This is a genomic window from Paenibacillus sp. USHLN196, assembly GCF_037144955.1.
Taxonomy (GTDB): Bacteria; Bacillota; Bacilli; order Paenibacillales; family Paenibacillaceae; genus Paenibacillus; species Paenibacillus xylanexedens_C.
In genome coordinates this window covers 172696-230366 of the sequence record NZ_JBBCYH010000011.1, presented here as the reverse complement: position 1 = coordinate 230366, position 57671 = coordinate 172696, and the positions used below count along the sequence as shown (strand labels likewise).

The following is a 57671-nucleotide window of genomic DNA, read 5'->3' as shown; positions in this document are numbered from 1 at the left end:
TCATCTTTCTCTGCTACAACATACACAAATGGCAACATCACAACATAAATACCACTGATTACAATAGCACAATATTTTATTGTTTTTAAGGATTTCACCGACATTAGGGAGAACGCTTCATTCTTGTCGATATAGCTCAGCAGACGGAATGCCTGGTACAGTGCAACGATAAACGGAATAACTGATACATACATCATGATCACTATGGGGTATAGTGCACCTGCATAATTCGGATTCACCGGATTGTTCGCTAACCAGGGTATGCCGAATATACATAAGGCAAGAATGGGAGCACCAATAAGAAACACAGCCAATTTTAAAAAGATGGTTGTACCTCGCTTCACAAAAAGCACCTCACTTGTTTTAAGTGATATGAATTTATCATAATATTTATCGTTTTACAATAAATTTTTATTGTAAAACAGATTTTATTTATTCTTTTACCCATTAAGAAAAGATAACGTAAAATCTGCCCCTCCTTGCTTCAATTCTGCTTGAACATAAAAAAAAGCCCAAAGATAGTCATGGAATGGCTATCTTTGGACTCGCTCACGTACGCCAGAACAGCCCGGCCTCATCCCGTTCAACTTGCTCGAGCACATTCTCAAAATCGGAACAAGGCGTAATGACATCTACCGGATTCCAGCTGCTCTGTTCATCTCTGGCATACACTTTCCACTGATTTTCTTCCCAGTAAAATCGGGCAATGTGCATCTTATCCCATTGATACCGTTCCTCGGCAGGTCTTTCTTCGGTCAGGATCAGTTCATTGTCATTCATCTCATATGTCAACTTCACCATCGTACGCAGTGGCGCAGGAACCTTCTCGTGAATATAACCGTTCATCACCGACTGAATTCTTCGTAACGTAAACGAGTCCAGCATGAAGATGCACATCCTTTCAGCCAAATACACCCTTTGATCATTTTACCAACTGGATTTCGTTACGCCAGGAATCTGACCTTGATGAGCCAGTTCTCTGAACTTAATTCGAGATACCTTGAACTTGCGTAGATAGCCCCGCGGGCGACCTGTCACTTCACAACGGTTCTTCAAACGAGTCGGAGATGCATTACGCGGCAATTTCTGCAATGCTTCATAATCCCCTTTTTCCTTCAACTCCCGGCGCAGGTCCGCATATTTTGCCACGATCGCCTGACGTTGCTTCTCACGTACCACTTTAGATTTTTTAGCCATGAATGACAGCTCCTTTATCCATTGAATTTATGTTTAGAACATCAACTTCCGAGTTAAACGGCTTCCACAGGCCATGGCAGCGGATTGTCGAAATGACCCCAATCAGCTAGCATTTCTTCATCACTGAGCAGGCACTGGTCCAACTCGTCTTCAATGCTCTCACGCTCCATTTCGATCCCGATCATGACAAGCTCCGTCTGACGATCTCCCCACTGGACATCCCATTTCTCCAGAACATCCGGTTCGTTACGTAAAATCTCTTCTTTGTCCGCTTCCGGCAACGCCGCGACCCAATGCCCCGCAGGACCGAACTGAATGGATGGCCCTGCCTGACTGAGGCTTGCAGCAACATCCCCTTCAGCCGCGAGCCATACTAAGCCTTTGGCACGTACCACTTCTTCCGGCCAGTAACTCATGAACTCAGCCAGACGGGAAGGATGGAATGGCTTTCTGCGGCGATATACGAAGGAACCAATGCCATATTCCTCGGTTTCCGGTGTGTGCGTCTCCTTCTCCAGTTCCTGAATCCATCCAGCGGACATGCTCACCTTCTCAAAATCAAAGCGGCCTGTATTCAGAATCTCAGACGGATTCACCTGTCCATTCTCGGTCCGAATGATCTTGGCGTTAGGCTGTAGCTTGCGGATGATGCCTTCGAGCTTGTTCAGCTCGGTGTCATCGACCAGATCACATTTGTTCAGCAGCAGTACATCACAGGTTTCGATCTGATCGATCAACAAGTCTACGACGTCACGGGTGTCCTCATATCCAGTCGCCTGATTACGATCCAGAAGACTCTGTCCTGATCCAAAATCATGCCAGAATCGATTGGCATCCACCACCGTTACCAGACAATCCAATCGGGCCAGGCGAGTCAGATCAATACCCGACTCCTCATCGGCGTATGTAAAGGTCTGTGCAACTGGAACAGGTTCACTGATTCCGGTGGATTCGATCAAAATATAGTCATACTTGCCTTCGTTCACCAGCTTCTCAATCTCTTGCATCAGATCATCCCGCAAGGTGCAGCAGATACAACCGTTCGACAACTCCACCAACTTCTCTTCGGTTCGAGACAAGGTTGCCTCCCCCTTGACCAGCGCAGCATCAATGTTCACCTCACTCATGTCGTTGACAATCACCGCAACTTTGAGCCCTTGTCTGTTGTTCAACACATGATTCAAAACCGTCGTTTTCCCTGAACCGAGGTAACCACTCAGTACGGTTACCGGAACTTGCTTTTGTGTCATAGATCTCTACTCCTTATATGTGCAGTCTGTGTAATTCAGAATTTAATAGTAATTATTACGATTAACAACAATGACTATAATCCTGTTGGACGGTCGTTGTCAAACTATTTTTACGAAATAGTCCAGAAAAATGGATAAGAAAAACATCTATCGACGTACTTTCACAGAAGGCAGACCGCGTTTAGTTGAAGTTTTTCTTGCGATAATCGAATTGTTCAGCTCCGCTGAAAACTTATAAATTCTAAGATATAAAAAAGACCCATGATCTGTCTCCTGCCGCTTTGTATCCTGATGATACGTGCCGGAAAATTCAGTTCATGAGCCTTTACCTTACTATTCCATATCGGCGTTCCATTCGTACCTCAATACCGATACCTCGCAGTAACATCCAGCTGTCTATCACTGCCCAGGATCATTCCACTACCATACGGTTCAGCTTGCCACCACAGATGCAGCCTTATTCCCCGCTTCCATCCGTTGCCTGAACACCAACACCAGAATCATCGCTGCAATAGAGAGCAACGTGCAGATCATAAACATGGTCGAATATGAACTCACCTGTACAATGAATCCCATCGCAAGTCCTCCCAGGGAGAATCCAAGGTCATACGAGGACATGAAGATCCCCATGAGTACATATCTGGATTCCGCAGGCAGCACAAAAGACAGATATGTGGTTAATGTCGGGTACAACAGTGCCAGGGCAAAACCGCTGAACACCGCGGAGAGATACACCAATGGCCCGATGATCTCCATTAAGCTGAGTAATTGGGTACCCAGTGCTGCACACAGCATTAACCCTGCCATCAGCCAGGTATTCCAGCTACCGTCGGACGGAATTTTTTTGCGCAAAATAAACCTGCACAGGATCACAACCAATCCCTGTATCGTCAGAAATACCCCTGCACTCGCCATTCCGGTGGATACCATATACAGGGGAAGAAAGGTCGCTGTCGCCCCAAAGACGCAGGACGCAAACAACATCACCACACTGCTAATCAGCAGTGGCGTACTGCGCCAGATGCCGCCGAATGAACGAAACATATCGCCCAAGGTGTACGATTTGTTCTGTACGGTACTCCGCGGCAAATCCACATTATATCCAATCAGAAGTGGCAGCGCCGCCAGTCCGATCATCAGCAGCGTAAACGCCAGATCACTGGCATTTTCCCAGATTTGTATGGCGAGGATCGGAATGACCAGAGAAGGAACCATCGTAAACAAGGTGTACATGGACAGCCCCTGTGCCCGGTCTTTGTCCTCCAGCTTTTCCACAATGCCTGCCTGCATCGTCATGGAGAAAAAGGCCGTAGCTCCCCCTTGCAGGGCCCGCAACCACAGATACGTCTCCACACCAAAAACAACAAACAGCAGCAGCGTTCCCGCATGCAAAAGCAATAGCCATTGCATCACTCGAAGCGGCCCATGCTTACCCAGCAGCTGCGCTGCAAAAGGTCTCAAGAGCATACAGGTGAACATATATGCCCCCATCATCAGACCAATCTCAGCCTGATTCAATCCAGCGGCTTCGCTTCTCAGAGGCAGAATAATCGTCAAAGCTGAATTTGCCGCAAAAAATAAAAAGGCCAGCATATAAAACCGGATAAACGAAAAGGATACCGGATTTAATTTTCCATTGGATGTTGCTGTCATTGAAGCCTTCAAACGTTCGTCACCACTTTCTCTCCTGGCAGTCAACTCACAGATGTACCTGTCACGGGTCTTCGCCGTTCATAGGCAAAAACGATCATTACCGCTCCTAGGATAGCACAGATCATGTACATAAATGAATAGGAAGAGAAGTCAGCGACGGGTCCCATAATCACACCACCCAGAGAAATACCCAGATCAGCCATCGCGATAAATAACCCGATCAGGACGTTCCGGTTCAGCTTAGGCAACACAAAAGACAAATAGGTCGTGAGCGTCGGATACAGAATGGCTTGAGCAATGCCCATGAATATAGCCCCGAAATAGAAAAAGACTACGCCTCCTGTCACCGAAAAACTCACACATTGGGCAGCAACGGCCAAAAGAAACAGGGTACCCATGATAAAAGGAGAATGCCATCTCCCATCAGAAGGAATCCTTTTCCGGAGCATGATTCGAGCCAGCACAACCGTCCCGGCCTGAAGCATCAGATACACACCCGCATTCCCATTTGGTACTTGGCTCGCATACAGCGGAATAAAGGTTGTAATTGCACCAAATACAACGGAAGCCGCAAGCATCAATACACTGCATCGAAACAGAAACGGATTTTTCACCAACTGAGCAAAGGATTCCCACATACTCACGTTCTGCTCCGAAAGATTCTCAGCAGATTGCTCCTTGCTTGGTTCCATTTTGGCGGTATATCCGAAGACGCCCGTACAGACGGCAATACCGATCAGAACCACTGTAAAATAATCCATACCACCCGTCTGCCAGATTCCTAACGCGATAACAGGCCCCACGATCCCCGGTATATAACTGAACAGCGAATAATACGAAATTCCCTGTGACCGATCTTTCTCCGGAAGTGCATCAATAATACCAATCTGCAAGGCCATGGAGAAGAACGCTGTCGATACACCTTGTAAAATACGAGCAACCAAATAACCTCCGAGTCCCGTAAAGGTATATAAAATCAGCGCAAATCCATTGATGATCAGAATCAAACGCAATATTTTGATCGGACCGTGCTTTTGAATAATCCGACCTGCCCAGGGTCTGAAAAACATGGTTGTGAACATATAAGCGCCCATGATCAGTCCAATCGTTGTACCGCTCGCGCCCAAAGACTCCCCCTGCAATGGGATGATCACGTTAAGAATGGCATTGGCACTGAAATATAGAAGAACCAGTATGTACAAGCGCAGGAAAGACCAAGACATCGCTCCACTCACAATGGGTGTTCCCCCTAAAATGTAATTAAATGCTTCAATAATTTCTTCGCATAGTCTGACTGAACATCCTTTAGCTGCTCAATAGGAACGATCTCTTCAATCTGACCCTCTCTGAAAATGATAACCCTGTCACAGATATAAGCTGCCGCCTGTATATCATGCGTGATAAAGACATAGCTCAGCTTGTAGATTTCCTTAAGCTCTTTCAACAATTGCAGTACCTGAATCTGAACAGACACGTCCAGTGAGCTGATCGCTTCATCGAACACGATGCATTTGGGAGCGGTGGAGATGGCCCTGGCTATGCACACTCTCTGAGCCTCCCCGCCGGATAGTTCATGCGGATATTTGGATCTATAAGAAGGATCCAGTCCAACTTGGTTCAGCAACAGATCCACTTTCTCTAAGTTGCCCTCCTTTCGCAGCTTTTGCTGCGCTTGCATAGGTTCCATAATGGCAGCTTCCACATTAAGAAACGGATTGATGGATGACGTATAATTTTGAAAAACGGCGCTGAGGTTACCCATCCGTACACGTCGATCCTGTACGTCTTTACCATCCAGCGAGATCGTTCCACGATCCGGCCGTTCAATGCCGAGGATCAGACGGCCCAACGTCGATTTGCCGCTTCCGCTTTCGCCGATGATTCCCAGACATTCGCCAGGCCGGCATTCAAAGGTAACCTGATTCAACACCTGTTGTCTGTGCTTGGAGAACAGTCCGCCTTGGTTATATGATTTTTCAATACCTTCCACCTTTAGCATCTATAAGTCCTCCTGCATCAACGCCTTAAAATGATTGCTCAGCTCCAATCGGGTAGAGACCAGATACTTCGTATAGGCATGCTCCGGCTCTGTCAAAACAGAATGCATGCTACCACGCTCGACGATCTTGCCGTCTTTCATGACCATCACGTCATCTGCAATCTTCTGAACGACGCCGAGATCATGGGAGATGAACATCATGGAACAGCCCATGCGTTCGCGTAATTGAATCAATTGCTCCACCACTTCATATTGGGAGATCGTATCCAGCGCTGTTGTCGGCTCATCCGCAATAATCAGATCGGGCTCAAGCACCAATGCCAGTGCAATCATGATTCGTTGCAGCATCCCACCGGACAGCTGATGTGGATATTGATTCAGAATCTCGCGCGGATGTCTGAGCATGACACTTTCCATAGCATTGATGATTTTCCGTTCAATCTCGCGGGTGTTCCAGCCAAAATGCTGCTGAAGCGTCTCCCCAATATGGACACCAATGACACAGGAAGGATCAAATGCACTCATGCCATTTTGCAAAATCATACATAGATGCTTGCCCCGCTTACGCCGCATCTCCGGTTCCGAAAGCTGGTTCAGGTCTTCGCCCTGGAATAACATTGTGCCCGATTGGCGAATCCATGGCTTGTTCAGTCGCATGATAGCCCTGCACGTAACGGACTTCCCACTACCACTTTCCCCCACGATGGCCATACAGCTTCCCTTTTTGACTTCAAATGAACTGTTATGAATGATCACTTTACCTGTATTGGTATCCCATACTTTCAAATGTTCAACCTCGACTATATTCATAAGTAGTCTTTCTCACCTCACTTTCGTAAGACTTGTCAGACTTACCTTGAGAGGTCATCAATTTGGGGTCCAGAGCCACTTGAAGGGCATCCGATAAAAAATTAAAAGCAGACACCACCACCACAATGGCCAGGCCTGGTGCCAACATCAATTCAGGTCTGGAGAACATAACTTCCCTCGCCTCATTGAGCATCATCCCCCACTCCGCATGCGGAGCCTGGATTCCAAGCCCCAGAAAGGAAAGGCCGGAGATCTGCAACATCATCGAACACATGGAACCACTGGCAATGACAGCAATATCGGCAAAGGTAACTGGAACAATATGTTTGGTTATAATTCTCAGATTGGGTGTGCCGGAGGCTTTGGCGAATTTTACATAATCCATATCGGAGAATTGCATCACAGATGTTCGAATAACGCGGGCAAACCAGGCCCATTTCATCCACACAAAGGCAATCAAAATATTCTCCAGTCCTGCACCCAGAATGCCGACCACCGCCAGTGTCATCACGTATCCGGGGAAAGACAGCATAATGTCACAGACTCTCATGATCCACGCATCCACTTTCCCCTTGAAGTACCCTGCGATGAATCCAACAATGGCCCCGATCAGAACAGACAGACTTAACGCAACCAGAACCCATAACACACTTGGACGGATACCATAGATAAGCCGGGATAATACACATCTGCCCAGATGATCATTGCCTAATAGATAATCCCAGGATGAGGAGGCATAACGAAGCTTCATATTCACTTGTCCAGGATCATGCGGCGCAATAAGAGGGGCGAAAATGCCCGCTATAATCATGACGATAATTACCATCAAAGAGGTCATGGCCAGCTTGTCTTTGCTCAGATTTTTCAATATTCGCATCAGAATTCCTTTCTCAAACGAGGATTCATCGCCGCATTAATGATATCGGATAACGTGTTAAATAAGACAAAGGTTACAGCCAACATCAGAACATACGCCTGAATAATCGGAAAATCCCTGCTTAAAATGGATTTTACACTGAGCCTACCGAGTCCCGGCCAGGCAAATACATTTTCGATGACTACCGTACTGCCCAGTACAATCGGGATCGCCATGCAAAAGATGGACACAGCCACCTGTAATGAATTTCTTAGAATATGCAGGGTAACTTTCTTCTCACTTAGACCGCTTGCCCTTGCATATAACACATAGTCCTCATTCATATTGCTCAGCATGGAACTTCGAACCGTTCGGAAGTAAATGCCCGTATAACTCACCGTGATTACGATCACCGGTAGAATGTAGCTTCGATACGAGTCCATGCCACTGGTAGGTAACAGGTCCAGCTTGACGGAAAAATACCAGATCATCATGGCTGCAAGCCAGTAGGATGGCATGGCGGTAAGGAAAAATGATACACCTCTGACCGATCGATCCAGCAGCTTGCCTTCTCTCATGGCACAGATCACACCCAACAGAATGGACAGCGCAATAATGAATACCGATGAGACAAGCGTTAACTTCAATGTGTTCATAAAAGCCGGCCCCATCAATGACCATACGGGTTCACCAGATACATAAGAGTTGCCAAAGTCCAACTGCACAACAGCCATGATCCAGTTCACATACTGGATCATGAACGGCTGATCGAACCCCAATGCCTTGTTGGTCTGGGCAATTAATTCCTCTGTGATCTGCGGAACTTCCTGTGCCTGTAACACAACAACCGCCGGGTCCAAGGGAGATAGATTAATCAGAACGAACGTTATAAATGAAATGATAATCAGTAAAGGGATGGTTAACAGAATCCTTTTGACGATATAACTTCCCATATCCATCTCCGCTCTATTTAAAATTCATTTGTTCAAATGGCAGTTCATATTGGGTCTGTTTGAATGAGATTCCATCGAGGTTCCCAGGAGCGACTACGGTGACACGTCCGTTGGTAATCGGGATGAAGACTGCTTCATCATGGACGATCTTCATAATGTCGGCATACAGGGATTGGCGTGAAGCCTCATCCGTGGAGACCATAACCGCATCAATTTTCTGATATAGTTCATCTGCTTGCGCAATTCCGCTTGTCGTATGTTTGTATGCCGAACCTGATGTAAATGCGGCAATGGTACTCTGTGGATCATAGGCCAGTCCCCAGGTTTGATTAAAGAGCAGGTCATATTCCCCGGTGGCTCTCCGATTCGCAATGGAAGTGGACTCTTCGCCCAAGATTTCAAGCTGAATTCCCAATTCTTTCATGGAATACTGGATCAATTCGGCCTGTATTTTCTGTGAAGACGAGTTGCTGTCATAGTATAATTTCATGGCTAAAGGCTGACCGTTCTTCGTTCTCACCCCTTCACCATCTGCCAATGTCCAGCCAGCTTGGTCCAGAAGATTTTTAGCCAATTCCGGATCATACTCCCGTTTCTTCAGGTCCACCTTGGCGTAATTGACATTGGCTGAAAATAGCGTGTCCGCTACAGTCTGTATTCCGTTGAAAATATCTTTACTGATCGTTTCCCGATCAATGCCCACCCATAGCGCTTCCCGCACTGCCGTTTCCTGAACCGGACTATTCTGGCGACTGCTATTGGCTACGATCATATTCGTATTCATCGCTTCACTTCGGACCACTTGATAACCACCAGATTCAGCCAATTGGTCCATGGCTTCGACATCGATACTATCTGCTCCCCGGTCATCGGTGAACACGAAGTTGATTTCTCCTTTTTGCAATGCCAAGAATGTCGTTTCTCCAGCCGGAAGAACCTTGGATGTGATCTTCTTGATTGCAGGTGCACCACCCCAATAGTCTTCATTAGCTTCAAACGTGGCATTCTCTTCGACTTTATGAGCAGTAAGCTTGTAAGGTCCTGTGCCGTGGAAACCACTTACTCCGTCTTTGGTTCCGCCATCCTTGAAATCCTTGGGTGATATGAAGACGTAAGGTCTTGTCATGGACAATTCCACCAGTGCCGGATAATAGGCTTCCGACAGCGTCAGCTCCACCGTATGCTCATCGATAACTTTTACACTCATGATTTTGGTAGAAATCTTGATCCAAGCATGTTTTTCGGCATTCGCCTGTACTGCATCGATATTTTGTTTAACCGCCTCTGCGTTGAACGGCTCTCCATCATGGAATTTCACATCTTGTCGCAGATGAAAAGTATACGTCTTGCCATCCTCGGAGATATCCCATGATTCAGCCAGCAATGGCTTGATCCCGTCAGGCGTGTTTTCCACCAGAGACTCGTATACCATCCCTTGTGCAGGCATGGAGCCAGTATACAGATGGGGGTTCATATCATTAATATCTTTGGCAGAAGCATAGATAAGTTCCGTTTGTACCTGGCTATTGGCAGGCTCCGTTTGTGCGCTCTCTTTCTCTTTTGGGCTCTGTCCGCATCCGGCGAGCAGCGCAATGGCAGACACCAGCAATAGTATGGATGTAAAAGTAAGACCCTTTTTCACAACATTTCCTCCTGATGAGCAAATTAAATTCAGACTTTACACAAGACCACTACGTGGTCAGAACAACCTTCCGATCGCTGTTACCCCCAGATTTTTTTGATCTCTTTTCCAAAGAGAAAATCCGGTGATAAATGCGCACGCTTCGCTTCTTCAGGTTCTTTCTGCCCCCTCCGTTACTGTGTAAAACAAAATTTAATTTGCATTATTTAAATGTAACTAGACCCTATTACTCAAAGTCCGGTGCAGATCATGCGGATATCCTCGTCAAAGGATTGGATCACAAAGGCGTCGGACAAGCGCTGATCCGGGTTTGCATCAGCCACTTCCTTAATCTTCGCCTCATACCTGGCGATAAATTGATCAATGGTTGGACAGCTCACATCGAGATGTCTGGCTATGCCCTGAATGATTTTGATGCGGTAGTAATCTTCCTTGGGCATACGGGGAATATCCAGCTCCCCTTCGCGGTTCATGAATGTTTTACGGAATGGGACTGCTGAAAAGTCGAAATATTTCCCTTCCGAGTCGGGTTCCGAGAATGGATCAATCAATAAGGAGGTGTACCGTATGTATAATAAATACTCTTGATGAATGACCTGCAGCTGATTGAAATTCTCGATATCCTGGCGTGATATACTCTCTAATCGAATCGGATAGTTGTCATCCGTCATGAACTGAAGCAGGTTGACTCCCTGAATATCAAGTCGGTCCGTAATATTCATAATCTCCTGCCACTGTGCCCGCATTTCCCGTATCAAAACTTGTGTAATCGGACCTTCAGGATACATCTTGTATACGTACTTCTGAATATCCGAAGCTCCAAAGATGGCTTCTAATGAGAAGTCATTCATGAACAAGGGTGGATGCACGTACAACGAGATATTTCTCGTTTCCGCCTCCAGTGGGGATCGCATCACTTCCAGCGCAACACCCAAACGCTCATAGCCTTGGCATAGCCTACTAACCTGTTCAGATGGGTAACGAGTGGAACCGATATAGACCTTTTTCTTAACCCCTGTAGTAATCACATGATTCGACGGATGTTCGTGCATCCAACGGGTATCTCCAAGATAGGTAGAGAAACTGATCACTTCCGGCACTGCATTCCGCTCTCTCATGTAATGGGTCACGAGTCGATTCGACCCGAACGTTGGAGAAACCAAAATGATACATTTCAGTTGTTTGATGAATTCATTTTTCATTTGTTCCAATACATCGATATAAGCATCCGTTGTTACAGCCAAAATGAGTGTGTCCCATTCCCCCTCAATGGTGTCATATCCCTTGAACACATGATCAACGTAACACTCACCTGCGAGCGATTGATGCTTCTCATTTTGAATGCTGACCTGAATACGTTGATTGCTCTCTTCAAGGGCTGCAAATATCGATGCTGAACGAACCGATTGTCTCCCCGCAATGCCTATACAGCAGTTGAGATGATCTTTGAGCGTTACCGCAAGCTGAATGGATGCAGGTCCGGTTCCGAGTATCAGAATTCGCTGAAGATTACTCATATAAGCCTCCTTAATTAATGTTCAACTTGGACTCCATCGGGATTGACTTGGATGGCTATGCTTTTTGATACAACGCAATATCGAACACATCATCCGGGCGCAGGATCGTATCCACCAGCTTCCACTTGCTGCTGTCCGTCTCTCTCATGGGATAATTGAACAAGGACTTCAACTGATCACCGTATCTCATGGCTACAACCACCTGCGCATTCGTCAGGGCATGCAGTTGATCAAGCAGCTCATATTTAGGGGCCACCGTAGAGCTAAAAATGATATGGGTTGCTTCCCTGGTATAATCCAGATCCTCCAGCAATGTTGACTCCAAACGAATCTTCAAACCCGTGCCCAGTGTCTCCACCACTTTTCGCCCGAGTGTAATGGACTCTTCATCAATATCGATCCCGACAACCTGTGCACCTGTTCGCTTGGCAATGAGTAATGGTGTCATGGGGAATGAACCGGAGCCTACCAGCAATACGTTGGATTCAGAGGTAACATGGAAACTGCCGAATTCTTTATCGATACACTCTTCTATATTTTTGAAATAATCGGCAATCTGCACATCCCCGTTCTCTAACTTCAATGCACGATATTTCTCCATGATCGCCACACACAGGGCTGATTTTTTTCTCAATTCCCATACAAGTGAATCTAATTCTTCCAGCTCCGACTGCTCTAACTGTTCCCAGGCTGCCTTATTCTCCGGATCCGTCACAAAGCGGGAGTAGTCATTGATTACAGCTTCCAGCTCTGAACTATGCTGAATTGTGTGATTATACCTGCTTGCGAGCTTATCGAATTTCTCTGCAAACTCACTCAAACATGTCTGAAAATGGACCAATGTGATCATTTCTTTTCCCCCAATACGTTGTCTCGATCATGTATCATGTCCTCATGCGTTTACAACGCTCCATTCTGCTGGAGCATCTATGAAGGCTTTGCCCTGAGCCACGATGCCAACAGATCCCTCAATCGTAATGCTCCCAAGTTCTGCGCCATCCCACTCGGCCACCACTTTGATTGCACCACCAGGCTGCTTGATGTACTGAGTAATTCCTCTCTGCTGGCTCCATGCGAGATATGCTCCTACGGAGGCCGTACCCGAACCACACCCTCTTTCCCAGATCAGACTGTCCAGCTCCGGAACATAGATGAGTGGGGCCATTTCTTCCGATTTCGATTGATATAACAAGATACCAATCAGCTTATCGCCCAGGGTTAGTCCCAGTAATCTTGCAAGGGTCTGTGCCCTCTTCTTCATCGTATCGTCGAAGTCATCGACTTCGATCACGATATGGATGAACTCAGCGTACCGGATGATCACCATATCGAGCTCGATGCCTTCATATCGGATTGTTCGTTGTTCGATCTGCTTCGGAATCGGCATGCTTACCTGGCAGTCGTATTCGTTCTGCTGTTTCTTCACATGGCACATGATCAATTGATCGGTCCCGGAAACCTCCAACATGATATCCATAGATTCCTGATGTGCCAGTCCTGCTTCAGATGCGTGGTGTGATGCAAGTGCCATGCAGGCATTGCCACAGAACTCGCCTCCGGCCATTTCCAAACGGGCAACAGCTTCCGGTCTCCTCGTTGGTTCAATGAATCCCACTTGCTCAGCGTAAACGTTATCATACGACATTAGGCGGGTAGCAATATGACTGTATTGCTCGGCTGCATGATCCGTTTTAACCAGAATCGTCATGTTTTGAGTGGGACTGAACTTGATAAAATCGATCTCCTGTTTCATCGCAGCGACTACTCCTGTTCTTCTTTTTATCTAATAGTAATTATTACGATTAAAAGGTCGAGAAAAATATAGCACATCCTTTTGGGGAGCGTCAACAAATATTTCCATTTAACAAAATAAAATTTCATAATACCTTTAGCTGCCCTTCCTATAAGAAAACCCAAACAGAGCTGACGCTTATGCGCCAGCCCTAGCCATAATTACACCGTCTGATAAAATTCAACAAATACGAAAAACGGTGCCGCAGAACAGAACCGTTTCGATCATCTGGATACGATCCAGGGTTTAACTTCTTCCCTCACTCATGATGTGCTTGCACATTGTGCAATGCCCGTTCAGCCAGTGCTGCCAGAAGATGTGCTCCCAGCGGCAGAGCCCTTTCATCCACATCAAAGCCAGGGTGATGCCACTCATGCGGGCCAGAGGTACCCAGGAAGAGGAACAGGCCGGGAACTTCTTTTTGATAAAAAGAGAAGTCCTCACCTGCTGGAGATGGTAGCGGTCTAACACTATTCAGTCCAATCTCACTTGCAACTTGCTCCGCCGCAGATGCGAGAGACTCATCGTTGACCACGGCAGGTGGTCCCTGAATCCAGCGAACTGTAGCCCGTGTGCCATAAGCTGCCGCCACACCGGCGACTACCTGATTGAAACGCTCGCGAATCCGTGCACGCACTTTCTCATCAAAGGTACGCACCGTGCCATCGAGTATCGCTTCATCGGGAATGACGTTCCAGGCTGTACCGCTGTGGAGCTTGGTGACGCTGATTACGGCACTCTCCTGTGCTCCTACATTACGGCTCACAATCGCCTGTAGAGCCGTAACGATATGTGCAGCAACCACGATTGGATCAATGCCGGCTTCAGGCACGGCTGCATGAGTGCCTACACCTTCCACTTTGACAACAAAGCCGTCTGCTGCTGCCATCAATGCGCCTTCCCGAATGCCCACTGTACCTACCTGGAGATCAGGCTTGTTATGCAACCCGAATACCGCCCGAACATCGGACAATGCACCACTCTGGATCACTTGGCGTGCACCCGTTGCTTTTTCCTCCGACGGCTGGAATATCAACCGTACTTTTCCCGGCAGACTGGACTCACGCTGTTTCAACAATCGTGCAGCACCAATCAGAATAGCGGTGTGTGCATCATGTCCACAGGCATGCATTTTCCCAGTCACCTGGGAGGCAAATTCCAGCTTCGTCTCTTCCTGAATGGGCAGCGCATCAATATCGGCTCTTAGGGCAACAACAGGGCCGTCCCCTTGACCCACTTCAGCGACAATCCCTGTCCGCAGCGCATATTCGTCTGCAATACGGACGCCTTCCTCTTCCAGCCAACTGCGGATGGCTGCCGTCGTCTCCCTTTCCTCGCCGGACAATTCCGGGTTACGATGCAGGTGTCGCCGAATAGTGATTAAACGTTCCGCGAATTCTTCCGCCCGTTCACCGTGAAGTTCATGCTCGGGGCCCTGTACGTGTTGCTCAGAATGCTGCTTGGGCTGTTCCAGATCACTTTTCATCACATGGCCTCCCATTCGTATATATTCGCTGTATCACTTCTATCCGATTGCTGCTTCTTCCTTGGATTCCAGTGCAAATTCGCCTAGTCCCTGCTCTGCCAGAATCTCACGCAACAATTCGAATGAACGAATTCGCTTGGTAAAGTCCCGTGTAGCTGTAGTCACAATGAACTCTTCTACAGCAAAATCCTGCTGGAACTTCAGCAGCGCCTGACCTACGCTTTCCTTCGTACCCCGGGTCACACTTGGCTCCAAAATCTCGATCCGATAGGTTTCGTTCGATTGACGTCCGAATTCTTCCGCCTGTTCCACAGAACCGACAGTCAGCACCTTCCCACTCTTCAGATGGATCTTCACCAGCATATGCTCGCTCGCTAGTCCTTCCGCTTCTTCCTCACTTTCGGCCACAATTAACGATATGGCTAGTGCAGCATAAGGCTCTCGTCCCTGGGAACGATCGAATTGTTCACGATATACACGGATCGCTTCAAGCGCTACCTCTATATTACTGTTAATGAACAGCGAAAAGACATATGGGAGTCCCAGTTCCGCAGCCATGCCCGCACTATCGACACTTGCTCCAAGTACGTACAGTTCCGCTGGAATGTCGGACACAGGCGAAGCGCTGAGACCTGCAAGTGGATGCGATTGATCTTCAAGCGGCTCATTGTGGATGTATCGTTTCACCTGAACAATTTTCTCTTGAAGAGATGCGGCTTCCTGAATACCTTCCTGCAACGCCTGTGTCGAACGTGGTAACCCGCCTGGTGCACGACCGATTCCCAGGTCAACTCTTCCTGGTCCGAGCGCTGCGAGTATATTGAAATTCTCGGCGACTTTGTATGGACTGTAATGCTGAAGCATTACTCCGCCAGACCCCAGACGAATCCGCTTCGTATGCGCAAGCAAGTGGGAGATGAGTACCTCAGGAGAGGAACCTGCAACATGCCCTGAATCATGGTGCTCCGATACCCAGAACCGATGGAATCCCAGCTGCTCTGCCCGCTGTGCCAGCTCAATCGTATGTCGAAAAGCATCCACTGCCGTTTCCCCTTCATAGATCGGGGTCTGATCCAAAATGCCAACACGAATACTCATATCCTTCTCCTCCTTGATTGTGCTGAACCACTATTCTTGAATCTTACAAGCAATCTATAACTTCCGCAGCAGTTCCCCGAAGGGCTCTGCCAATGGCGAATATTCTTCTTTTAACGTGACGACGCTGATCTGCAACGATACACCAGCCACCTCATGTACCTGAATGGGGAACAACTCCTGATTCTGCACTTCCTTCTTCACCGTGAGTCCCGGGAGAAAGGCAATGCCTGCCCCTTGCATAACCAGTTTCTTCGCCGTCTCCGAATTATCGACATGGTATGTAATATTCGGCGGATGTTCCAGCGAGTCGAAAGCCCGGTGAATGCGAAGCCAGTCCAGTGAACCACATTCGAAAAAGACCAGTTGCTCATTCCGGATGGCTTCCATGCTGACATGCCCGCTCTCAATGAATGGATGCCCTTTGTACACATAGAGCTGGATCGGATCTTCATAAAAAGCAACCGTACGGATCGCAGGGTGCATGACCTTGCGCACAAAAGCAAGATCGATCTCCTGACCAAGCAATTTGGCAATCAGCTGATCCGTCGTTGCTGTCGTCAGTTTGATGTTAATTTCGGGGTAAGCTTCCTTGATCTTGGGTAGAAAATCGGGAATGACATAATTGGATACCGATACTGTACTACCGAGCCGAAGAGCATCCGGTGTTGTCCGGCGCTGCTGAATCTTCTGCTTGCCCTTCTGAATCACTTGCAGCACTTGCTGCGCATACGGCAGGAATTTCCGACCTTCTTCTGTCAGCACGATTTGCTTGCCAAGCCGATCAAACAACTTGCAGCCCAGCTCCCTTTCCAGTGACTGAATGCGAGCTGTGACCGAAGGTTGGGACAAGAAGAGTACTTCGGCAGCCTTATTGAAGCTTCCATAATGATTGATATATACAAATGCTTCAATATTCTCGATATTCATGAGTGCCTCCGTATCCACGTCCGCAGACGTTTGACCTTATATTGATTTATCCAATATATTTACTTGGTTTTACGATATCGTAATCCCATCCTTTTCCAGTGTCAATATCAATTCATCCAGTGAGCGATCCAGACGTGTAGTAATATCCGCAGAGAGTGCAAATTTCCCATCATCCAGTCGTTCGATTCCCTGATCCACAGCATACACGCCACCCAGAATATGTCTTCCACCAAGGGCTGCCAGTACAGGCTTCAATGCATAATCAATGGCGAGCAGATGAGCAATGGAGCCACCGATGACGAGTGGGAGTATTAACTTACCCCGTAACCCTTCTTGCGGAATCAGATCCAGGAACAGCTTGAGCACTCCCGAGTACGATGCCTTATATACCGGCGTAGCCACAATAACTGCATCCGCGGCTTCAACGACAGCAAGTGCATCACGAATGAATGAGCTGTCGAACCGGGCTTGCACCAGATCCTCAGCAGGCAGATCCACAACATGAATGACTTCAACGGTAATGCCTGCCTCCGTTAATTTTTGGCTGCTGTAATCCGTCAGACCTGTCAAACGCGAACGTTTGGAAGGTGATCCTGCAATAATGACAACATGTGACATGAATTTCTCCTCCTCAAGCGTAAACGGCTGTCGCCGTCCTCTGGTGGCACAGCTACCGTTTCGCAGTGAAATATAAAAATGGATAGGGTGAAACTTATAAATTCTTATATTTTGGAATAGCGGTCAAGCCGCTCCTTTTACTTTCGGGTCCAACCGATCACGAATATCGTCTCCAATCAGATTAACCGCCAGTACAAACAAAGTGATCGCCAGCCCCGGGAACGTACAGATCCACCAGGCAACCGTCAGATAACCTCTACCTTGTGAGAGCAATGCGCCCCAATCCGGAATTTCCTTCAACACCCCAAGTCCCAGAAAGCTGAGTCCGGAGCCCGTCAGGATCGATGTCCCTACGCCCAGCGTAGCCATGACCAGCAATGGTGACAACGAATGCGGCAGTACATGTTTCCAGAAAATACGCGTATTGGAACCGCCCAGTGAACGTGTCGCTGTAATGAAAGGCAGACCTTTGACCGATATGACCTGCCCACGCATCACCCTTGCGTACCCCGGAATGGAGGAAACAGCAACAGCCAGTGCAATATTCATCAGTCCTGGCCCGAGAGCAGCTGCAACAGACAGTGCCAGGAGCACACCGGGTACAGCCATCAGAATATCGACAGCCCGCATGGTGATGGTATCGACAACTCCTCCGGCATAACCGGAGATAATACCCAGAGCACTACCGACAATACCGCCCACCAGAACCGAAGCAAATCCAATGAACAGCGAATCCCTGCTTCCATGCACAACCACACTGAAGATATCCCTGCCAAAATAGTCCGTCCCGAACAGGTGCGCGGCAGAGGGAGCCTGCAGTATGGCATCCGTCATCATCTGAGTTGGATCATAGGGCGCAATCCAGCCCGGTACAATCGCACATGCCACGGTAAACACCACCACCAGCAATGCTGCATAAAAGAATAATCGGGATACCGCGAATGAGACGCGATAGCGCCAAGGACGGCGATTCCACAGACGGATACGTCCTCCACTGCCCGCCCATGCTTTTTTGTCACCCACCAAAGGTTTCATGCTCATGAGCAACAACTCCTCCTTCCATACTCCGGGTCAGAACACTTCTGACTGTTCCATCCATGATCATGTGCGGACTGCACGCCGAACCCGGGGATCAATGTACGAATACGAGATATCCACCAGCAGGTTCAAGACCACATAGATAATGGATGTAAAGAAGACAACCCCTTGCACCACTGGCAGATCCTTGGCCATTAGCGCATCCGCAATAATTCGGCCGATCCCCTGTCTGGAAAAGACGGTCTCCACCACAACGGTTCCCGCAAGCAGATCACCGATCAGCATGCCGATTACCGTTACGGCAGGAATAAGTGCATTACGCAGTGCATGACCATACATGATGGCACGTTCCGAAAGTCCTTTGGCCCGTAATGCCACAATAAACGGTTCATTGATGACTTCCAGCATGCTGTTCCGCACCATTCTTACGATAAACCCTGCACCCACGAGACCCAGCGTAGCTGCCGGAAGAACCAGTGAGCTGAATCCGTCGGAACCCATCGCGGGGAACCATCCAAGCTGTACGGAGAATAAAAGGATGAGCAGTATCCCCGTCCAGAAGGTTGGCATGGAAATGCCGAACAGTCCAACGAGCCTGGCGACGAAATCAATCACGCCATTGCGATGAATCGCAGACAATACACCAAGTGTAATTCCAATCGTAATGGCAATGATCGAGCTGAGTGCGGTCAAAGCCAGCGTAGCCGGAAAATGTTCCAGGATTTTGGGCAGAACCGGATCCGAATTGATCATTGATTTGCCGAAATCGCCACGCAGCATATCACCGAAATAGTTCGCAAACTGGATGTAAAACGGTTGATCCAGTCCTAGCTGGACCCGCAGATTCTCGATCATCTCCGGGGTAGCCGAGGACGGATCCAGCATGAGCAGAACCGGATCACCCGGCAGAAGATACATGATGCAGTACACCAGCACCGAAGCTCCGAATATAACCAGGAGCGATGTTGCGAGTCGTGACAGTATCGTTTGAACCATACCGGGATATCTCCTTCCTGAATCAGGATTGGCCGTTCATGTTAAGGGTGAATGCGAACATCGTTAAACAGTGGATACCCCAGCGAATCGAACTTGATGCCTTCGACCTTTTTGGATGCTGCGACGGTATACGGGAACACATAGATTGGCAAGATTACCGCTTGCTCAATCAGATATTGTTGGATCTGATTATAGATCTCCACACGTTTATCGGGATCCGTCTCGACCGCTCCCTGCTCTAACAGTTCATCGATCTTCGGATCAGACAAACCGGACAATGTCGGACGCTCGCCCTCTGCGCTCGTATGATAGAAAGCGTACAAGGCATTCGGATCGGAATTGACCTGACTGTTGCCATAGAGATCATAATCCCAGTTCTGATAGATGACTGTTGCGATGTCTTTTGTAATCTCGACTTCAACGGCAATGCCAACCTGTTTCAACTGTTGCTGGATAATGGCAGCAATGTCATTGCGTTTCTCCCGATTGGGCGAACCATCGACATAACGCAGGGTCAGTTTCTGGCCTTCTTTGCCACGAATACCATCAGCGCCTTTCACCCAGCCTTGTTCATCGAGCAGTTGATTGGCTTTGTTAATGTCCGGGTTAATGCTTCCTTCCAGCGATGCATTATAACCAAGGATTCCAGGAGACAGTGCGGACCACGCACGTTCGTAGTTGCCCAGATACAATGTTTTGACAATCGATTCCACATCTACGGCGGATTGTACCGCCTGCCTTACTTTCACATCATCCCAAGGCGCTTTACGCAGATTGAAAAAGAGTGTGTATGGCAACCCAACTGTGTTGGCCTGCAACAGTTGCTGGTTCGGATCGTTTTTCAATGCAGCAATATTTTGCGGGGGAACCGTCTCGGCAGCGAGTACCTGACTACTTTGAACACTTCCGATGCGCGTCGCTTCTTCCGGTACAATCTTGAATGTGATCGCATCCACATGGGGCGCGGCTTTATTTTCAACCGTCTCAGGTCCCCAGTTGTAATCCTTGTTTTTGGCAACGACGATATCCGCATTTTCATCCCATTTCACAAAGGTATACGGACCTGTTCCCACCGGATTTTTACCCAGCTGGTCGCCATATTTTTGGGCAGCCGTAGGGGATACGATCCCCAGCAGCGCCTGGCTCAAATTGCCGAGAAAGGCTTGCGATGGTGATTCCAGATTTACCTTGATCGTATATTCATCAATGACTTCGGAGGAGCTATAGGGTCTAATCAGGGCCAGAGAATTGGCAGCTTTGGTGGCTGGGTCGATCACCCGGTCCAGATTGTATTTCACGGCTTCCGCATTAAACGGTGTACCATCATGGAACTTCACACCTTCACGCAGCTTGAACGTATAACTCTTGCCGTCCTCAGATACGCTCCATTCCGTGGCAAGCCAAGGTTTGATGGAACCATCAGGCAGCTGCACGACCAGATTGTCGTAGATCGTCCGGATGGCACGCACCGTTACGGCAAGCCCACTGCGATGAGGGTCCAGCGTATCGGGTGAAGTTGCAAGTGCAAAAGTCAGGTTGCCTCCTTCGGCTTGCCCGGCCTGATCCCCGCCTGACGCCTGTGCCGAACTGTTCGTGCTGCCTCCCGCTGCTCCGCAACCGGACAATACCATCACCAATACTGCTGCCAATGCCATATATTTCATCCATGAGATAGACCTATTCATATCGCTTCCCCCTCCGTGTATACAGGTGTCATTAAATTGATGTTTATACCCAATACTCGATATATCCTATGAGTTAAGTCGGTTTTAAAGCAGTACGAAACGTAGTAATTGATTTCATTACCGGTTGGAGAAAACAGCCAGACAACATCAGATGCTCGTTCGCTCCCTATCAGTTATGCCAAATCAGATACGACTTGTTCCTTGGCAGCCGTATAACGGTTAACTGGAATCTGCACCCCAAGGTTACCTCGCAATGTATCGTGTTCATAGTCTGATCGATACAGGCCGCGTTCTTGCAGAATCGGAACAACGAGTTCCACGAAATCAGACAATCCACTCGGCAGTTCCGAAGCAATAATGAAGCCATCCGCTGCTTCCGTCTCAAACCATTCCTGAATCTTGTCAGCAACCTGTTCCGGTGTGCCCAGGAATTTGCTGCGCGGTGTTGCTGCCCGCAGAGCCACTTCACGCAAAGTCAATCCCTGCTCCTTGGCATCCTTCTTGATCTTGTCAGTTCCACTGCGGAAACTGTTGCTTCCAATGCCATTCAGCTCCGGGAACGGTTCATCCAGTGGATATTGGGAGAAATCATGATGTTCGAAGAAACGTCCCAGGTAATCCAGCGCTTTATCAATGGTCACCAGGCTTGCAATCTCCTGATATTTCTGTTCCGCTTCCTCTTCGGTCTGTCCAACAATAGGATTGATGCCTGGCAGAATAACAATATCCTGTGCAGAACGTCCATAGGAAGCCGCTCGTGTTTTGACATCCTTATAGAATGCCTGTGCATCTTCAATTGTATCGTGTCCAGTAAAGACAGCATCCGCTTCTTGCGCCGCCAGCGTTTTGCCATCTTCCGATGAACCTGCCTGGAAAATCACCGGCTGTCCTTGCCGTGAACGGGCAATATTGAGCGGACCTTGTACGGAGAAAAACTCTCCTTCATGATTAAGCGTATGCAGTTTGGATGGGTCGAAGAATACACCGCTCTCTTTGTCTCTTACAAAGGCATCATCTTCCCAAGAGTCCCACAACCCTTTGGTTACCTGTAAATATTCCGCGGCAATGCGATAACGTTCCGGATGCGTAGGGTGACTGCTCTTGCTATAGTTCTTCGCTGTACCTTCCAGCGGTGAAGTCACGACGTTCCAGCCTGCACGGCCATCACTGATCTGATCGAGGGAACCGAACTGTCTGGCTACGGTGAAAGGATCACTATAGGATGTCGAGAGGGTACCCACCAGTCCAATGCGTGAAGTAACGGCAGCCAAAGCGGAGAGGATACTGATTGGTTCGAAGCGATTCAGGAAATGGGGAATGGATTTCTCGGTAATATACAGACCGTCTGCGATAAAGACCAGATCGAACTTGCCTTCCTCCGCTTTCAGTGCCTGACGTTTGTAGAATCCAAAGTTAACGCTGGCATCCGACAGAACCTCCGGGTGTCTCCATGTGGTGTTGCTTCCTCCAACCCCGTGAATAATGGCTCCAAATTTCAAACTGCGTTTCGCTGTCATATGCACTCCGCCTTCCTTGGATTAGAATCTTCAAAAGAATGATCAAGGGCCAACTGAACTGATTACGTATGCGAAATAACTTAAAAGTTAACTATTCCTATGAGTTTGGTTTGTTTTAATTTCACAAATCTTATCACTGCCCCGTTAAAGGGTCAACAGCATGACTAATAGATATTTTCTATATGAGCATTGAAGATGTAAATATGACCATTTACATCCCAAGAGAGCTATAGCTTATGAATGTTCCGGCTGCTGCACAAATGCGATCTTGCATCATGCAGCAGCCGGAACAGCTTGCTCCAAAGGTATATATCGACTCCCGTTAGACTGCGGCCGCTTCGTCCGCTCGTGCCAGAAGTTCAGCCAGCTTCTCCAGATCAGGCTCCAGCAAGGCTTCAAACTTGCCGTCCCCTCCCACTTCAATGACGGGTACATGCCGAATGCCATATTTTGCTTCAAGCACATCTCGCAGCACGTCATGACCCTGCACTTCAATGTTCTCAAAAGGCTGGTTTCGTTCTGTCAGAAATGCTTTCACTTCCCCGCAGAAATGACAGCCTGTTTTGCTCCACAGCACGACTTTTTTGGTAGATGAAGACATCGACATACCTCCTGATTGGTTTTAAGATCAAGATCTGGGCCATTGAATATGAACGCCCTAGACCTTCAATTCCCATCTGTTAAATAAGAATTATGGCTCTAAATGTACTCCTGTGCCCTTCCTGCGTCAATGGATCTGCTAATAGAATAAACCTATAACCAAATAGAAAGATTAAATTTTAAATTTGAAAGATGGCTTATTTTAATCCTATTGATGCCTCCAAACCTGGTCAAAAGCTTGTTTCGCTAATACCGTGTAGAACTCGATCTGATCCGGACTTCGATCTATGGCCCACCTCAGGGTGTCAAAAGCTTTTAATAACAACATATGCCTCGCTTGATTCAGTTCACGCTCCTGCTCTTGTATACTTGTCCCATAGCCTTCTAAAAACGCTTTCAATTCTTCCTTGTCAGGACCCTCACCCCGTAGCTGGCATTGCATGAGTTGAATGATATCGCCGTAAGGCACGACGGTTACCTCCGCATTGCCCCAGTCCAGAAGGGTAATCTCACCCGTAGAACTTACGATTGTATTCTTCAAGGAGAGATCGCCATGGCATAAGCCAAAGCGGAACTTTTGCATTTTCAATTGTTCGAACCATTGCCTTGCGACCTGTGATTCCTTCATCGTAATGACACCAAGCTCAATCAATGGATCTTGCTCCGTGAGACTATTAATATTGTATTGCACATACCCTTGCCAACTGCCATCTGATCCTGCATGAGGAGGAGAATAAAATTGGTTTTGAACCTCATCGTGCATTTCCCTTCCAAAACCATTCACTGGGATGGATTGAAACTGTTTTGTGTACTCTCCAAGTTTCCTCCAGATTACGGAAGCAGGCACGGTCGTATCTAATCCGTTGTCCCCTTCGATATACGTTTGAATCATATAGGCATGTTCAGCGGTAAGCCCCACGGACAATGTCTGTGGCCCAGGAATACCGACACTCGCCGCTTGTTCGATGCACCATTTTTCTTTCACAAAGGTGGAATATGTATCTGGATCGTTCATGCGTACAACAACTTTATGACTTGCCGTCTCCACCAGGCAGACCTGATTAACAAAACCTTTACCGATGATATGATGTGAGCATGTTACTTTTTCCAGCAAAAAATCACTGGCAATCTGTTCGGCTTGGTTGACTACAGAATTTTTCATCGCGCATCCTCCCTATCCCTGTCCCTATCTAATGACCCCAAGTTACGCTTGGTAATAACTATGTTGGTCATAGTGTAAAAGGAATTCGTTGATCTTTCAATCTCTATACTTTAAGTGGTCTATTTAAGTTGAACTAATCATTTACACGATAACGGAGAGGACAGAAAAAACCTGAAAAAGCGAAGCTACAAGCTTTCTGCAAGAAAGCTACTTCGAAAGCATACACTTCGCCTAAAAGCTTTCTGAAAGAAAGCTGTCTCGGAAGCATATGCTCCTTGAGAAAGGGGAATCGAAAAAATCTGGGGATAACAGCGATTGGAAGGTTATTCTGTCATCGTAGTGTCAGTGTAAATAATCTTTAGTTCAACTTATATAGCTACCAACTCATATGTAATGTTTGGATGCGGAATGAGGCAGAGCGATTCCACAGGATACCGCTGCTTCTTTCATTCCGCATCATGCTGCTGATTCGCATAAACAGATCGCCTGACATTACAGATCGGGGTTCAAGAGCTGAGGAGGGGCAACAATTGGCCATCCTTCTTCTATCGAATCCAGTTGATCTGCAGACACGCTGACAATATGCCCGGAATGCACACCCCAACGTTCTGCGGCATAGACCGATACAAATCTTCTCCGCTTGCCTCCGCTGATCTGATATCGAATCTCGGGTGCATCCGCTGCGGCAACAATACTTCCCTCTGCCCAGCCATTGGGAGAACCCTGAATCGCTGTCGTATGCACCTGATGTGACTCCATCGGCCATCCTTGTACATCCCCTGCTGATATCAGTGCTTCTCCGGCAGGAATGCCGAGCAGATCCGGTTTCGCAACCTGAACTGGTGATATTCCACGCGGTACAGGGATGTTCAGCTTACGCCGCCGCCCACTAGTCAATGTATAGACATCACCTTTGGCATCAGACAGGAACGAGCCTTCGGGGTAGAATTCACTGCTGCGTCTGAACTGTAGTGCTGGATCTTGGCTACCTTGCGTTGAGATTCGCTGACGTGGATCGGTCGGGCTCGTATCCCTATCCTCTTGTTGACCGGATGGGTTAAGAGAGGTTTGTTGTCTTGCCAAGCGGGAGGTTTCAGCAACCAGCGTATGGGGATCTCCCCACTTTTGGCTATAAAACTGCTCGTTATCCTTGTTCACTACAGCAAAATCCTGCTCCCCCAGTGCTTTCATGCTGACACTTCCGAAGTGATGAATAAAGGCATCCCCGGCAACCGCAAGCTGGTATCCTGCCAGCTTCACCCGGATGATCCAGTCATCATCTTCAAAATTCCCCACCGCGTAACCTTCGTCCAGATAACCTACTCGTTCCAGCAACTCCCGTGAGAACAACCAGCAGAATCCGACCAGGCGATCAGTCAATCGATGTTTTCCGGTATCCGGACGATTATGTGTGGTGGCAAAAGGCCACATCTCTTCTACCTCACGATACGGAACCTGAATCTGCTGATCCCCGCCAATATAGTTGGTCACCGGACCCACCACACCAATCTTCGGATCACTGGCAAGACAAGTCATCATATTATCCAGCCAGCCCGGGGTAACCAGCGTATCGTTGTTCAGTACGACGATATGTCGTCCTCTCGCCATCATCAGTCCATGATTGACACCTCCGGCAAACCCCCGATTCTGATCCAGGGCAGCCACCCTCACCATGCCGCCTTTGCGGAGCATGGCCTCGGCAGTACCATCCTTGGAGGCATTATCCACGACAATGATTTCGTAGGGAGCAGGCGTATGCTTTTCGATACTGGACACACATTGCAGCACATACTCCCGCTGATTGTACGTGGGAATAATGATGCTGACCCCTTCAAATACAAGACCAAACGAACTTTGTCCTTGGCGGACACCTTCATCGTAGCCTCTGCGATAACCCTGTTTGTAGAGTCTGGCGCCTTTGGCTGTGCGGTTGCTTCTACCTTTGGTTCTGGATTTGCGTGTTGAGCGACTACCTGCTTCATGCAGGACTGCCATGGCAGGTCGCGAGACATCTTGCTGTGTGGCACGGCGGCCCACTTTTTTGTCGTTGTTCATGCTGCCATTTCGTTTGTTCTCACTGCGCTTGCTGATGTTTGAAGTGTTGTTATGGGGACTGTTCCCCTTACGACGGTTGACGTTTCGAGCATTATCTTTGTTACTTTGCCTGTGACGACCTTCCCCACGTTGTTGATCGGATGTACTCATGTTGCTTCCTCCATTTCCACTCGTACGTGAGGCCAGTGTTGTACTGTACTTGCCCCCGGACGGTCCACTAGAGTTGAAGCTCTCCGGTTACCAGTTTGTCTGCCAAATGTCCAAAATCCAGAGCGACCTTACCGAGTTCACCTGCGATTCGCCTACATAGGATGACCGCCGGAATCCCTGCCGCCACCAGCGCGATATCAAAAGCATGTTCTGCGGTTTGCTGCATCACCCTCGGAACATCCATGACTCCCGCTACAGAACCAATGATACCCGTGACATGAACCCCCCGGCTGTGCAGCAGTGCCGCAAGCTCTGCAGCCTGGCTGCCGATGAGCAGAACCCGGCGCCCTTGCAGCACGGGCAGCACTAGACCAGACTGATGCAGACTGTAATTGATCGTGGAGCTGGTCAATTTCAATCCAGACCAGTCGATTCCGAAGTGGCGCAATACAGGGAAAAGCAGTCCCTGAAACGTAGGCGCCCGCGAGATCGGCACGCCAACCCAGTCGGCGGCCCGAATCGCTTCCGCGAGCATCGCGCGGATGTCTGGCGTTGAGCATGGCACCCCTGCATAGGGCAGAAACGGTGCCAGCTCCTGCACTTCATGGCCGGGCAGCACCGTATCGGCTGCCAGGGTGAGCAGTTCGCCATCTCCGAGGCGAACGACAGACAAGGGGCGCTGCGCATCCAGCGCCGCCATGATGTGGCCAGCCATCTCGTGAGGGCTGGCCAGCCGGGTCAGGCTGGGCGCGTATTGGCGGAATCCCGCCGCGATCAGATCTGCCGCCGCCACGGCAGGCAGAATGTGATCCGGCGGGATGTGCTGCGCCACCAGCGCCTCCCCGCCGGCGAATACGCCGTCGCGGTAGCCCTCGGCGTAGCCGCCAGGCACGGCCTGCGCCTGCGCTGCGTGCTCCGCATGCGCAGCAGGCAAGCCCTTTGCGCTGCCCGCATGCGCGGCGGCAGCGCCTTCCCGCCCCGCAGGGGCGACACCCTTCGGGAGTGTCGCCTGGCGCGGGGCGGGGCCAGCACCGCTGGCAGGCATCGCCTGTGGCGTGCTGGCTTGCGGTGCTGGCATAGGCGCTCGGCGCATCGCCGTGCGCTGCTTGGCGCGGGCAGCGGCACGCCCGCCCCGCGCTGGTGCATGCCTGCGCCCAGCAGTGGCCTGGCGCAGACCGGCTTTGCCTTTGCCAGCGGTGCTCGCCCTGCTGGTACGTCTGGGTTTGCCCGTATTTCCCGTGCTTACACTGCCAGATTTGCCCGTATTACCTGCCCTGCCTGTGTTGCCCGCTTTGCCTGCACGGACCTTGTGCGCTGCGCCTGCAGACGTATCCGCTTTTGTCTGGGTACTGCGTTTTCCAGACTTAACACCTCTGACTCCAGCGTCCCCTGCCCCTGCTCCCGCTGCTGTACCACTGCCCGTGAACACGGACGGGTGCGTGCCCCGGGGTTTACCTATCACCATAGGCCCAGTGGACCCGGTGCGTGTCGCTACTCTCACGCCATTCCCTCCTTTGGCATGCACGTGGATTGTCGCTGCGCAAAGCGCCGGAGCATCCTTTCAGCTCCGGCGCAGGGTGTTCTGCTCCCATGGGGCACCGCACAGCGGCAGCATCAGGCGCATTGGTGTTAGGGCAATTGTCCTTTCATGCGGACAGCTGCTTCCTGGAGCGAATCAAATGTACCCGCATCACTCCAGTATTTCTGCAAAATATCGTATTCCAGTCCACCAGCAGATGCGTAGTGATTGTTCACATCCGTAATTTCAAGCTCTCCGCGCGCTGACGGCGCGATGTTGCGAATGAGGTTAAATACATGATCGTCATACATATATATGCCCGTAACACAATAAGAGGTTTTCGGCTGGCTTGGCTTCTCCTCAATGTACGAGATTCGCTCCGGATGCTGTGGATCAAAGACCGGCACCCCATAACGACGCGCATCATCCACCTCTTTGAGCAGAACCCTTGCTGTACCGGCAGGTTGCTGCATGTAACGGTCCACATAAGGCCTCAGATCGTCGCTGAAAAGATTATCCCCCAGGAGCACAACGAATTTTTCTCCCGGAAGGATAAAAGTGGTCGCCAGATCCAATGCTTCCGCAATCCCGCCCGCCTTTTCCTGAATGCGATACGTCAGCTTGACCCCATGATCCGCTCCGCCACCAAGATACTCTGTGTACAGCCCGGCGGAATGTTTGTTGATTACAATCAATAGTTCATCAATGCCTGCCTGGCGGAGCCTGTCGATACCATACATAATCATCGGATGTTTACCGACTGGAAGCAGATGTTTGTTAATGAGCCGGGTCAGAGGATACAGTCTAGTTCCTGTTCCGCCGGCAAGAATTACACCTTTCATTCCACGTTCCCTCCTTCATCGGATGTGTCCATATATTCAAGCGGATCGACATGCCATTTGCTCATAAAAATCGAACGATTACGCTCAAGCAGCTGTTTCCACGCCAACTTATCTGTCTTCTGAAAGCTTGCACTTCCCTGATGATGCACGAGAACATCCCCGCATACCAACAAGCGATATCCCTGTAATCTTGCTCTATAACAATAATCATCATCCTCATAGTGTCCCGGTGAGTACGCCTCGTCAAGCAGTCCGACCGATTCCACTACACTCCGTTTTATCAGCATACACAGACCGACAATCCGGCGCACTTCCCTCCACCTTGAAGCATCCGCTACATTGTTGGAAGCGGCCAGCTCCTGGAAATGTTCCATGTTCCGAAACGCCAGTTCAATCTGCTGGACGCCGCTGGCATAATTGGTGACAGGACCCGTAATCCCAATACTCGCATCACTGTACAGAGCGGTTCGCAGGTTCTCCAGCCAACGGGGCGTGACCGTAACATCATTGTTTAAAAGTAACAGCTCATCCCCGCAGGCTGCACGAATTCCAGCGTTACACGCTGCCGGAAATCCCCGATTATCCGGGAATCTGACAAACCGAATTCGCTCCAACGCGCAATATTCAGCCGTTCCATCCGTCGAACCATTATCCACAACGATAATTTCGTATGACGCAGGCTCACCCGAGTATTGTCTTATGGCATCAATGCAGGGCCTGATCAGATCCAGTCCGTTGTATGTTGGAATAATTATGCTCGTCAGTCTCATCTGGCGTTCCTCCTGTAAGCTACTTCTACACGGGAGGGCGTACGTGCCTGAGCTGTATTCCAACCCGTGTCCAGCCAGGTAGCCAGCGCCTCCAGATGATCTCCGAGGATCAATCTGGCGACATCATTCCCACTCCCCGTGTTACCGGGACGCAACCGATTGGAACGAATAACGTCCACTTGACTTGGTGCCGATACGCTCATCCCATGCTGAATGGCGAGACTTTGCGCCTTGGGTGGAACGGCCAGTGATGCAGGCTTCACGGTCTGGATCATACGACGAGACAATGCGTGGGGCACGGCTGTCATGGAATTGGAACCGAGATCTGCCCTGCCTAATGTTCGGTTCAGATATGCCTTGATCCGGCTCACCTCATCCTGCCCGGCAAACGGAGGAAGCAAGGACGTCAGATTATTCAACGCCACATCCTGTCCCCGATCCACTGCGAACAGAAATGGTGCAAGCTGTTCCGCCGATACGACCATATCCCCATCCACAAAGAGAACCGCCTCCGCATCCGTCATCTTTGCTCCAAGTGCCCGGCCCACATCATGTCCTGCCCGATCCGGTTCATATACGAGCGTAATCCCCGGCTGCCTCAGCACCTGCTTCAAACTGTCATCGGTCGTTCCATTCAGTACAACAATGATGTCTGTCAGAGGCAAACGCTTTAGTTGCGACAACACCTGCCCCAACGTACGTTCCTCATTGCAGGCACAGACAACGGCAGCAGCCGAATGACGAAGGGGCAGCGGTACGATCTGAAATGAATGTCCTGAGTTATGGGCATATCCCTGCATAAATGCCTTGCCTGCATCCATAGCTGCCTCAAAGTTGTTTAGCTCCGCAACGTTCGCCGCATGTGTATTCCACGCGAGACAGGCGTGTTCTTCTGACGCTGTATTGTCAGCCTTCGCCTGGCTTCCTGCACGTTGCCCAGCTTTCCACATCAAGCGCAGATCTACCAGGTCAGCTTTCGATCGGCTTCTTCTCGTTTTGGAGATGACGGATTGCTTCTTGTTCATATGACGCTTGTGGATACGTGTTCTTCCTGCTGTCTTTCGTCTATTCGTTGTCCGCCTGCGGTGGACAATCCCTGAACGCCCCTTCATTTCCTCACCTCCAGCATGCTGCATCATCCGATGCAGCATGCTTACCTCGCCAGGCTGCGAACACGATGCAGATCGGAATAGCCTCCGCGGGGACCAAGCGTATCCGTAATCCACTTGATCGCTGCCAGATGATCATTGAGTACCACTTGACTTAGCGGATCAGGTCCGGTTCGTTTCTTACTGCGAATTGCATTCATTCTGCCCACAGGTACGTGATGAACAGCGCGCACCCGGAGTCCGCCAATCACTGCCTTCGCTTGAGCGAGTGGCGGAACTTCCAGCGAGGATATCCCAATGACCTCAAGTCCATGGCGGCTTAATGCATGCGGGATAGCTGTCATCGAGGCTCCCCTTAGATCGGATCGTGCAAGTATGCTGTTTAGCATATGTTTGGCCTCCACTACTGGATGAACGGGACTGCGATTGATCGGACCATGGTAGTCGTTAAGCGCTACATCTGTCCCCTGCAGCACAGCCTGCACATAAGGTGCAAGGTGCTCGGCAGGAATAGCGATATCTGCATCGGTGAACAGCAATACCTGACCGCGGGCCGCGGCTGCGCCTACTTTTCGCCCTCCATCATGTCCCAGTGCTTCAGCATAAGTGAGCACGCGTGCTCCTGCCCGTTGGGCTGCGTTAGCCGTGCCATCTGTTGAACCATTCACAATAACAAGTACTTCAGCATCACGACATATACGCAGCGCTTCCCGAACAACGGCACCAATCGTTTTCTCCTCATTCATGGCAGGGATAATGACCGAGAGCATCGGCCGCTGAGCATCTTCCCCATGTGGAGAAGGATATCCCATGCCATGTTCAGCCCCATTTCCGGTTCCATTCTTGGCCCCATCCTTTTCCTCTGGGATCTGCTGTATGGATGGAATAAGGAACGTATAGACCTTTGTACCCTTTTTGTGTGCAGACTTCCATCTTCTTTTCTTCAACACTGCTTTTCTGCGTGTCATTTTCGATTGGATTGCATAACGTGCTGTGGTACGGGTTTTGCGCAACACTTTCACCTCCCGCATTCAATCATCGGCATGCCAAGGGAGTACACGTTATTCTATGTATTCGTGGAGCAGTGGAAACGGCGTATGTCCTTGCACCAAGCAGGTTCTCTCTGTGAATACGCGGGTACAAGCCTTCCTTTCAGACAAAATACGTCAAAATATATGAAAAACGCTACCTCTCCCCTACTTCAGACACAATTTTAGAAAAAAACCAAATTTGCACCTTTTCCAAAGTTTTACACTGTGCTAATATACGTTCCAAGCCATTTATTTACAAAAATAACCTTGTGAGGAACACAGGTTCCCCAATCCTCTTCTTTTTGTTATTTATTGACCTTAGGTTAGTTATCGATGATGGTACTCGCAGAGCATGTTTAGGTGAATGCATTCTAATCTTGAGAGGGGTGATGCTGTTCAGAACACACCGTCATTGTCACTTACGTAAACCCGGAATGAACAACCCAGTTTTTCGTAAACACACTTCTACCTGCGCAATTGGACAACCCCCGGCTTCTGAAAGAGGAACACAATGGACGATTAAGCCTCCGGGCAGAACTGAATAAACGGTACTCCTTTGGGTTGTGTTTAACACTTCCCTGGTCAAGGCCAAACCGATTTTGTTCCCATCGTTTCTTGTCTATTCCACGCTTCAGGTTCAGCCCCACGCTCCGCGCTGCCCAAGTTGCAGACGGAATCCCACCGAGATTGGCATGATATTTTTCCAAAAAAATAAGTATAAGAATGGGAGAGTTTACGATGAAATTTGCCAAAGTTATGCCAACAATTCTTGGAGGAGCTCTTTTGCTCGCTTCCGTATCTTCTGCTACTGCAGCTCCATTGTCTGATCAATCCATTCCACTTCAGGCCCCTTATGCCTCTGAGGAGGGTATCCCATTGACCAGCGGAACAGATGACACCATCTTCAATTACCTTGGACAACAGGAACAATTCCTGAATTCCGATGTGAGATCCCAGCTCAAAATTGTCAAAAGAAACACAGATACATCTGGCGTAAGACACTTTCGCCTGAAACAGTATATTAAAGGTATCCCGGTCTATGGTGCTGAACAGACGATCCACCTGGACAAAACCGGGGCCGTAAGTTCCGCGCTTGGTGATCTTCCACCGATTGAAGAACAGGCCATTCCGAATGATGGTGTAGCCGAGATCAGCGGAGAAGACGCAATCCGAATTGCAACCGAAGAAGCAACCTCTCGCATTGGAGAGCTTGGTGCAGCGGAAATAACACCTCAAGCTGAATTGAACATCTATCATCATGAAGAAGATGGCCAGACTTATCTGGTTTATATTACGGAAGTTAACGTGCTTGAACCTGCCCCTCTGCGGACCAAGTATTTCGTAAATGCAGTGGATGGCAGTATCGTATCCCAGTTTGACCTCATTAACTTCGCTACCGGAACAGGCACAGGGGTGCTTGGGGATACCAAAACTCTGACGACCACCCAATCCGGCAGCACCTTCCAACTGAAAGATACCACTCGCGGCAATGGCATCCAAACGTACACGGCGAATAATAGCTCCTCGCTACCAGGTTCCTTGCTTACGGATTCAGATAATGTATGGACCGATCGCGCGGGTGTAGATGCTCACGCTTATGCTGCTGCCACGTATGATTTCTACAAAAACAAATTCAACCGTAATGGGATTAATGGTAACGGATTGCTGATCAGATCTACCGTGCACTACGGCTCCAATTACAATAACGCCTTCTGGAACGGGGTACAGATTGTCTTTGGTGATGGAGACGGAACAACGTTCCGATCCCTGTCTGGTGACCTCGATGTTGTGGGTCACGAATTGACGCACGGTGTTATTGAGTACACAGCCAATCTGGAATATCGCAATGAACCTGGTGCACTCAACGAAGCCTTTGCCGATATTATGGGCAATACCATCCAGAGCAAAAACTGGTTGCTCGGGGATGATATCTACACACCTAACATTCCAGGTGATGCGCTGCGTTCCCTCTCCAACCCTACGTTGTATGGTCAACCTGACAAATACAGCGATCGTTACACAGGTACACAGGACAACGGTGGCGTTCATATCAACAGCGGTATCATCAATAAAGCTTACTACCTTGCAGCTCAAGGCGGGACGCATAACGGTGTGACTGTAACGGGTATTGGACGAGATAAAGCTGTACAGATTTTCTACAGTACACTGGTGAATTACCTGACACCAACTTCCAAATTTGCCGCTGCCAAGACAGCAACCATTCAAGCAGCCAAAGATCTTTATGGAGCAAATTCCGCTGAAGCTACTGCCATTACCAAAGCATATCAAGCTGTAGGCCTGTAATCTTACTTTAATCTTGTAATTCTTACTATAAGTAGATGAACTTATAATCAACTCATTTTAAAATGTAACGAAACGTTCAGCCCCCCTCACCGTCCGAACGGATCAAGCTTAATTCAACCAAAAGCGGTGTCCCGGACAACTCTGGGCACCGCTTTTGTCTTTCTGTCTATTTTATATAATTCTTCATTATCTTTCCGAAGGTCCCGCGGCAATCCATGACAACAATCCGTACGTATGCTTGCAATCTGCTGTACGTGACACTTCAAGCACCGCTTCATCCTCACTCTGCGAGAGAAGGGATACCTGAAATCCCCGATCATTGCTCATGGCCACAATCACATAATGTTCTGAAGCAAATGATTCTTCAAAAACAACGGTTACCTCTGTGCATTCTTCACTCTCTGGCAGTACAAAAGCTTCCATCCCGAATTGTTGTACCACAGGTTGCTTGCTTACACTACGAACAGGTTGGAAGGCCAGATGTTTGGTCTGAACTGCACCCAATTTCAGCTGACTGCTGCCAACGGAATCATCACACAGATGCTCTTGTGTGATCGATTGTTCACTTAACATAAACTCCGTAGTTCCACCGATCTCCTGTGACAGTTCAAGCTGTGCTTGCTGATCCTGATCTTCCTGATCTTCCTGCTCTGCCTGCTCTGTTGTGAACAAAGCTGCCGATGGTTCGCCAGGCTGATCTGTTTGGGATATCAACTCTTGTTGTTGCTCCAGACCAGCACTCGGTAATGCCTCGACGATTACCTGCTGTGACTGCTGTACACCTTCATTTTCTGGTTGAAGCAACCCCTCTTGTCTTTTGATAGCTGCCAGTTGTTCCAGCGTTTCTCCACTGAACTGACGAATCGCATTCCATATCTCTTCGCTCAAATGCGCTGGACCTACAATCCCCGCATTCAAATGGTTAGAGGTAATACTCTGCTCACTCAGTTTGCTGCCGTTCACGCTGCCATCGGCCAATTTGGCACTGGTGACAGACCCATTTTGCAGATGAACCCCGCTTACTGACTCCTCTTCCAGATGAGTTGTGCGAATACTGCGTTCTTGAATATGATCAGCAAGAATGGTTCCATCCTGAATATGACGAGTTTGCACACTTTTGTCTGCTATGTGGATAGCCGATACCGCACCTTCAAGCAATTTATTACCATTTACACTGCCGTCAGCCATTTTGGCACTTGTTATGGAACCATTGTGCAGGTGAATCGCACTTACCGATTCCGCTTTGAGGTGGGAGATCCCAATGCTTCGCTCTTGAATATGGTCAGCATGTATGGCTCTCTCTTGGATATGGCGGGATTGCACACTTCCATTTGCGATATGAAGATCTGACACCGCATTTTCAAGCAATTTGCTGCCGTTTATGCTGCCGTCGGCCAATTTGGCACTCGTTACAGATCCATTTTGCAGGTGAACCTCACTTATTGCTTCCTCTTCCAGATGAGATGTGCCAATGCTGTTCTCCTGAATATGGTCAGCAAGGATCGCGCCTTCCTGGATATGCCGGCTTTGCACACTTTCCGGTGCAAGATGAATTCCCGATATGGTATCTTCGAGCAGCTTGCTGCTGTTAATGCTGCCATCGGCCAGTTTGGCACTCGTTACGGATCCATTTTGCAGATGGACTGCACTTACCGATTCCTCTTCCAGATGGACTGTGCCAATACTCCGCTCCTGAATATGATCAGCATGGATGGCATTGGCCTGAATATGCCCGGATTGCACACTTTCCGCGGCGATATGAATCCCGGATACCGTACCTTCGAGCAACTTGCTGCCATTTATGCTGCCGTCAGCCAGTTTGGTACTCGTTACAGACCCATTTTGCAAATGGATAGCACTTACCGACTCTTCTTCCAGATGTGCAGTACCAATGCTGCGCTCTTGAATATGATTAGCAAGGATGGCTCCCTCCTGAATATGACGGGATTGCACACTATCCTCTGCAATGTGGATATCCGATACCGCACCTTCAAGCAACTTGCTTCCATTCACGCTGTCGTCAGCCAATTTGGCACTCGTTACAGACCCATTTTGCAGATGAATTGCACTTACTGCTTCCTCTTCCAGATGAGGTGTGCCGATGCTCCGCTCCTGAATATGGTCAGCATGGATCGCGCCTTCTTGAATATGGCGGGACTGCACACTTTCGGATGCAATATGAATTCCCGATACCGCATCTTCGAGCAGCTTACTTCCATTTACGCTGCCATCAGCCAATTTGGCACTTGTTACGGACCCATTTTGCAGATGAATTGCACTTACCGCGTCCTCTTCCAAATGGAATGTGCCGATGCTCCGCTCCTGAATATGGTCAGCATGGATGGACCCTTCCTGAATATGCCCGGAGTGCACACTTGCGGATGCAATATGGCTCCCTGATACCGTACCTTCGAGCAATTTACTGCCGCTTATACTGCCATCTGCCAGTTTGTCACTCGTTACAGATCCATTTTGTAGATGAACCGCACTTACTGACTTCTCATCCAGATGGATTGAGCCAATGCTGTACTCTTGAATATGCTCAGCAAGAATTGCTCCTTCTTGGATATGGCGGGTTTGCACACTTTCGTCTGCAATGTGGGTAGCCGATACTGTCCCTATAGCTAATTTGCTACCATCAACACTACCACCGGCCAGTTTGGAGCGTGTTACAGATTCATCCTGCAATATAATCGTACTTACCGCTTCTTCTTCCAGATGAGTCGTTCCGATGCTGCGTTCATGGATATGATGAGGAAGAATTTCACCATCTTGAATATGACGGGAATGTACCGCTCCTTGCTGCAGGTGAACAGCACTCGTCGACTCTGCCTGAAGATGCAAACCACTGATCAAACCTGGCTGAAGATGGGCCGCTGTAATTGATAAAGGTGCCAGATGGTCTGTTTCGACAGATCCCGGAGCCAGGTGATGGGATCTTATGACCTGTTCAGCAATATGCTCCTCATGAATAATGTCTGGCTTCAGATGCTGTGAGTTCACAACGTGATCACCCAGATGGTCAGACTTCACACTACCGTCAGCCAGATGCTCGGATTGCACAACGGATGGCTGAAGGTGCTCACTGCTTATGGCTGCCTTTTGCAACTCTGTCCCTGATACGGAGTCTGCTGTCAAATGGTCCGCAGTGACCGACCCATGCCGCAGTTTGTTGCCTGTAATACTGCCATCGGCGAATAATTCCGGTGAACGTATTTCCTCCGACAAATGTTCCAGGGATACGGCATGCTGTTTCAGGTGATAGCCGCGTATGGTTCCTGCTGGAATATGTTTTGCATTTATGCTTTCAGCCATGATCTTGGAAGAAGTCACGCTGCCGTCGGCCAGTTTGGCTGACGTGACAGCAAAATCCGCCAGTTTATCCGTGGCAACACTCTCTGGTGAGAGCTTGGGGGAGGTAACCGCATGATCCGTCAGATGAGGCGGAAAAACGGACCCGCCCGCCAGTTGGGTTGAAGTTACACTACCAGGAGCCAATTTGTCTGTTGTGACCGCCGCCCGTGCAATAGCATCTGTTTCAACACTGCTCGGCTGAAGATGAGGCACACCCACAGCATGTTCTGTCAGATGCTCCGATTTCACGGCATAAGGTCTCAGGGCCTCGGACCCCACGCTGCCTGGAGCCAGATGCGTACCCGTAACACCACCACCCGCAAGATGCGAGGATGCGACACTTCCCGGAGCGAGTGCTCTGCTACTAATCGATGCCGTTCCAAGTTTTTCTTCTGTCACACTTCCGTCTGCGAGCTTGACGTCTGTCACTGCAGCATCCTGTAACTCAAACGTACCCACCGCCGCCTCAGCCAAATGCCGCTCGGATACTACGCCATCTGCAAGCGCTTCTCCGGATACACTACCGGTTGACAGATGTGTTGCATCGATGCTTCCACTTGCAATGTGAATGGAGTGAATTGCAGCATTGTCTACATGTACCGGCGTAATTCCCCGATTGACAATATGTTCCGCACGAATGGATCCTTTGGCAAGATGTTTCCCCTGCACAGCTTCATCTGCAATTTTGGATGAAATGACGCTCTGATCAGAAATCTTGGAGGCCGTAATGGACTGTTCCAGCAATTTTGCTGTTCCAACCGACTGGTCTGCCAGTTTGCTGCTGGTTACTGCACCTTCCGTCAAATGTTCACTGCCCACTTCTCCATTGCCGATCTGCTCCTTGCCAACTGCATGAGCGCGAATCTGGCTTGAGCCGATTGAACCGTCCAGAAGATGTCTTCCAGTTAGCGAACCCTCAGCTAAATGTCTTGTTTGTATGGATCCATCCTCAATTTGGTCACTTCCAATACTGCCATTAGATAGTTGTGAACGACCGACGGCCCCTTCTGCCAGATGTGTCTGTTTAACAGCACCTGCCTGAATATGGTGAGACTCGATGGATTGTTCTTCGATTTTGCTGCCTGAGACAGCACCTTCACGAATTTTGGATGTAGTCACCGCATCGTCGGCCAATTTGGACGTGTGCACAGCCCCTCCCGTGAGATGCCGCGTATCCACACCGCTAATCGCGATCTTGTCTCCGGTTACGGCATGATTCTGAATTAAATCTTCCGTGACCAGCATGCGGCTGAGATGCCTTGTGCCGATGGAACCGTCGGCAATTTTGGATGAATCGATTACCTGGTTGCCCAGCTTCTGCGAGGTAATGCTGCCATCTCTGATTTTCTCACCAGCAATAGAAGCGTTGCGTAATTTATGACCGGACACGGAGCCGTCAATGAGGTGCTCATCGGATACAGACGCTTCTGCCAGTTTGGCAGAAACAATCGCCCCATCTGCAATGTGAATGCTGGTCACTGCATAATCCTGCAACGCTTCACTGCCGACCGCACCTGGTTTTAGCTTGGAGTCATCCACAGAGAACGGAGCCAATTTGCTCTCCGTTACCGCAAAATCACTCAGATCATCTGAATAGATATAGTGTCCGGTATGACCCGGCATCTGGTTCTGGTTCAGGACCTCCAACCGGTCCTTGCCTGTTGTCTCCTGCTTATTGGTGCTCTGCTCTTCTTCCAGAGCAAGCGAGGCCACGCTGCTGACCTGAATCTGCTTTTCCAGGCTATCTTGCGTCTCAACTGCCTTGCTATCAGACTCAACGAGTTCAGGCTTGCTGATTTTGGTTACAATCTCTAGCTCTTCCAGCTCGTTCGTTGTAGCAGGTAGTTCCGTTGATTCGGATAGGAATTCTTCTGATGCCTGAATGGCCCTTGAATCCCGTTTATTTGTATTCAAGCGTTCTTCCCTATTCAGAGTGAAACCTGAGTTCATTGTGTCTGACCGTCGATCAGTCAGATCCAATTCCTTGAATTTCGGGCTCACATGCCGCAGTTTCGGCGTCGGAACCTTCTTTTTGCCATTTTTACTCATGCAGCTTGCTCCTTCCTCTAACGTTCGTCTCCGGCATCATATGCTTCCATATGGGCATCTGCCACTTCATTTATGACTTTTGCAGATTCCAGAGCACGGATGTACAGGCGTTAAGTCAGGAACGTTCGATGATCTATGTGGAAATAGGCGTGTCAGAGCAGCAGAGGAAAGGCGGCTGTCCACGCCCCCGTCCCAGTCATGTCATAGGATATTGTGTCTGAGCTCACGCTGGTGCATGGCGATGCATCTATACACCGGTCTGCGTTATCGTGATGTCCAACCATGCGGTGACAGGCCGGCATTCCATGATTGGACGATCCATGTCGCGATAACATTGAAGGAGGAACGGTCATGCTCCAAGAAACGATCGGCATTATGTTCGATTCACGCATGTACCGGGGGATACCGGCCGGAAGGACCGGTCAGGAATCACTCGCGAATTATGAACAGGCAGCAGCCAGTTACGGATTAACTCCCTGCTTTTTGCGACTGGGAGATATTGATTCAGATCGGAAAACATGTCTTGCTTATGTAAAAAAGGAAGGCAGATATGTTCGCGAGCGCATGCCATTGCCCTCCGTCATTCATAACCGATCACTCCAGCTTCGTCGGTCGGAACAGCACCAGATCACCAAGCTGATGTTGCAGGGTATTCAGGTATTCAACGTTCGCAACCGGTACCGCAAAGATCACATTCATGACATGCTTCATCAGGATCTCGCCTTGAGAGAACATCTGCCCCGTGCAGTTAAAGCTACGCCAGAGTCTCTGGCCTATATGATGGAACATTATGATGACCTCGTTATCAAACCGTGCAGCGGTAGTATCGGGCATGGCATTATGCGAGTCTTTCAGCGAGATGGACAGTGGAAACTAACCTGCGAGACGAAGGCTGCGCGCAAAGGATGGGCGACCTTCCGATTGAGCAAAGGACAGCTTCCTTCCTCCACCCTTAGGCGGATCTTTCGCCATGCCTACCTCATCGAAGAGCGTATTAAGTTGGTTCGTTATGAGGGCAGGCCAGTGGATCTGAGGGTATCCGTACAGCGGGGTAGCGATGGTCTCTGGGGAATTACAGGCATGTTTGCCAAAGCAGCTCCTGCCCACACGTTTGTTACCAACATCGCGCAGGGCGGTAGAGTCATGACACTCGCGGAGGCGCTTGGAGCAGCAGAATCCGACTTCGATCTGGCTCGACTGGAACACAGAATCGGATTCGTTGCACTCCGAATTGCCCAGACGCTGGCTTCCAGTTTGCCACATCTGGCTGACCTGGGTCTTGATCTTGGTGTAACCCGCAGCGGTCAGATTTATTTCATTGAATGCAATGGACGAGATCAGCGCTACGGTTTTCGTAAGGCCGGAATGTCGGAACACTGGAAGAGAACGTACAGCAAACCGATGGCCTATGGCCGTCTTCTACTGGAACAGAATTCGAGGATTCCGAGACAACCGCAGACATACGATAGGGGATTATATTGATTTCGTGTGCATTCTGTGTCAATATTATGCAGAACGGCCGGTCTTGCCGGCCTTGAAGTTCGCATTAACCCTAAGGGGGATATTCATGGCAAAAACGCTGTTGCGATTAATGACCGAGCTTTCTTCGCGCAAATGGATCTCCCGGACTGTGGGAGCCTTCTCCAAAAGCCGGGGAAGTAAGGCATTTATCCCTTATTTTGTCCGGACCTACGACATCCCTGTTCAGGAGGCCGAGAAAGACTGGAAGGAATACCGTTCACTGAACGATTTCTTTACCCGCAAATTAAAACCGGGCATGCGCCCGTTGGAACTTTCAGAGCATGCACTGATCAGCCCGGTAGATGCCAAGATTACGGCAGCCGGTCCGATATCTGCAGGGACACTCCTGAATGTTAAGGGACAAAATTATACACTTGCTGAATTATTAAACCATTCTCCCCATCTGGAGAAGTACAAGCACGGGTACGGGTTCGTCCTCTATCTTAGCCCTCGCGACTATCACCGCATTCATGCACCTGTCAGCGGCCGCAAGATCGAGAGCGAACACATCAAGGGCAAAGTTTATCCCGTGAATGATTTTGGCCTGACCCATATGAGATCCGTGCTTAGTCGAAACGAACGGCTCATTACGTATATCGCACACGATTACGGTGAAGTGGCGGTTGTCAAAGTGGGCGCAATGAACGTAAGTAGCATACAATATGCGAACACGGACACAAGTACCTGGGCACAAGGGGATGATCTGGCCTATTTTGAATTCGGTTCCACTGTCGTTCTGCTGACGCAGAGTGGCACATTTGAACCGAAACCAGGCTTACAGCCAGGCGATTCCGTCAAAATGGGTGCATTGCTTGGTCGTTTGAAACCGAAGCAATAAGGGGTCCATACACCAATAAAGAGGATGGCGCAGCACCTGTAACCAGGTATTGCGCCATCCTCTTTATGCATTCATTTTCATCCATGTATACATGCAATACGAAGCTTCGCTCCGTCGTTATTAGTCTGCTGAGTTCTCCTCAAAACCATACATCTTGCAAGTCCTCTGCCGGTTTGAATCGGCGCAGACGGTTCCGGAAAATATTGCATCCCTTCGTTGAGCATCCCCGGTTGCGGACCCGACGTTTTCCGTTCATTACAAGTTCCCCCCTTTGGTCATCTGGAATGCTAGATCATTACCCTTGCTTCCCAGACTTGAAACGTTGTCATGTTCTTCCAACCAGAATGCTAACGAATCTCGGACGGGCTTTTGCCTGTATACTGTTTGAATTGACGACTGAAGAAGAAAATATCACGGTATCCCAGAGCATCAGCCACTTCGGTCACATTCATGCCGGTATGCACCAGCAGATGTTCTGCCCGTTCAATACGCATGCGGATAATATAAGATTGCACCGATGATCCCACCAGTTCCTTGAACTTGATCGAGAAATATCGGGGCGATAAGCCTGCCCGGGCAGCCAGATCTTCTACCCGATGCGTAATCCCCGGATGCTGACGCACATAATTGGCGACCTCCTGGATCACATCGGACAGCTGGTTGCTTACCTTTTTCTCCACCGGCTCTTCCGTATCAGCGCGCAGCAAATGAATCATCAGCTGTTTCAGAATCAATCGACTCTCTTCATCACGTCCATACACATCCGATAAGAACAGTCTTACATAACGTGCCAGCAAATGCTCAAATTCCACGGTCTCCTGTACTTCACGATAAGACTGAGGAACATCAGCAACAGGCACGTCCACATCAAAATGAATATACGTCAGAACCAATGGTTTCTGCTTATTATGTGTTGCAGTAGGATGATCGCCTGGCCTGAACAGAAAACAACTACCCTTGCCAACTTCATACGATTGGTCATTCAGTACAAGCGTCCCTTCACCACTCCATACATAAAATAAATCATAGTTTTGCATCGGTTTTTCGCGCTTCTGCCACTTCCAGCCCGGTTCACAGACAATTTTGGCGACAGCGGGCAAAATAACAAATGATGACGGCGATGCCTGCAGCATGTCGCCACTCCCCCTTGATAGTTAATCTCTCTGCATATGGCATCTTGCTCATCTGAATCTCACTTCTTCAGTCCAGGCCATATGTATTTCGGTATGTTGAATCACTCAAACCAACTTGCTTATATATGATATCTGCTCCTACAGGAGCGAAACGACTTATCCCATTATACAGCGGAATTCACCGAAACGAAAATGTGCACTTCTCCCAGGCTAACCGCATTCGCCGAATTCCCTCCGCCATCTCTTCTTTCTCCAGATGTGCAAAAGCAAAACAGACCGCCGGATGTCCTGAAGTCAACCGGTATCGCTCTGCATCCCGGAACAATATGCCATCCTCCTGAGCGAGCTTTTTAAACCGCTGGTAACTATCCATATCGCCATTCCAGGTAGCGTAGATATGCAATCCAGCATCACCAAGCTGCATTGTGAATGCCTCCGGCAACTGTAGCTGCATCTCTCGGACAAAAAAATCATGCCGTTCCCCGTATAAACGGGTTAACCTCCGTAAGTGCCGCAGGTAACCTCCTCGGGTCATAAACTTTGCCAATGCGCGTTGCTCCAGCAGTGCCGGAGGCACCGGTTCATACAAGGCTTTGGCCGAAAGCATAGGTTCCACCAGACCAGGTGGAAGGACAGCGTAGCCCAGTCGGAACGAAGCAACCATCGTTTGCGAGAATGAACCGACGTAGATGACACGCTGTTCACGATCAAGCACTTTGAGGGGTTCAATCGGTCTTCCGCCCCATCGGAATTCACTGTCATAATCATCTTCAATAATGACTGCATTCCGCTTCGATGCCCAGTCAAGCAAGGTACGTCTTCTGTCCAATCCCAACACGGCCCCTGTTGGAAACTGCCGGGTAGGGGTGACAAATAACGTCTGTGCCTCCCAAGGCTGAGGAATAATGCCTGCGGCATCCACATCTGCCGGGATGATATGCCCACCACAGGACTTGACGGCATGGGCGATGCCTTGATACCCCGGATTCTCCAATACAACTGCTGTATTCTCCGTAATCAGCAGTTGAGATAGCAGGGTGATGCCTTGCATTGAACCACTGAACAATACAATCTGAGATGGTTCAGCCTGGATACCACGTGTCCATCTGAGATGGGAGGCGATGGCCTCACGCAGTTCCGGATCACCAGCTACACCACTAGATTCTCGCCAACCACTGCGATGAACCGCAGCGAGTGCACTCTTCCACTCCCCAAGCGGGAAATGTTCTGCAGGCATGCGCTGCATTTGAAAATTAATAACGGACGGCTTCGGTGAAGACATCTGAGTCCGCAGAACTTCATGTTGTGTATTCAACATCTGTACTCGTTCGCCCCAGGGAGACAGCCTGAGAACGGCTTCTTGTTGTTCATTTTCCTGTGTCGATAATGTTTCCGTTACAAATGTACCTCTTCCCCGATGTGCATGGACATAACCATCCGCAAGCAGCATGTCGTATACCTGGGCTACCGAACCACGTGACATCTCATATTGCCTTGCCAGTTCACGGGTAGAAGGTAGTCTCGTACCTCCCACCAATGTGCCTGCATGAATGGCATCACGTAACGCATGGTACAATGCCTCATACTTGTATCGATGCTGAAGTTCATAGGTATCCATCGGCAGCCACAATTCCATTATGCACCTCTCTTCATTCTTCTTCATTCGTGATCCCTAACCAATTGGCCTACTAAAGTGAATGTAAATTGGATCTATTTCATTGTCAATGTATGAACTATTGTTATCCATAAGATATGGCGTTCTATTATATATTTCAATGATGGGGGAATACACATGAGACGGAAAGAATTCACAGTAGCTGAAGAACAGGAGATTACCGCGTTTCTGAATCAGTGCTCCTTCGGGTTTCTAGGAACGGTCAGTCCGGAGGGACAACCACGGGTTACACCGCTGAATTTCGTATATATGGACGGTTGCTTTTATTTTCACGGCAGTCTGGCTGGCGAGAAGATGAAACAGATCAAACAGGATTCGTCGGTCAGTTTTACGGTTGCGGAAGAGTTCTCCCTGATTCCATCCTACTTCAATGATCCCGAGCTTGCTTGTCCGGCGACTTCTTTCTTCAAAAGTGTCATGGCTTTCGGTCAGGCAGAACCGGTTAAGGAACTGGAGATCAAAGGCAAGGTGCTGCAACGATTTATGGAGAAACTCCAGCCGCAAGGCGGGTATGTGCCCATTGATGCTACTGACTCACGCTACACAGGGAACCTTAAAGCTGTAGCCGTTGTGAGAATCGTGCCAGAACGAATCAGCGCCAAGTTTAAATTTGGACAAAATTGGTCTATCGATCGCTTGGATCATGTCCGTGGTGAACTGGAACAGCGCAATGAGGGGCGAGATGCCGAAACCGCAGCAATGATGCAGAAATATTGTCCATTTCATCAGCAATAGTTCTCATCATTAGAGGATTCATCCAGGGATAAATTCAGCTAATTTCCACCTCAAAGCCCTCTGCAACAACGCGGTAAAGTGATATAACTGTCATGTTACGTAATTTCCGTGACGGGGGGGATGTCAAGGTGTTATAATGTTAGGCAGTTGAATCCCAAAGACTTGGAAGGATGAAAAGAATGAATCCACTGGCTGAACAGTTGAACGAAAGTATTCAGGCAGGCAGCAGTCACGTCTACTCCATGCTGTCACAGCTCGGCAAAGAAATTTATTTTCCTAAAGAAGGTATCTTGAGTCAATCTGCTGAAGCAGCAAGCTTGGCCAAAACCTATAATGCAACGATTGGTATCGCTCTGGAGGGCGGTGTGCCGATGCATCTTCCGGTTATTCAGGAGAAGCTCTCTGCATTCCAGCCAAAAGATCTGTACCCTTACGCTCCGCCTGCAGGCAAGCCTGAACTGCGGACCGTCTGGAGAGACAAGATGCTGAAGGAAACGCCTTCGCTTGAAGGTAAAACGTTCGGTAACCCGATTGTAACCAATGCATTAACCCATGGACTGAGTATCGTAGCCGACCTGTTCGCCGATGAAGGGGACGCTGTCATATATCCGGATAAAAACTGGGAAAATTATGAGCTGACCTTCGGAATTCGTCGTCATGGCCAGTTGGTTCATTATCCCCTGTTTGATGATCAATTGAACTTCAACAGTGAAGGCTTGCTTCAGGCCCTCCTTGATCAGAAGGACAAAGGTAAAGCGATCGTGCTGCTCAACTTCCCGAATAACCCTACAGGTTATACGCCAGGTGCCGAAGAAGCAGATTCGATTGTGAACACCATTCTTCAGGCAGCTGAAGCCGGCGTGAACGTGGTTGCCGTAACAGATGATGCTTACTTCGGACTGTTCTTCGAAGATTCCATTCACGAATCCCTGTTTGGCAAACTTGCCAACATTCATCCACGTGTATTGACTGTAAAAGTGGATGGTGCAACCAAGGAAGAATTCGTATGGGGCTTCCGTGTTGGATTCATTACGTATGCCCATGAAGATGCAGCCGTTCTGCACGCATTGGAACAGAAGACACTCGGCATTATCCGGGCAACGATCTCCAGTGGCCCGCATCCTTCCCAGACATTTGTATTGGATGCGCTGAAAGCACCGGAGTTTGAAGGACAAAAACAGGAGAAATTCGAGATTATGAAAGGCCGTGCCAACAAGGTGAAGGCCATTCTCGATAGCGGCAAGTATGGAGATGCATGGGATTATTATCCGTTCAATTCCGGTTACTTCATGTGTCTGAAGCTAAAAGAAGTTGGCGCTGAAGAACTTCGTAGCCATTTGCTGCACAAATACGGTGTGGGTACGATCGCGCTGGGTGAATCGGATCTGCGAATCGCCTTCTCCTGTATTGAAGAGTCCGGGTTGGAGGATCTGTATGAAACCATCTATCGTGGAGTTCAGGATCTGCAAGCGACCTAGATAACACACAGTAGCGAAGTTACAACAATCTCAATAGATCAGGGAAACGGGATCATCTCTGTACCCTGAATGATGTAAGAACCCTTTGTATACCGGCGACATGACATGTCTTCGGGTATACAAAGGGTTCTTTTGTGTTTTATCTGCCCAAAAGCTTCAATTTCTGGCTTTACCGGGCAACGGCCCAATCAGCCTAACCCCCTCGCACATAATATACGATGTACGCAAGGGCGTGCCAAACAACCACTTGAAAGGGGAATGACCATGTCTGGAGTTGAAGATACAAGAGGCGGTTATGGATGCGGCGGTTACGGAGGATTTACAAACACAGGTGCCATTCTCGTTCTGTTCATCTTGCTCGTAATTATCACTAAATCGTTCCTCTGTTAGTTCCCAAGACACACACATGCACGAGAACCAAGTGATCTGATTGCAGCAGTAAGAAGGGTATTCCGGGACACAGCCCGGAATACCCTTCTTTGTTGGTTTGACTAGAAGTTAGCGCCCACCTCGAACTACCATATTGGCTGACGAGACGTACGAAGGTACGATGATTTACTCGTCCTCTTCTTCCTTCAACCACTTGTTGCCCTGCGAACGCCGCATAATTACAATCACCAGTATACCCAAAATAAGTGCCACTCCGGTGATGCTTAGTCCACTCACTCCTGCAGCCAGCATAGGCAGCCACATGAGCAAGGCAGCCAGTGCATGCAGATGGAATATGAATCCCAGCACCTGTGAGCGACGGCTTTCTCCCGAGATCGGATAGATCATAATCCAGAACGATTCACTATGACTGCGACGCAGCGCACCGAGCTGTACCCCTGCAAGCAACAGGAAGAACAGATACACCCCTACACCGAAGTAGCTGCCTGCCGTCCACCAGGATAGTAACATGCCCAGTACAACTAGGCGTAACACGATCGAGAACACTTCGGTTCGAATAAACGTTTTGGTAATGAGATAACGATAAGCTTTCCCCGCATTCCAGGGAAGACCGCTCCCCAACTTGCTAAGCCAGCGACGCGAACTTACCTTCTGTCCGGATGATGGTACATCCACGAACCAGCCTAACGTCTGCATGACCCTGCCAGCCTGACCCTGCTCCACCTGAATCAGACGTTCCCACGCTACCCGATGTTTCACCGGTATACGCAGGGCGACGATGTAGACGACAGCCAGCAACAGCAGGAACCATACGCTGCGCTGAGGTGGCTGCCACAACCATGCGCCAACAGCTAGCACTGCCAGAGCCCATCGCAAGAGACGATACCCTCTTGAAGCCCCGACCTGAACCATTCTTAGCTCTTGCCAGGCTCCATAACTGGACAACCCTTTCCACAACAGCAGGAATACGATGAACCAGCCAAATGGCCGTGCATCCAGATCTGCTCTGACATAAAGGGGCCACAGTGTAACAAAAACAAGCAGCAAGCCCAGACTCTTATAGATGACACCCCGAGCAAAGCTGTTCTTCAAATATTCCTGCATCCGGTATTCCTGTGGTCGCAGGAACACGATATCTGCCGAAAGCAGATATGTACGATAACTGCTAAACAGCACCAGTGGTGCCAGCAGCAACAATGCAATCCAGCGAATCGGGAATCCCGCCGGAATATTCTGGACAAACGATGTATACCAGGCGGAGAACGCAATGACGAGAAATAAAAAGACCATAGCTACACCGCTCTGGATCACATAACCCAGATAAGGAAGAATTCCGTTCCAGAATCCTGTGCGTCTTTGCTTCCATAGCAGCTTGAGATCCATGCTCAATCCCTGCCTTGTACGAGGGAATAGAACATGTGCTCCAGCGTGGCATCCGATTCCCCGAATTGGGAGCGTAATTCATTCAGCGTTCCTTGAGCAATGACCTGCCCACGGTGCAGAACGATAAAACGGTCACAGTAGTTTTCAATCGTGGACAGAATATGTGAACTCAGCAGGATCGATGATCCCGAAGCTTTCATCTCCAGCATAAAATCAAGCAAGGAGCGAATACCCAATGGGTCCAGCCCCAGAAAAGGCTCATCGATGATGTACAGTGGCGGTCCGGCCACAAAAGCACACATGATCATGACCTTCTGTCTCATCCCCTTGGACAGGTGCGTCGACAGACTTGTACTTTTCTCATTCATGCGGAACAATGCCAGCAATTTCTCCGTCCGTTGTTTGAAATCAGCCTCCGACACATTATACGCTCTTGCCGTAAACTCCAGATGCTCCATCACCGTCATCTCGTCATACAGTTCGGGTGATTCCGGTACAAATGCCATCGCCGATTGGTAAATCTGCGCATCCTCGTCGCGCTTCTTGCCCATCACTCGCACTTCACCCTGTTGAGGGGTCATCAAGCCGAGGATATGTTTCATGGTAGTACTTTTGCCAGCACCGTTTAATCCGATCAGTCCGACCATCTCACCACGTCCGACTTCCAGATCGATACCGTGAAGGACCGGCCGTTTGGCACTATAGCCTCCGCTTAACCCGCTGATTTGCAGAACAGGCGATTGAACGTTTTCCATCTATCCCTGCACCCCTTTCGTCAGATTCTATTCTTCGGAGCGTGGCGTTTTGTCTTTACTCCACTTGGGTGCTCCTTTGTTTTTACGATCCTGGTCGCGCTCCGTACGGCCTGTATTGCCAGTTGGTTTGCTACCTGCTGGACTCGAATTGGAGATTGTAGCTCTGGTTCCCCCATTACGATTGCCCTGAACTGGTTTGCGATCTCTGGACTGTCCTGGTTTCCTGGAGAACGAATGTCCCTCAGGCCGCGTGTCCGGACGCGGGTCAGCCTCCAGTACTTTACCGCCAAAGAGTACACGTTCTTGCAATTCAATACCGAGTTCGCGTGCGAATTTACGCATAATAAAGATCTGTGTTTCATCCACAATGGACAAAACGATACCCGAGCGTCCCATCCGGCCTGTACGGCCTGCACGGTGAACATAGTGCTCCGAGTCAAAGGCAGGGTCATAGTTAATAACCATTGGCAAGCCTTCGATATCCAGTCCTCTTGCAGCGACTTCGCTGGCGATCAGCAACTGAAGTTTACCATTACGGAAGGCAGACAACACGTTGCTGCGGGTCACTTTGTCAGCATCCCCGTACAGTGCAGCAGCCGACAAGCCCAGATGATTCATTTTCGCTTCCACTTCACCAATATCCTCGGTTGCATTCACAAATACGATTGCCCGATCCGGGTTATATTGTCTAACCAGACGACGCAGCATGTCAATTTTGTTGCGGTTCTCTTCTACAAAATAAAAATGCTCAAGGCCCGCAGCCGTAGCGCGGTCCGGTTCAATCCCGATCTGCACAGGCTCCTTCATCTCACGCTTCGCAAGTCCAGCCGTGTGCTCATCAATGGTTGCCGACAGGAAAATCAGCTGACGGTCCCGCAATGCGCTCTTGAGTACAAAGTTCACATCACTTACGCCGCCAAGCTGGAATACCTGATCCGCTTCATCAATGACAATGGTGGAAACGTTATGCATTTTCAGTTTTTTGAGTGTAATCAATTCTTTCAGTCGTCCCGGTGTACCCACAACCAATTGCGGATGCTCACGCAACTTCTCGATCTGACGTTTAGCCGCTGCGCCTCCAATCAGACCCAATACGCCGATTTTACGTTCTTCCGCATAACGCTGCGCTTCACGTACAATTTGCATCGCCAGCTCTTGCGTAGGTGCAATAATGAGCTTCTGCGTACCTTTGATATCCATTTTGATGGATTGTAACAGTGGCAGCAGATACGCCAGCGTTTTCCCTGTTCCCGTCTGGGATTTGGATACGACATCCCGGCCTTCCAGAATCACCGGTATCGTCTGAGCCTGTACAGGTGAAGGTTCGTTAATGCCATGTTTAGCCAAAAGCGCCTCCAGATCCTGTTCCACGCCAATTGAAGCAAATGTTTGATTCGTCATGTATGTCCATCCTTTTAATTTATTCATTTTGATAGCCCTGCTTGTACGGATATAACCGAAGCCTGTCATCACATTACCTTTCATTATATGCGAAAAAAGCCCGTGTACCAAATCTTATTCCAGAATCATATGTATACACGCCAAAAAAAAGAAAAGCCCCTCGGCGGAGCCTTTCTTTCATTCCGTATATGATGCCCATTATTGCACTTTCACTTCTGATTCATTACACCGTGCGACAATCGATCTGCAAGACGTGGAAACAGCTGGTACAGCCACACGCCAGCAGAAGCAAGTCTTGGCAGATTCACTTCTTCCTTGCGTTTCTTCATTGCCCGAATCATATGACCAGCAACATCTTCAGGTTTCAGCATCATCCAGCGTACATTGTTGACATAATTGCCGGAGGGATCAGCCCGATGGAAAAATGGCGTATCAATCGGACCTGGATTAATCGTTGTCACCGTAACTCCGGTCTTGCGCAGCTCCTGACGGAGGGCATTACTGAATCCGAGTACGGCATGTTTGGTAGCCGTATAGGAAGCGGATTTGGCCGTACCAATTTTGCCAGCCATGGAGGCCACGTTCACGATCTGTCCTCTGCCCCGTTCCAGCATCTGTGGCAGTACAGCTTTGGTACAGCGGACAATGCCCATGTAATTCACGTCCATCATCTCATCGAATTCCTGCACAGACATATCCGTCATTGCTGCGAATTTCCCGTAACCTGCGTTGTTCAGCAAAATGTCGATTCGTCCGTATTTATGCAATATCGCATCCAGAGCTGACTGAACCTGCTCACTATCCGTAACATCCAGCGTAAGCAATTCATGTCGCCCTTTCAGCGAGGCACCTATCTCTTCCAGCTTGTCCCGTGAACGGGCAGCCAGAATCGGGATGGCTCCTTCTTCTATCAGCATCTGTGCACAAAGCGCACCGATACCACTCGATGCACCTGTGATAAACACTACCTGATCTTTCAGCATACCCGACGTCCTCCCGTATTGAACACATTGCCTCTTGAGGCGTATGGTTCTATTCTACGAGATCATGACCTGAATATCCATCTCACCAATGCCGTCCATCAGCAAAGGAATGCTCAGTGCTTTCGTTGCGCTAAATGTAGTCAGATGTTCGGACTTCATCACTTGTGGAGGTGTAATATCGACCACAACCCCCTGGTTCGACAGGATGGTGCTGGCATTACCACTGATCATATTACCGAGTTCCGAAATAGCACTTTTGCTCATTTCATCCATTTCTGTAATGACGAATCCGCCCATCATCGCAGATACAATTTTCAGTGCAACTTGTTCGTTGATTCCAAATACAATGTTTCCGCTAAGTTGTCCGGTCATTCCGATCACGATCCAGACATGGTCTGCAATGTACTCTACATTCTTCACGCCAAGACTCCCGGTGGAAGGCGAAACCTGGATGAGCTGTTCGAATACGTTCCGTGCCGATTCCAGGAAAGGATTAATCACTTCCGCTTTCACTGTCTATGTCCCCCTCACACTGGGTTATTGGTCACACACCAAAAGTCCCATATTCAATAAATTTATTATACTTTATCACGTACAAGAATTCATTAAGAATTCGTTAAACCATGTGTACTATAATTTATCGTCATCCGTGGGGCAAATGTTTATAGCTGATTCTAGCGAATAAACAGAGCTTTTCTCTTCTTTTGAGGAAAGCTTTTCGATCATTGTGCGTGGCAAAAGGCATTTAGGACTTTATTACTGTTTTCTCACAACTGTTAAAAAAATCAAATTCTTGCATTCGCGTTTTTTTCACAGTCTCTTGAACTACTTTTATAGCCGACAATCACCTTCATTGCTCTGCTGTCCTGAATCACCTATAATTTAAGATAACGGAACAATAACCAGTTACGGGATTTCATCGCACCAAACACTACATACCGAAGATACTTTGCCTGCAAGGAGGTCACCTATGAACATAAGCCAACTGGAGACACTAATTACCATTTCCAAAACGATGAGCTTCCGTAAAGCGGGGGAACTTCTGAACTTGACCCAACCTGCCGTCTCGGCACAGATCAAAAGCCTGGAGGATGAATTCAGCACCGTTCTTGTGGATCGCAATCAACCCGTTACCCTGACAGACCGCGGACAGGTATTTCTGGAGCACGCTGAACGAATGCTCGACATCGTTGATGAATTAAAACAGAAATTGTCCGATCTTGACGAAACGCCTCAAGGACATATTGTGCTGGGGACAACGACTTCCATTGCTATTCAGATACTGCCTAGGGTGTTATCCTATTTCCAGGATCAATTCCCGCTCATCAAAACCAGTATCCAATCCCTTCCTTCGTCACAGATCTATACCCAGGTCGAAAATGGTCTGGTTGATATTGGTATCGGTTATCTCACGGAGCGTAATCCCAACCTGAATACATCTGTACTGTACTATGACACATTCGAACTCGTGGTATCTCCTTCCCATCCGCTGGCGAAGAAAAAACATGCTGCTGTGGATGTGCTCCGGAGTACACCATTGATTCTGCTGTCCCCAGATACTGTAGGACGACGGTTTACGGAAACCATCTTCAAAAAACACAATATTGAACCCAATATTGTAATGGAGTTATCAAGCAGCGAGGAAGTTAAACGGATGGTCGAAATTGATCTCGGAGCAGCTGTTATATCCAAACAATCTGTTGCGCATGAGTTGCGACAAGGTACTCTGCGTATGATACCTTTAAGTGAGCTGGAGGTCAGCCACCCTGTTGGTGTTATCTATAAGTCCAGCAGATACCTCAACTCGGCAATGCAGCAATTCATAAGTGACCTCAAAGGCATGCCGGAAACCCAATTCATCAGTTCAGAATGACAATGAGCCATGAGAAAGGAAGGATTCCATATGAAATTCGATCTTCACACACATCATTTTCGTTGTGGTCACGCTGACGGCAACATCCGCGACTATATAGAGGCAGGTATTGAGGCAGGACTTCAGGCTATCGGCATCTCGGATCATACGCCATACTTTGGCAGTGAGCTTGAGCAGGCGTTTCCCCGGATCGCAATGGGTAAGTCGGAATTGCAACATTATGTGGAAGAAGTCCTTGCCCTAAAAGAAGAGTACGCCGGTAAAATCGATGTGCTGCTCGGCATTGAATCCGACTACTTCCCTCCTCATGCGGAGTTGTACCGTACCACGCTGGGACAGTATCCTTTTGACTATATTATTGGTTCAGTTCATCATACCGAGGATGTGAGCATCTTCAACAAAACCCGGTGGAAAGGACTGAGCGATGCTCGCAAAGTTGAAGTGAAAGAGAGTTATTATTCATTGATCCGGCAATCGGCTCGCAGCGGTATGTTTCAGATCCTAGGGCATATTGATGCGATGAAAGGAAACTATCCACCGTTCTCGGAAATTATCGCTGATCAGGCCATTGATGAAACGTTGCAGGTTATTGCAGAATCCAACGTAGCCATCGAAATTAACACTTCAGGCAAAACCAAAATCAGTGGTGGCTGGTATCCCTCAGATGCCATTCTGGAACGGGCCCATCATTACGGAGTAAAGGTGACTTTCGGATCGGACGCTCATAAACCGCAGCGGGTTGCAGACGAGCTGGATGACGTTCGTACACGTCTCAAGGAGATCGGATTCACCGACTGGGTGTATTTCAAGCAGAAACAGATGCAGGTTGTACCACTGTAAAAAATATAGAAGCACAGAGAAACCCCCACAGCGTGGACAAGCGCGCTGTGGGGGTTTTAGGTTTAATTCTAAATTAAAAATATTATATAAGTTAAACTACATATTTACACGATAACGGAGAGGACAGGAATAACCAGAAGAAACGAAGTGTTCGCGTTTATCAACGGATTTTCCCTTTTCAAAAGGGAATCAAAAAATCTGGGGATAACAGCGATCGGAAGGTTATTCTGTTATCGGAGTGGCCAGTGTAAATACTCCACAGTTAACTTATATGAGCAAAAAAAATGAACCCGCTCGCGCGGGTCCCAACAGCATTATCTATTATCAAAAAGGGGGTCATGAGATAAGTTTACCCCCTGTCTGTTAGAGTTCAATTGCAGCTATATTTCATTTGTGTAACAAATGATTGAAGTTCGATTCATTCACGTTTTACTACTCTTACTCTATGTTATTGCGGCTTGTCAGATACCAGAGTTTGCAGGTCTTTTTTCTGAAGCGGACTGACGTATTGTTCCCGGTACATACTGTACACTTTGACATCCATTAAGGATTCTGATGCCTCATCATCCAGTCCGAATGAGGGTAGACTCCGCTCGTAGGACATCCCTATTTTGCTTAAAACTCGTTCTGAAGATACATTGGCCTCATAACAACGTGCCTCCACCCTCCAAAGGTGAAGCTCGGCAAATCCAAACTGCAGCAGACGCTCTACCGCCTCGGTAGCCACCCCCATACCCCAACAGGATCTGTTCAGGATATAACCAATCTGTGCGGTACCATTCTGATCATTCCAGTGCTGGAATGAAGTGATCCCGATGACCTGTTCTTTACCTCTCCAGCAGATCCCATAATGTAACGAATCCAGCTTGGCGCTGCTGCTCCGTATCTGGTTCAATAACCTTCTAGCCCTGATCGGTGTGGGCTGGCTTCCCCTATTCACATATCGAATGACTTGAGGATCGGAAAAGAGTTCCGATAATGTGCTGTAATCACTTTGACGTAATGATCGCAGGACAAGACGCTCTGTCCACAAAGCCGGCAGGCCTTGAACCAGCATTTTTCGGGTAAGCATGACAATCGCTCCTTTTGCCTAAACGGGCTCTAGTCCGGTAAGACAAGCATGCTCTGAAGATGATCCGGCTTAATACCATTTGAACTGATCCACGAACTTTAGTATTCGCATTTTAGTATTAATATATTGCATCATTCAATTCCTAACGCCAAAGAGCCCAGATGCCGCTACTCCTGCAGCCCGCGATAGATACCGGTACGAATCTCACGAATATAGAAATCCAATGCAGGAACATTCGCCGACTGTGCAACCTGTACTTCTCGCTCAATATCATAAGGCACCCGCACAAATTGAACATTGAACGGGGTATTATTATCATTGCTGTCTTCACCTTCCAAAATACAGTAGGAAGCCTGCGGAAGATCAAGCGGATTACCAACACTACCTGCATTAAACAGCAACTTGCCATTCATGTACTGCAAGTAAGCGTTATGCACATCCCCATAACCTACGACATCTGCAATACCTTGGTCAGGCTCATCAGCGGGCGGGTCAAACATCGTTAACCTCTTTTCCATGGCGTCCCAAGGCTGTACACGATGATATACACTTTGAGGCGAAGCATGGACCAGGCGGATGATGCGACCACTCAGTTGAAACTGATGACTAAAGGGTAGACTCGCCAAGTACGCCAATCGTTCCTCACCCAACCGTTCTGCTTGCCAGGTGAAGTTCTCATTGTCTTGGTTAACCGCGACCAGTTCATCCCAATTGCCGCGGATGACAAGCTCGCACGTCGCTCTCACCTGATCGACAACCTGCACCGGTTCTGGTCCCTTGCCCACGAGGTCACCAAGACAAAAGATTCGCTCCACGCCACGACTTCGGATATCTTTTAGCACGGCTTCCCAGGCAGTCATGTTGCCATGAATGTCGGATACAATCGCAATTCGTTCCATCTGGATAACCTCCATTCATGTTGAATCCTTTATGTTTCGCGCTCATCTTCTATTCCTTTTATGTGGTTATTCCTTTAAGCTCAAACACCGTTAACTCTGGTCTGCACAGAAAACGAATGGGCAGTTGGGTCATGCCAAAACCACGATTCACATACACCGGCATCTGTGTCTGGGTAGAGTAATATACCCCCTGGACATCCGTGTAATACAGCCCCTGAACATACTTATGCGAACCTCGCGGTGTCGTCACTGCCCCGATCCATGGGAAACGTACCTGTCCGCCATGGCTATGACCGGAAAGCTGCAATCCGAAACCATAGGGAGTGGCAATGTCGGCATAATCCGGTTCATGCATGAGCAGTAATTTCCACACCTCATGATCCAGTTCCTTGATGGCTTGGGCAGGATCAGGCCTGCCTGTCAGTGCGTCATCCAGACCAACGATGGCCAGACGTTCGCCCCCTTGTTCAATCACCACATGTTCGTTCCGTAACAAGGTGAATCCTGCTTCATGGAACATGGTTGCCACTTCATTCTGCTGTCCGCCCCGATAATCATGATTCCCCAAAACAGCAAATTTTCCATATTTGGCTTGCATGGAGGCCAATACCGGAATACATTCACGCATCGGTTCTGATTCCCTCTCGACTATGTCTCCAGTAAAACAAATCAAGTCCGGTTGCTGCTCCTCCATCGTTGCTGCCAGCTTCTTCATC

General features: G+C 48.9%; 49 protein-coding genes (2 of these 49 only partly in view). 8 read left to right on the top strand and 41 right to left on the bottom strand.

Annotated elements, in window-relative coordinates:
* The 30 genes from WFI24_RS24565 to WFI24_RS24420 all read right to left on the bottom strand — a co-directional run.
* Positions 1 to 344 carry the 5' portion of a DUF2975 domain-containing protein gene (locus WFI24_RS24565; protein WP_336764690.1) on the bottom strand. Its footprint begins 133 nt before the window's first position, so 344 of the gene's 477 nt are visible here — the first part of the coding sequence; it begins with the start codon at positions 342 to 344; the stop codon falls past the left edge of the window.
* 205 nt (positions 345 to 549) lie between these two features.
* Entirely contained in the window at positions 550 to 885 is a 336-nt protein-coding gene (locus WFI24_RS24560; RefSeq protein ID WP_169480557.1) for a DUF3024 domain-containing protein, read from the bottom strand.
* A gap of 42 nt (positions 886 to 927) precedes the next feature.
* Complete coding sequence (gene rpsN, locus WFI24_RS24555; protein WP_036605831.1) at positions 928 to 1197, bottom strand: 30S ribosomal protein S14; 270 nt, start codon at positions 1195 to 1197, stop codon at positions 928 to 930.
* Positions 1198 to 1250: 53 nt separating this feature from the next.
* A complete protein-coding gene (locus tag WFI24_RS24550; RefSeq protein ID WP_336764689.1) occupies positions 1251 to 2447 on the bottom strand; it encodes a GTP-binding protein in 1197 nt (398 codons plus the stop codon).
* Between the two features lie 432 nt (positions 2448 to 2879).
* Complete coding sequence (gene cntE, locus WFI24_RS24545) at positions 2880 to 4100, bottom strand: staphylopine family metallophore export MFS transporter CntE (protein WP_336764688.1); 1221 nt, start codon at positions 4098 to 4100, stop codon at positions 2880 to 2882.
* A gap of 41 nt (positions 4101 to 4141) precedes the next feature.
* Entirely contained in the window at positions 4142 to 5335 is a 1194-nt protein-coding gene (gene cntE, locus WFI24_RS24540) for a staphylopine family metallophore export MFS transporter CntE (protein WP_336764687.1), read from the bottom strand.
* Positions 5336 to 5349: 14 nt separating this feature from the next.
* Entirely contained in the window at positions 5350 to 6099 is a 750-nt protein-coding gene (locus WFI24_RS24535; protein WP_336764686.1) for an ABC transporter ATP-binding protein, read from the bottom strand.
* Entirely contained in the window at positions 6100 to 6909 is an 810-nt protein-coding gene (cntD, locus tag WFI24_RS24530; protein WP_336764685.1) for a staphylopine uptake ABC transporter ATP-binding protein CntD, read from the bottom strand.
* Entirely contained in the window at positions 6890 to 7786 is an 897-nt protein-coding gene (cntC, locus tag WFI24_RS24525) for a staphylopine uptake ABC transporter permease subunit CntC (protein WP_336764684.1), read from the bottom strand. The genes cntD and cntC overlap by 20 nt, the downstream gene beginning before the upstream one ends.
* Positions 7786 to 8718, bottom strand: a complete 933-nt coding sequence (gene opp1B / locus WFI24_RS24520; protein WP_133387061.1) for a nickel/cobalt ABC transporter permease — start codon at positions 8716 to 8718, stop codon at positions 7786 to 7788. Before opp1B ends, cntC begins: the two co-directional genes overlap by 1 nt.
* A gap of 13 nt (positions 8719 to 8731) precedes the next feature.
* Positions 8732 to 10360, bottom strand: a complete 1629-nt coding sequence (cntA, locus tag WFI24_RS24515; RefSeq protein WP_336764683.1) for a staphylopine-dependent metal ABC transporter substrate-binding lipoprotein — start codon at positions 10358 to 10360, stop codon at positions 8732 to 8734.
* A 230-nt stretch (positions 10361 to 10590) separates the two neighbouring features.
* On the bottom strand, positions 10591 to 11877 hold the full coding sequence (locus tag WFI24_RS24510; RefSeq protein WP_336764682.1) for an opine metallophore biosynthesis dehydrogenase: 1287 nt from the start codon (positions 11875 to 11877) through the stop codon (positions 10591 to 10593).
* 55 nt (positions 11878 to 11932) lie between these two features.
* Positions 11933 to 12727, bottom strand: a complete 795-nt coding sequence (locus WFI24_RS24505; RefSeq protein WP_145325173.1) for a class I SAM-dependent methyltransferase — start codon at positions 12725 to 12727, stop codon at positions 11933 to 11935.
* A 42-nt stretch (positions 12728 to 12769) separates the two neighbouring features.
* Entirely contained in the window at positions 12770 to 13630 is an 861-nt protein-coding gene (locus tag WFI24_RS24500; protein WP_336764681.1) for a diaminopimelate epimerase, read from the bottom strand.
* A gap of 298 nt (positions 13631 to 13928) precedes the next feature.
* Positions 13929 to 15155, bottom strand: coding sequence for an amidohydrolase (locus tag WFI24_RS24495; protein ID WP_336764680.1), 1227 nt, complete (start codon positions 15153 to 15155; stop codon positions 13929 to 13931).
* 39 nt (positions 15156 to 15194) lie between these two features.
* Positions 15195 to 16253 carry an LLM class flavin-dependent oxidoreductase gene (locus WFI24_RS24490; RefSeq protein WP_336764679.1) on the bottom strand — a complete coding sequence of 353 codons (1059 nt, stop codon included), beginning with the start codon at positions 16251 to 16253 and terminating at the stop codon, positions 15195 to 15197.
* A gap of 54 nt (positions 16254 to 16307) precedes the next feature.
* On the bottom strand, positions 16308 to 17180 hold the full coding sequence (locus tag WFI24_RS24485; RefSeq protein WP_145325170.1) for a LysR family transcriptional regulator: 873 nt from the start codon (positions 17178 to 17180) through the stop codon (positions 16308 to 16310).
* 69 nt (positions 17181 to 17249) lie between these two features.
* Positions 17250 to 17798 carry an NADPH-dependent FMN reductase gene (ssuE, locus tag WFI24_RS24480; protein ID WP_336764678.1) on the bottom strand — a complete coding sequence of 183 codons (549 nt, stop codon included), beginning with the start codon at positions 17796 to 17798 and terminating at the stop codon, positions 17250 to 17252.
* Between the two features lie 123 nt (positions 17799 to 17921).
* A complete protein-coding gene (locus tag WFI24_RS24475) occupies positions 17922 to 18839 on the bottom strand; it encodes an ABC transporter permease (RefSeq protein ID WP_336764677.1) in 918 nt (305 codons plus the stop codon).
* A gap of 60 nt (positions 18840 to 18899) precedes the next feature.
* Positions 18900 to 19832 carry an ABC transporter permease gene (locus WFI24_RS24470; protein WP_036605816.1) on the bottom strand — a complete coding sequence of 311 codons (933 nt, stop codon included), beginning with the start codon at positions 19830 to 19832 and terminating at the stop codon, positions 18900 to 18902.
* A 41-nt stretch (positions 19833 to 19873) separates the two neighbouring features.
* Positions 19874 to 21517, bottom strand: coding sequence for an ABC transporter substrate-binding protein (locus tag WFI24_RS24465; RefSeq protein WP_336764676.1), 1644 nt, complete (start codon positions 21515 to 21517; stop codon positions 19874 to 19876).
* A 173-nt stretch (positions 21518 to 21690) separates the two neighbouring features.
* Positions 21691 to 23034, bottom strand: coding sequence for an LLM class flavin-dependent oxidoreductase (locus WFI24_RS24460; protein ID WP_336764675.1), 1344 nt, complete (start codon positions 23032 to 23034; stop codon positions 21691 to 21693).
* Positions 23035 to 23356: 322 nt separating this feature from the next.
* On the bottom strand, positions 23357 to 23635 hold the full coding sequence (locus WFI24_RS24455) for a glutaredoxin family protein (protein ID WP_145325164.1): 279 nt from the start codon (positions 23633 to 23635) through the stop codon (positions 23357 to 23359).
* Between the two features lie 207 nt (positions 23636 to 23842).
* Positions 23843 to 24796, bottom strand: a complete 954-nt coding sequence (locus WFI24_RS24450) for an aminoglycoside phosphotransferase family protein (protein WP_336764674.1) — start codon at positions 24794 to 24796, stop codon at positions 23843 to 23845.
* A gap of 492 nt (positions 24797 to 25288) precedes the next feature.
* Positions 25289 to 27001, bottom strand: coding sequence for a glycosyltransferase family 2 protein (locus WFI24_RS24445; RefSeq protein WP_336764673.1), 1713 nt, complete (start codon positions 26999 to 27001; stop codon positions 25289 to 25291).
* 67 nt (positions 27002 to 27068) lie between these two features.
* Entirely contained in the window at positions 27069 to 27716 is a 648-nt protein-coding gene (locus WFI24_RS24440; RefSeq protein ID WP_336764710.1) for a GT-D fold domain-containing protein, read from the bottom strand.
* A gap of 914 nt (positions 27717 to 28630) precedes the next feature.
* Complete coding sequence (locus WFI24_RS24435; RefSeq protein ID WP_336764672.1) at positions 28631 to 29362, bottom strand: sugar phosphate nucleotidyltransferase; 732 nt, start codon at positions 29360 to 29362, stop codon at positions 28631 to 28633.
* Complete coding sequence (locus WFI24_RS24430) at positions 29359 to 30132, bottom strand: glycosyltransferase family 2 protein (protein ID WP_145325161.1); 774 nt, start codon at positions 30130 to 30132, stop codon at positions 29359 to 29361. Before WFI24_RS24430 ends, WFI24_RS24435 begins: the two co-directional genes overlap by 4 nt.
* Positions 30129 to 31244 carry a glycosyltransferase family A protein gene (locus tag WFI24_RS24425; RefSeq protein WP_336764671.1) on the bottom strand — a complete coding sequence of 372 codons (1116 nt, stop codon included), beginning with the start codon at positions 31242 to 31244 and terminating at the stop codon, positions 30129 to 30131. The genes WFI24_RS24430 and WFI24_RS24425 overlap by 4 nt, the downstream gene beginning before the upstream one ends.
* A 41-nt stretch (positions 31245 to 31285) precedes the next feature.
* Entirely contained in the window at positions 31286 to 32254 is a 969-nt protein-coding gene (locus WFI24_RS24420; RefSeq protein ID WP_442956259.1) for a glycosyltransferase family 2 protein, read from the bottom strand.
* A gap of 756 nt (positions 32255 to 33010) precedes the next feature.
* Between WFI24_RS24420 and WFI24_RS24415 the strand changes: the two genes are divergently transcribed.
* Entirely contained in the window at positions 33011 to 34576 is a 1566-nt protein-coding gene (locus tag WFI24_RS24415; protein WP_336764669.1) for a M4 family metallopeptidase, read from the top strand.
* A 186-nt stretch (positions 34577 to 34762) separates the two neighbouring features.
* Here the strand turns inward: WFI24_RS24415 and WFI24_RS24410 are convergent, their stop codons facing one another.
* Positions 34763 to 39979 carry a WIAG-tail domain gene (locus tag WFI24_RS24410; protein WP_336764668.1) on the bottom strand — a complete coding sequence of 1739 codons (5217 nt, stop codon included), beginning with the start codon at positions 39977 to 39979 and terminating at the stop codon, positions 34763 to 34765.
* Positions 39980 to 40330: 351 nt separating this feature from the next.
* Here WFI24_RS24410 and WFI24_RS24405 point away from each other — a divergent pair, with 351 nt between their 5' ends.
* Positions 40331 to 41461 (top strand): YheC/YheD family endospore coat-associated protein, encoded by a 1131-nt coding sequence (locus tag WFI24_RS24405; RefSeq protein ID WP_336764667.1) that lies wholly within the window; start codon positions 40331 to 40333, stop codon positions 41459 to 41461.
* Between the two features lie 85 nt (positions 41462 to 41546).
* Positions 41547 to 42338: an archaetidylserine decarboxylase gene (gene asd / locus WFI24_RS24400; RefSeq protein WP_336764666.1), complete on the top strand. Its 792-nt coding sequence runs from the start codon at positions 41547 to 41549 to the stop codon at positions 42336 to 42338.
* Positions 42339 to 42685: 347 nt separating this feature from the next.
* Here the strand turns inward: asd and WFI24_RS24395 are convergent, their stop codons facing one another.
* Together WFI24_RS24395 and pdxR are read right to left on the bottom strand one after the other, a co-directional pair.
* On the bottom strand, positions 42686 to 43471 hold the full coding sequence (locus WFI24_RS24395; protein ID WP_036605807.1) for an AraC family transcriptional regulator: 786 nt from the start codon (positions 43469 to 43471) through the stop codon (positions 42686 to 42688).
* A gap of 178 nt (positions 43472 to 43649) precedes the next feature.
* Entirely contained in the window at positions 43650 to 45107 is a 1458-nt protein-coding gene (pdxR, locus tag WFI24_RS24390; RefSeq protein ID WP_336764665.1) for a MocR-like pyridoxine biosynthesis transcription factor PdxR, read from the bottom strand.
* A 156-nt stretch (positions 45108 to 45263) separates the two neighbouring features.
* Here pdxR and WFI24_RS24385 point away from each other — a divergent pair, with 156 nt between their 5' ends.
* The 3 genes from WFI24_RS24385 (at position 45264) to WFI24_RS24375 (ending at position 47749) form a co-directional block, all read left to right on the top strand.
* Positions 45264 to 45881: a pyridoxamine 5'-phosphate oxidase family protein gene (locus tag WFI24_RS24385; RefSeq protein WP_336764664.1), complete on the top strand. Its 618-nt coding sequence runs from the start codon at positions 45264 to 45266 to the stop codon at positions 45879 to 45881.
* 179 nt (positions 45882 to 46060) lie between these two features.
* The gene (locus WFI24_RS24380; protein WP_336764663.1) at positions 46061 to 47359 is read left to right on the top strand and encodes an aminotransferase class I/II-fold pyridoxal phosphate-dependent enzyme; all 1299 of its coding nucleotides are present in this window, start codon (positions 46061 to 46063) and stop codon (positions 47357 to 47359) included.
* 264 nt (positions 47360 to 47623) lie between these two features.
* Entirely contained in the window at positions 47624 to 47749 is a 126-nt protein-coding gene (locus tag WFI24_RS24375; protein WP_206759599.1) for a YjcZ family sporulation protein, read from the top strand.
* Positions 47750 to 47914: 165 nt separating this feature from the next.
* Here WFI24_RS24375 and WFI24_RS24370 read toward each other — a convergent pair whose 3' ends face one another.
* The 5 genes from WFI24_RS24370 to WFI24_RS24350 all read right to left on the bottom strand — a co-directional run bounded on the left by WFI24_RS24370 (position 47915) and on the right by WFI24_RS24350 (position 52784).
* Positions 47915 to 49132 (bottom strand): ABC transporter permease, encoded by a 1218-nt coding sequence (locus WFI24_RS24370; RefSeq protein ID WP_336764662.1) that lies wholly within the window; start codon positions 49130 to 49132, stop codon positions 47915 to 47917.
* 2 nt (positions 49133 to 49134) lie between these two features.
* On the bottom strand, positions 49135 to 49887 hold the full coding sequence (locus WFI24_RS24365) for an ABC transporter ATP-binding protein (protein ID WP_062837910.1): 753 nt from the start codon (positions 49885 to 49887) through the stop codon (positions 49135 to 49137).
* Between the two features lie 27 nt (positions 49888 to 49914).
* Positions 49915 to 51288 (bottom strand): DEAD/DEAH box helicase, encoded by a 1374-nt coding sequence (locus WFI24_RS24360; RefSeq protein ID WP_336764661.1) that lies wholly within the window; start codon positions 51286 to 51288, stop codon positions 49915 to 49917.
* A gap of 209 nt (positions 51289 to 51497) precedes the next feature.
* On the bottom strand, positions 51498 to 52271 hold the full coding sequence (locus WFI24_RS24355; RefSeq protein ID WP_336764660.1) for an SDR family NAD(P)-dependent oxidoreductase: 774 nt from the start codon (positions 52269 to 52271) through the stop codon (positions 51498 to 51500).
* A 54-nt stretch (positions 52272 to 52325) separates the two neighbouring features.
* Positions 52326 to 52784, bottom strand: coding sequence for a chemotaxis protein CheX (locus WFI24_RS24350; RefSeq protein ID WP_036605799.1), 459 nt, complete (start codon positions 52782 to 52784; stop codon positions 52326 to 52328).
* Between the two features lie 457 nt (positions 52785 to 53241).
* On the opposite strand from WFI24_RS24350, the gene WFI24_RS24345 reads away from it, so the two are divergent.
* Together WFI24_RS24345 and WFI24_RS24340 are read left to right on the top strand one after the other, a co-directional pair.
* Entirely contained in the window at positions 53242 to 54144 is a 903-nt protein-coding gene (locus WFI24_RS24345; protein ID WP_145325149.1) for a LysR family transcriptional regulator, read from the top strand.
* Positions 54145 to 54174: 30 nt separating this feature from the next.
* Positions 54175 to 54984, top strand: coding sequence for a histidinol-phosphatase (locus WFI24_RS24340; protein ID WP_336764659.1), 810 nt, complete (start codon positions 54175 to 54177; stop codon positions 54982 to 54984).
* 448 nt (positions 54985 to 55432) lie between these two features.
* On the opposite strand, the gene WFI24_RS24335 is transcribed toward WFI24_RS24340, so the two are convergent.
* From WFI24_RS24335 to WFI24_RS24325, 3 genes are all read right to left on the bottom strand, one after another.
* The gene (locus WFI24_RS24335; RefSeq protein WP_336764658.1) at positions 55433 to 56056 is read right to left on the bottom strand and encodes a GNAT family N-acetyltransferase; all 624 of its coding nucleotides are present in this window, start codon (positions 56054 to 56056) and stop codon (positions 55433 to 55435) included.
* Positions 56057 to 56223: 167 nt separating this feature from the next.
* Positions 56224 to 56955 carry a metallophosphoesterase family protein gene (locus WFI24_RS24330; protein WP_336764657.1) on the bottom strand — a complete coding sequence of 244 codons (732 nt, stop codon included), beginning with the start codon at positions 56953 to 56955 and terminating at the stop codon, positions 56224 to 56226.
* A gap of 58 nt (positions 56956 to 57013) precedes the next feature.
* Positions 57014 to 57671: the 3' portion of a metallophosphoesterase gene (locus WFI24_RS24325; protein WP_336764656.1), read on the bottom strand. Its footprint extends 317 nt past the window's final position; 658 of the gene's 975 nt are visible here — the last part of the coding sequence; its start codon lies off the right edge, out of view; it ends in the stop codon at positions 57014 to 57016.

Bases quoted from the DNA above. Each gene is read 5' to 3' on its own strand.
- WFI24_RS24410 (WP_336764668.1), bottom strand. From the start codon at position 39,979: ATGAGTAAAAATGGCAAAAAGAAGGTTCCGACGCCGAAACTGCGGCAT.
- WFI24_RS24340 (WP_336764659.1), top strand. From the start codon at position 54,175: ATGAAATTCGATCTTCACACACATCATTTTCGTTGTGGTCACGCTGAC.
- WFI24_RS24425 (WP_336764671.1), bottom strand. From the start codon at position 31,244: ATGAAGGGGCGTTCAGGGATTGTCCACCGCAGGCGGACAACGAATAGA.
- rpsN (WP_036605831.1), bottom strand. From the start codon at position 1,197: ATGGCTAAAAAATCTAAAGTGGTACGTGAGAAGCAACGTCAGGCGATC.
- WFI24_RS24370 (WP_336764662.1), bottom strand. From the start codon at position 49,132: ATGGATCTCAAGCTGCTATGGAAGCAAAGACGCACAGGATTCTGGAAC.
- cntD (WP_336764685.1), bottom strand. From the start codon at position 6,909: ATGAATATAGTCGAGGTTGAACATTTGAAAGTATGGGATACCAATACA.
- WFI24_RS24455 (WP_145325164.1), bottom strand. From the start codon at position 23,635: ATGTCTTCATCTACCAAAAAAGTCGTGCTGTGGAGCAAAACAGGCTGT.
- WFI24_RS24335 (WP_336764658.1), bottom strand. From the start codon at position 56,056: ATGCTTACCCGAAAAATGCTGGTTCAAGGCCTGCCGGCTTTGTGGACA.
- WFI24_RS24465 (WP_336764676.1), bottom strand. From the start codon at position 21,517: ATGAATAGGTCTATCTCATGGATGAAATATATGGCATTGGCAGCAGTA.
- WFI24_RS24330 (WP_336764657.1), bottom strand. From the start codon at position 56,955: ATGGAACGAATTGCGATTGTATCCGACATTCATGGCAACATGACTGCC.
- WFI24_RS24440 (WP_336764710.1), bottom strand. From the start codon at position 27,716: ATGGCTGGCCACATCATGGCGGCGCTGGATGCGCAGCGCCCCTTGTCT.
- WFI24_RS24500 (WP_336764681.1), bottom strand. From the start codon at position 13,630: ATGAAACAGGAGATCGATTTTATCAAGTTCAGTCCCACTCAAAACATG.
- WFI24_RS24490 (WP_336764679.1), bottom strand. From the start codon at position 16,253: ATGAGTATTCGTGTTGGCATTTTGGATCAGACCCCGATCTATGAAGGG.
- asd (WP_336764666.1), top strand. From the start codon at position 41,547: ATGGCAAAAACGCTGTTGCGATTAATGACCGAGCTTTCTTCGCGCAAA.
- WFI24_RS24355 (WP_336764660.1), bottom strand. From the start codon at position 52,271: ATGCTGAAAGATCAGGTAGTGTTTATCACAGGTGCATCGAGTGGTATC.
- WFI24_RS24415 (WP_336764669.1), top strand. From the start codon at position 33,011: ATGAAATTTGCCAAAGTTATGCCAACAATTCTTGGAGGAGCTCTTTTG.
- WFI24_RS24475 (WP_336764677.1), bottom strand. From the start codon at position 18,839: ATGAGCATGAAACCTTTGGTGGGTGACAAAAAAGCATGGGCGGGCAGT.
- ssuE (WP_336764678.1), bottom strand. From the start codon at position 17,798: ATGTCACATGTTGTCATTATTGCAGGATCACCTTCCAAACGTTCGCGT.
- WFI24_RS24535 (WP_336764686.1), bottom strand. From the start codon at position 6,099: ATGCTAAAGGTGGAAGGTATTGAAAAATCATATAACCAAGGCGGACTG.
- WFI24_RS24345 (WP_145325149.1), top strand. From the start codon at position 53,242: ATGAACATAAGCCAACTGGAGACACTAATTACCATTTCCAAAACGATG.
- WFI24_RS24470 (WP_036605816.1), bottom strand. From the start codon at position 19,832: ATGGTTCAAACGATACTGTCACGACTCGCAACATCGCTCCTGGTTATA.
- WFI24_RS24445 (WP_336764673.1), bottom strand. From the start codon at position 27,001: ATGAGTACATCCGATCAACAACGTGGGGAAGGTCGTCACAGGCAAAGT.
- WFI24_RS24385 (WP_336764664.1), top strand. From the start codon at position 45,264: ATGAGACGGAAAGAATTCACAGTAGCTGAAGAACAGGAGATTACCGCG.
- WFI24_RS24505 (WP_145325173.1), bottom strand. From the start codon at position 12,727: ATGATCACATTGGTCCATTTTCAGACATGTTTGAGTGAGTTTGCAGAG.
- WFI24_RS24560 (WP_169480557.1), bottom strand. From the start codon at position 885: ATGCTGGACTCGTTTACGTTACGAAGAATTCAGTCGGTGATGAACGGT.
- WFI24_RS24365 (WP_062837910.1), bottom strand. From the start codon at position 49,887: ATGGAAAACGTTCAATCGCCTGTTCTGCAAATCAGCGGGTTAAGCGGA.
- WFI24_RS24405 (WP_336764667.1), top strand. From the start codon at position 40,331: ATGCTCCAAGAAACGATCGGCATTATGTTCGATTCACGCATGTACCGG.
- WFI24_RS24510 (WP_336764682.1), bottom strand. From the start codon at position 11,877: ATGAGTAATCTTCAGCGAATTCTGATACTCGGAACCGGACCTGCATCC.
- WFI24_RS24430 (WP_145325161.1), bottom strand. From the start codon at position 30,132: ATGAGACTGACGAGCATAATTATTCCAACATACAACGGACTGGATCTG.
- cntC (WP_336764684.1), bottom strand. From the start codon at position 7,786: ATGCGAATATTGAAAAATCTGAGCAAAGACAAGCTGGCCATGACCTCT.
- WFI24_RS24395 (WP_036605807.1), bottom strand. From the start codon at position 43,471: ATGCTGCAGGCATCGCCGTCATCATTTGTTATTTTGCCCGCTGTCGCC.
- WFI24_RS24435 (WP_336764672.1), bottom strand. From the start codon at position 29,362: ATGAAAGGTGTAATTCTTGCCGGCGGAACAGGAACTAGACTGTATCCT.
- WFI24_RS24495 (WP_336764680.1), bottom strand. From the start codon at position 15,155: ATGAAAAGTGATCTGGAACAGCCCAAGCAGCATTCTGAGCAACACGTA.
- pdxR (WP_336764665.1), bottom strand. From the start codon at position 45,107: ATGGAATTGTGGCTGCCGATGGATACCTATGAACTTCAGCATCGATAC.
- WFI24_RS24360 (WP_336764661.1), bottom strand. From the start codon at position 51,288: ATGACGAATCAAACATTTGCTTCAATTGGCGTGGAACAGGATCTGGAG.
- WFI24_RS24485 (WP_145325170.1), bottom strand. From the start codon at position 17,180: ATGAATATCGAGAATATTGAAGCATTTGTATATATCAATCATTATGGA.
- WFI24_RS24380 (WP_336764663.1), top strand. From the start codon at position 46,061: ATGAATCCACTGGCTGAACAGTTGAACGAAAGTATTCAGGCAGGCAGC.
- WFI24_RS24375 (WP_206759599.1), top strand. From the start codon at position 47,624: ATGTCTGGAGTTGAAGATACAAGAGGCGGTTATGGATGCGGCGGTTAC.
- WFI24_RS24450 (WP_336764674.1), bottom strand. From the start codon at position 24,796: ATGAAAAATTCTGTAGTCAACCAAGCCGAACAGATTGCCAGTGATTTT.
- WFI24_RS24460 (WP_336764675.1), bottom strand. From the start codon at position 23,034: ATGACAGCGAAACGCAGTTTGAAATTTGGAGCCATTATTCACGGGGTT.
- cntE (WP_336764688.1), bottom strand. From the start codon at position 4,100: ATGACAGCAACATCCAATGGAAAATTAAATCCGGTATCCTTTTCGTTT.
- opp1B (WP_133387061.1), bottom strand. From the start codon at position 8,718: ATGGGAAGTTATATCGTCAAAAGGATTCTGTTAACCATCCCTTTACTG.
- WFI24_RS24550 (WP_336764689.1), bottom strand. From the start codon at position 2,447: ATGACACAAAAGCAAGTTCCGGTAACCGTACTGAGTGGTTACCTCGGT.